General features: G+C 43.6%; 50 protein-coding genes (1 of these 50 running past the window's edge). 28 read left to right on the forward strand and 22 right to left on the reverse strand.

Annotated elements, in window-relative coordinates; all coding sequences use genetic code 11:
* The 7 genes from VB073_RS02810 to VB073_RS02840 all read right to left on the reverse strand — a co-directional run.
* Positions 1-788, reverse strand: the 5' portion of a protein-coding gene (locus tag VB073_RS02810; RefSeq protein WP_323402625.1) for a M20/M25/M40 family metallo-hydrolase. Its footprint begins 268 nt before the window's first position; 788 of the gene's 1,056 nt are visible here — the first part of the coding sequence; it begins with the start codon at positions 786-788; the stop codon falls past the left edge of the window.
* A gap of 115 nt (positions 789-903) precedes the next feature.
* Positions 904-1,695, reverse strand: coding sequence for an acetylglutamate kinase (gene argB / locus VB073_RS02815; RefSeq protein WP_323402626.1), 792 nt, complete (start codon positions 1,693-1,695; stop codon positions 904-906).
* 79 nt (positions 1,696-1,774) lie between these two features.
* Entirely contained in the window at positions 1,775-2,728 is a 954-nt protein-coding gene (locus VB073_RS02820) for an N-acetylornithine carbamoyltransferase (RefSeq protein WP_323402627.1), read from the reverse strand.
* A complete protein-coding gene (locus VB073_RS02825) occupies positions 2,725-3,849 on the reverse strand; it encodes an aspartate aminotransferase family protein (RefSeq protein WP_323402628.1) in 1,125 nt (374 codons plus the stop codon). Before VB073_RS02825 ends, VB073_RS02820 begins: the two co-directional genes overlap by 4 nt.
* Positions 3,850-4,033: 184 nt before the next feature.
* A complete protein-coding gene (argC, locus tag VB073_RS02830; RefSeq protein WP_323402629.1) occupies positions 4,034-5,008 on the reverse strand; it encodes an N-acetyl-gamma-glutamyl-phosphate reductase in 975 nt (324 codons plus the stop codon).
* Positions 5,001-6,191, reverse strand: a complete 1,191-nt coding sequence (argG, locus tag VB073_RS02835) for an argininosuccinate synthase (protein ID WP_323402630.1) — start codon at positions 6,189-6,191, stop codon at positions 5,001-5,003. The genes argC and argG overlap by 8 nt, the downstream gene beginning before the upstream one ends.
* Positions 6,188-6,805, reverse strand: coding sequence for a GNAT family N-acetyltransferase (locus VB073_RS02840; protein WP_323402631.1), 618 nt, complete (start codon positions 6,803-6,805; stop codon positions 6,188-6,190). The genes argG and VB073_RS02840 overlap by 4 nt, the downstream gene beginning before the upstream one ends.
* 444 nt (positions 6,806-7,249) lie before the next feature.
* Here VB073_RS02840 and VB073_RS02845 point away from each other — a divergent pair, with 444 nt between their 5' ends.
* From VB073_RS02845 to VB073_RS02865, 5 genes are all read left to right on the forward strand, one after another.
* Entirely contained in the window at positions 7,250-8,581 is a 1,332-nt protein-coding gene (locus VB073_RS02845; protein ID WP_323402632.1) for a lysine 2,3-aminomutase, read from the forward strand.
* 113 nt (positions 8,582-8,694) lie between these two features.
* Positions 8,695-9,456, forward strand: a complete 762-nt coding sequence (locus tag VB073_RS02850) for an AAA family ATPase (RefSeq protein WP_323402633.1) — start codon at positions 8,695-8,697, stop codon at positions 9,454-9,456.
* 2 nt (positions 9,457-9,458) lie between these two features.
* Positions 9,459-10,370 (forward strand): ParB/RepB/Spo0J family partition protein, encoded by a 912-nt coding sequence (locus VB073_RS02855; RefSeq protein ID WP_323402634.1) that lies wholly within the window; start codon positions 9,459-9,461, stop codon positions 10,368-10,370.
* A gap of 6 nt (positions 10,371-10,376) precedes the next feature.
* Positions 10,377-11,144, forward strand: coding sequence for a DUF5683 domain-containing protein (locus VB073_RS02860; protein WP_323402635.1), 768 nt, complete (start codon positions 10,377-10,379; stop codon positions 11,142-11,144).
* Positions 11,145-11,191: 47 nt separating this feature from the next.
* On the forward strand, positions 11,192-12,700 hold the full coding sequence (locus VB073_RS02865; protein WP_323402636.1) for a lytic transglycosylase domain-containing protein: 1,509 nt from the start codon (positions 11,192-11,194) through the stop codon (positions 12,698-12,700).
* Here the strand turns inward: VB073_RS02865 and VB073_RS02870 are convergent, their stop codons facing one another.
* Entirely contained in the window at positions 12,701-15,001 is a 2,301-nt protein-coding gene (locus VB073_RS02870) for a T9SS type A sorting domain-containing protein (protein WP_323402637.1), read from the reverse strand.
* A gap of 100 nt (positions 15,002-15,101) precedes the next feature.
* Between VB073_RS02870 and VB073_RS02875 the strand changes: the two genes are divergently transcribed.
* Entirely contained in the window at positions 15,102-15,854 is a 753-nt protein-coding gene (locus VB073_RS02875; RefSeq protein WP_323402638.1) for a TIGR02757 family protein, read from the forward strand.
* Between the two features lie 15 nt (positions 15,855-15,869).
* On the opposite strand, the gene VB073_RS02880 is transcribed toward VB073_RS02875, so the two are convergent.
* The 3 genes from VB073_RS02880 to VB073_RS02890 all read right to left on the reverse strand — a co-directional run bounded on the left by VB073_RS02880 (position 15,870) and on the right by VB073_RS02890 (position 19,189).
* Positions 15,870-16,952 carry an AI-2E family transporter gene (locus tag VB073_RS02880; protein ID WP_323402639.1) on the reverse strand — a complete coding sequence of 361 codons (1,083 nt, stop codon included), beginning with the start codon at positions 16,950-16,952 and terminating at the stop codon, positions 15,870-15,872.
* Positions 16,952-18,065 (reverse strand): peptide chain release factor 2 gene (prfB, locus tag VB073_RS02885; RefSeq protein WP_323402640.1). Its coding sequence is split into 2 segments (ribosomal slippage): positions 16,952-18,001 and positions 18,003-18,065, totalling 1,113 coding nucleotides; the frame shifts between segments, so codons are not numbered across the junction. The genes VB073_RS02880 and prfB overlap by 1 nt, the downstream gene beginning before the upstream one ends.
* Before the next feature lie 125 nt (positions 18,066-18,190).
* Positions 18,191-19,189 (reverse strand): C40 family peptidase, encoded by a 999-nt coding sequence (locus VB073_RS02890; RefSeq protein ID WP_323402641.1) that lies wholly within the window; start codon positions 19,187-19,189, stop codon positions 18,191-18,193.
* 131 nt (positions 19,190-19,320) lie between these two features.
* On the opposite strand from VB073_RS02890, the gene VB073_RS02895 reads away from it, so the two are divergent.
* Complete coding sequence (locus VB073_RS02895; protein WP_323402642.1) at positions 19,321-19,926, forward strand: HAD family phosphatase; 606 nt, start codon at positions 19,321-19,323, stop codon at positions 19,924-19,926.
* A gap of 8 nt (positions 19,927-19,934) precedes the next feature.
* Here VB073_RS02895 and VB073_RS02900 read toward each other — a convergent pair whose 3' ends face one another.
* Genes VB073_RS02900 through VB073_RS02910 form a run of 3 tightly spaced genes read right to left on the reverse strand, consistent with a single transcriptional unit; the run spans position 19,935 to position 23,520 of the window.
* The gene (locus VB073_RS02900) at positions 19,935-21,455 is read right to left on the reverse strand and encodes a cellulase family glycosylhydrolase (protein WP_323402643.1); all 1,521 of its coding nucleotides are present in this window, start codon (positions 21,453-21,455) and stop codon (positions 19,935-19,937) included.
* 54 nt (positions 21,456-21,509) lie between these two features.
* Positions 21,510-22,490: a glycoside hydrolase family 43 protein gene (locus VB073_RS02905; protein ID WP_323402644.1), complete on the reverse strand. Its 981-nt coding sequence runs from the start codon at positions 22,488-22,490 to the stop codon at positions 21,510-21,512.
* A gap of 13 nt (positions 22,491-22,503) precedes the next feature.
* A complete protein-coding gene (locus VB073_RS02910; RefSeq protein ID WP_323402645.1) occupies positions 22,504-23,520 on the reverse strand; it encodes an N-acetylmuramoyl-L-alanine amidase in 1,017 nt (338 codons plus the stop codon).
* 300 nt (positions 23,521-23,820) lie between these two features.
* Here VB073_RS02910 and metK point away from each other — a divergent pair, with 300 nt between their 5' ends.
* From metK to VB073_RS02960, 10 genes are all read left to right on the forward strand, one after another.
* Positions 23,821-25,125 carry a methionine adenosyltransferase gene (metK, locus tag VB073_RS02915; protein ID WP_323402646.1) on the forward strand — a complete coding sequence of 435 codons (1,305 nt, stop codon included), beginning with the start codon at positions 23,821-23,823 and terminating at the stop codon, positions 25,123-25,125.
* A gap of 53 nt (positions 25,126-25,178) precedes the next feature.
* Positions 25,179-25,763 carry a TIGR00730 family Rossman fold protein gene (locus tag VB073_RS02920; protein WP_323402647.1) on the forward strand — a complete coding sequence of 195 codons (585 nt, stop codon included), beginning with the start codon at positions 25,179-25,181 and terminating at the stop codon, positions 25,761-25,763.
* Positions 25,763-26,674 (forward strand): DUF4271 domain-containing protein, encoded by a 912-nt coding sequence (locus tag VB073_RS02925; protein WP_323402648.1) that lies wholly within the window; start codon positions 25,763-25,765, stop codon positions 26,672-26,674. The genes VB073_RS02920 and VB073_RS02925 overlap by 1 nt, the downstream gene beginning before the upstream one ends.
* Positions 26,671-27,435: a uroporphyrinogen-III synthase gene (locus tag VB073_RS02930; protein ID WP_323402649.1), complete on the forward strand. Its 765-nt coding sequence runs from the start codon at positions 26,671-26,673 to the stop codon at positions 27,433-27,435. The genes VB073_RS02925 and VB073_RS02930 overlap by 4 nt, the downstream gene beginning before the upstream one ends.
* Before the next feature lie 81 nt (positions 27,436-27,516).
* Complete coding sequence (locus VB073_RS02935; protein WP_323402650.1) at positions 27,517-27,933, forward strand: ribonuclease P protein component; 417 nt, start codon at positions 27,517-27,519, stop codon at positions 27,931-27,933.
* Positions 27,929-28,192, forward strand: a complete 264-nt coding sequence (yidD, locus tag VB073_RS02940; protein WP_323402711.1) for a membrane protein insertion efficiency factor YidD — start codon at positions 27,929-27,931, stop codon at positions 28,190-28,192. The genes VB073_RS02935 and yidD overlap by 5 nt, the downstream gene beginning before the upstream one ends.
* A 3-nt stretch (positions 28,193-28,195) precedes the next feature.
* The gene (locus tag VB073_RS02945) at positions 28,196-28,894 is read left to right on the forward strand and encodes a TatD family hydrolase (RefSeq protein ID WP_323402651.1); all 699 of its coding nucleotides are present in this window, start codon (positions 28,196-28,198) and stop codon (positions 28,892-28,894) included.
* 141 nt (positions 28,895-29,035) lie between these two features.
* Positions 29,036-29,263: a hypothetical protein gene (locus tag VB073_RS02950; RefSeq protein ID WP_323402652.1), complete on the forward strand. Its 228-nt coding sequence runs from the start codon at positions 29,036-29,038 to the stop codon at positions 29,261-29,263.
* Between the two features lie 93 nt (positions 29,264-29,356).
* A complete protein-coding gene (locus VB073_RS02955) occupies positions 29,357-30,760 on the forward strand; it encodes a glycoside hydrolase family 140 protein (protein WP_323402653.1) in 1,404 nt (467 codons plus the stop codon).
* A gap of 47 nt (positions 30,761-30,807) precedes the next feature.
* Positions 30,808-31,608, forward strand: a complete 801-nt coding sequence (locus VB073_RS02960; RefSeq protein WP_323402654.1) for a glycoside hydrolase family 16 protein — start codon at positions 30,808-30,810, stop codon at positions 31,606-31,608.
* 51 nt (positions 31,609-31,659) lie between these two features.
* Here VB073_RS02960 and VB073_RS02965 read toward each other — a convergent pair whose 3' ends face one another.
* Positions 31,660-32,316 carry a ribonuclease H family protein gene (locus VB073_RS02965; RefSeq protein ID WP_323402655.1) on the reverse strand — a complete coding sequence of 219 codons (657 nt, stop codon included), beginning with the start codon at positions 32,314-32,316 and terminating at the stop codon, positions 31,660-31,662.
* A gap of 12 nt (positions 32,317-32,328) precedes the next feature.
* Entirely contained in the window at positions 32,329-32,784 is a 456-nt protein-coding gene (locus VB073_RS02970) for a hypothetical protein (RefSeq protein WP_416349490.1), read from the reverse strand.
* A 143-nt stretch (positions 32,785-32,927) separates the two neighbouring features.
* Here VB073_RS02970 and VB073_RS02975 point away from each other — a divergent pair, with 143 nt between their 5' ends.
* Both VB073_RS02975 and VB073_RS02980 read left to right on the forward strand, forming a co-directional pair.
* Complete coding sequence (locus tag VB073_RS02975) at positions 32,928-34,112, forward strand: aminopeptidase C (RefSeq protein WP_416349494.1); 1,185 nt, start codon at positions 32,928-32,930, stop codon at positions 34,110-34,112.
* A 12-nt stretch (positions 34,113-34,124) separates the two neighbouring features.
* Positions 34,125-35,423 (forward strand): UDP-N-acetylmuramoyl-tripeptide--D-alanyl-D-alanine ligase, encoded by a 1,299-nt coding sequence (locus tag VB073_RS02980; RefSeq protein WP_323402657.1) that lies wholly within the window; start codon positions 34,125-34,127, stop codon positions 35,421-35,423.
* Here VB073_RS02980 and VB073_RS02985 read toward each other — a convergent pair whose 3' ends face one another.
* Positions 35,424-36,557 (reverse strand): metallophosphoesterase, encoded by a 1,134-nt coding sequence (locus tag VB073_RS02985; RefSeq protein WP_323402658.1) that lies wholly within the window; start codon positions 36,555-36,557, stop codon positions 35,424-35,426.
* 254 nt (positions 36,558-36,811) lie between these two features.
* Here VB073_RS02985 and VB073_RS02990 point away from each other — a divergent pair, with 254 nt between their 5' ends.
* The 6 genes from VB073_RS02990 (at position 36,812) to VB073_RS03015 (ending at position 44,244) form a co-directional block, all read left to right on the forward strand.
* Complete coding sequence (locus tag VB073_RS02990) at positions 36,812-39,271, forward strand: TonB-dependent receptor domain-containing protein (protein WP_323402659.1); 2,460 nt, start codon at positions 36,812-36,814, stop codon at positions 39,269-39,271.
* A 75-nt stretch (positions 39,272-39,346) separates the two neighbouring features.
* Positions 39,347-40,021, forward strand: a complete 675-nt coding sequence (gene trmD / locus VB073_RS02995) for a tRNA (guanosine(37)-N1)-methyltransferase TrmD (RefSeq protein WP_323402660.1) — start codon at positions 39,347-39,349, stop codon at positions 40,019-40,021.
* 126 nt (positions 40,022-40,147) lie between these two features.
* On the forward strand, positions 40,148-41,023 hold the full coding sequence (gene rfbA, locus VB073_RS03000; RefSeq protein WP_323402661.1) for a glucose-1-phosphate thymidylyltransferase RfbA: 876 nt from the start codon (positions 40,148-40,150) through the stop codon (positions 41,021-41,023).
* 27 nt (positions 41,024-41,050) lie between these two features.
* Positions 41,051-41,614 (forward strand): dTDP-4-dehydrorhamnose 3,5-epimerase, encoded by a 564-nt coding sequence (rfbC, locus tag VB073_RS03005; protein WP_323402662.1) that lies wholly within the window; start codon positions 41,051-41,053, stop codon positions 41,612-41,614.
* 29 nt (positions 41,615-41,643) lie between these two features.
* Positions 41,644-42,678, forward strand: coding sequence for a dTDP-glucose 4,6-dehydratase (gene rfbB / locus VB073_RS03010; protein ID WP_416349491.1), 1,035 nt, complete (start codon positions 41,644-41,646; stop codon positions 42,676-42,678).
* 48 nt (positions 42,679-42,726) lie between these two features.
* Complete coding sequence (locus VB073_RS03015) at positions 42,727-44,244, forward strand: alpha-L-fucosidase (protein ID WP_323402663.1); 1,518 nt, start codon at positions 42,727-42,729, stop codon at positions 44,242-44,244.
* Positions 44,245-44,269: 25 nt separating this feature from the next.
* Here the strand turns inward: VB073_RS03015 and VB073_RS03020 are convergent, their stop codons facing one another.
* Together VB073_RS03020 and VB073_RS03025 are read right to left on the reverse strand one after the other, a co-directional pair.
* Entirely contained in the window at positions 44,270-45,340 is a 1,071-nt protein-coding gene (locus tag VB073_RS03020) for a GDP-L-fucose synthase (RefSeq protein WP_323402664.1), read from the reverse strand.
* A gap of 10 nt (positions 45,341-45,350) precedes the next feature.
* Positions 45,351-45,902, reverse strand: a complete 552-nt coding sequence (locus VB073_RS03025; RefSeq protein WP_323402665.1) for a hypothetical protein — start codon at positions 45,900-45,902, stop codon at positions 45,351-45,353.
* 185 nt (positions 45,903-46,087) lie between these two features.
* Between VB073_RS03025 and glyA the strand changes: the two genes are divergently transcribed.
* Positions 46,088-47,368, forward strand: a complete 1,281-nt coding sequence (glyA, locus tag VB073_RS03030) for a serine hydroxymethyltransferase (RefSeq protein WP_323402666.1) — start codon at positions 46,088-46,090, stop codon at positions 47,366-47,368.
* A gap of 16 nt (positions 47,369-47,384) precedes the next feature.
* Positions 47,385-49,478, forward strand: coding sequence for an ATP-dependent DNA helicase RecG (gene recG, locus VB073_RS03035; protein WP_323402667.1), 2,094 nt, complete (start codon positions 47,385-47,387; stop codon positions 49,476-49,478).
* Between the two features lie 104 nt (positions 49,479-49,582).
* Here the strand turns inward: recG and VB073_RS03040 are convergent, their stop codons facing one another.
* Genes VB073_RS03040 through VB073_RS03050 form a run of 3 tightly spaced genes read right to left on the reverse strand, consistent with a single transcriptional unit; the run spans position 49,583 to position 55,730 of the window.
* Positions 49,583-52,237 carry a DUF5686 family protein gene (locus VB073_RS03040; protein WP_323402668.1) on the reverse strand — a complete coding sequence of 885 codons (2,655 nt, stop codon included), beginning with the start codon at positions 52,235-52,237 and terminating at the stop codon, positions 49,583-49,585.
* Between the two features lie 35 nt (positions 52,238-52,272).
* The gene (locus VB073_RS03045) at positions 52,273-54,423 is read right to left on the reverse strand and encodes a GH92 family glycosyl hydrolase (RefSeq protein WP_323402669.1); all 2,151 of its coding nucleotides are present in this window, start codon (positions 54,421-54,423) and stop codon (positions 52,273-52,275) included.
* A gap of 53 nt (positions 54,424-54,476) precedes the next feature.
* On the reverse strand, positions 54,477-55,730 hold the full coding sequence (locus tag VB073_RS03050; RefSeq protein ID WP_323402670.1) for an acetylxylan esterase: 1,254 nt from the start codon (positions 55,728-55,730) through the stop codon (positions 54,477-54,479).
* 145 nt (positions 55,731-55,875) lie between these two features.
* Here VB073_RS03050 and VB073_RS03055 point away from each other — a divergent pair, with 145 nt between their 5' ends.
* The gene (locus VB073_RS03055; protein ID WP_323402671.1) at positions 55,876-57,633 is read left to right on the forward strand and encodes a PNGase F N-terminal domain-containing protein; all 1,758 of its coding nucleotides are present in this window, start codon (positions 55,876-55,878) and stop codon (positions 57,631-57,633) included.
* Positions 57,634-57,671 lie beyond the last annotated feature (38 nt).

Genomic DNA, 57,671 nt, shown 5'->3' on the forward strand with positions numbered 1-57,671 from the left:
TTCGGTTGCAGTATCTCCATGATCTCACTGTTGGTGTACATCTCCGTTGGACGGATATCCACCACAAAGCTGCACCGGTCAGGCACCACGTTGTGTTGCGTGCCGGCATTGATCTGGGTGACGGTCAGTTTTACCTCACCCATTGCAGACGATATTTTGTCGAACTTTATCGATTTGAGTATACCGATATCTTCCAGGGCGATATAAAGCGCGTTGATCCCCTCGTTACGGGCCGCATGGCCACTTACCCCTTTTGCTTCCCCATCGATCACCAGCAATCCTCTTTCGGCAATGGCTGCCTTCATGCCGGTAGGCTCTCCTATGATGGCCATATCCACTTCGCCCGAGAGTTTCTGCCAAAGCAATGTCATTCCTTTGTGACCTGAATTTTCCTCTTCTGCGGACAATGCCAGTAGGAGATTGAAGGGTAACTGCTTTTCGTAAAAATACAAGAATATTTGGAGCAAGGTGACCACACTGGCCCCTGCATCATTACTCCCCAGCCCGTAAACATGAGACTCGGAGTGGGGTGGAGTAAACGGATCGAAGGTATAGCCACTGTTCGGACGAACGGTGTCGAGATGCGAATTCAGCATCAGCGTCGGTTTCGATTTATCGTGATGAGGTTGTCGTACAATCAGGTTATTGCCAAGACGCTCTATGGAAATTCCTTTTTCAGTGAAATATCGTGCCAAAAAATCACTCCGAAGATATTCATCTCCGGAAAATGATTGGATAGAAACCAACTTCCTCAATAGTTCAACCGCGTTTTGTATATAAGTGTCCATATTCAATTACCAATTACATTTTGTAAATTACTAATTATCAGTTGGCCCTAACATTCAACCTTCTTCAATCTCATTCAATCTTATTATCCATATTAGCATATTGGCATTGATCTCATCAGCCCAATACCGTACCTTTGCCGGACAGCAGATTTTTCGCATGCAAAATGATTACTTGGGATACTCCGTTTATCATTGCTTTGAAGGAGTTATCCAATTTAGGGATCATACCGTCGGCAATGATACCTTGTTGTTTGTATGCTTCATATTCTTCCCGTGTCATCATAGCTATAAGACTGTCCGGATCATTGATATCTCTTAATACTCCTTCCTTCTCGAAGCAGTAATGGAGAGTTGTTTGATATATTTCGGAACAAGCGGCTGCGATCGTATAAGCAATGGTATCGGCATTGGTATTCAATAGCGAACCGTTTCCATCGTGTGTGATGGCACAGAAGACAGGGGTGATGCCACTTTCTATCAGTTGAGAGATAAAGGCGATGTTGGTTTTATCTGGATCGGGATCGCCTGCGAAACCAAAATCAATCGGTACGGGAGAGCGTCGTATTGCCGGAATGGTGTTGGCATCTGCTCCTGAAAGGCCGATAGCATTGCAACCTATCTTTTGCAATGACGCCACTATACTTTTATTGCCCCATCCGGCATAGACCATCGTGACCACTTTCAGTGTTTCTTCATCGGTAATGCGGCGACCATTCAGCATTTTTGTCTCGATCCCGAGTTGTTTTGCCATCTTCGAGGCCATCACCCCTCCACCATGTACCAGCAATTTATTCCCTTTTAGTTGATGAAAGTCATTCAGGAATGCTTCCAGTGCTTCCGGATTATCCACTATATTTCCACCGATCTTTACGATCGAAAGGGTTCCTTTTTTTTTCTCTGTAATCATTATTAAATCAGCAAATTAACAAATTATCGCATCAATCTTTCAACCTTTCCATTCAACCACCTAACCACCTACCCACCGATTACAGTCCCAATAATATCTCCTTCAGCACCATCTGAGCAGATACTACACGGTTAGCTGCTTCCGGAATTACTATTGATTGAGGACTATCGATTACTTCATCACTCACGATCATATTACGTCGTACGGGTAAACAATGCATAAAATAAGCATTATTGGTCAGTGTCATTTTTTTGGCGTCCACTGTCCATGTCCGGTCAGTACTTAATATTTTGCCGTAGTTCGGGTCCTGATACGCCGCCCAGTTTTTCGCATAGATGAAATCTGCATCTTTGTAGGCTTTCTCCCTGTCATATTCTACAATGGCTTTGCCTACAAACTTCTCATCCAGTTCGTATCCTTCGGGGTGGGTAATTACAAATTCATAATCTGCAGCATTCATCCATTCGGCGAAGGAGTTGGGAACTGCCTGAGGCAGTGCACGGGGATGAGGTGCCCAGGTGAGTACCACTTTCGGCTTTTCGGTTTTTTTGTACTCTTCAATCGTGATGAGGTCGGCAAAGCTCTGTAACGGATGGCGTGTCGCTGCCTCCATGCTGAAGACGGGTTTACCGGAGTATTGGATAAACTGATTCAGGATGACTTCATTGTAATCGGCAGTTTTGTCCTCGAACTGTGCAAAGGAACGTACTCCGATTACGTCGCAGTAAGAGCCCATCACCGGGATTGCTTCCAGGATATGTTCCGGTTTGTCACCATCCATGATAACTCCTTTTTCGGTTTCCAGCTTCCAGGCACCCTGATTGATATCGAGCACGATCACGTTCATGCCCAGATTAAGTCCTGCCTTCTGAGTGCTCAGTCGGGTGCGCAGGCTTGAATTGAAGAAGATCATCAATAAGGTTTTATTTTTGCCCAATTCCTGATCTGCAAAAGGATTATCTTTAACCTGTTTCGCTTTTGCAAGTGCACTTTTCAGGTCACCGATGTCATGCACGGATGTGAAATTTCTCATATCATTTTCTTTTTTAGTTCAGTGATAAATGTATCGATTTCTTCTTTCGATATGGATAGTGGAGGTAACAGGCGCATCACGTTGTTTTTTGCTCCGCCTGTAAAGATACGGCTTTCAAAGAGAAGCCGGTTACGAACAGTTGCAAATTCAGGAAGGAATTCTACACCGAGCATCAATCCCCGGCCACGGATTTCAGTGATAGCAGCTATCTTTGATAGCTCCTGTTGTAGATAATTACCCATCTCTTCCGCATTTTTTACCAACGACTCTTCTTTTAAAATATCGAGTACGGCAATAGCGGCTGCACAAGCCAGATGATTACCTCCGAATGTGGTACCAAGCATTCCTTTCTTTGCTTCGAATTCAGGAGAGATCAGCAGACCGCCGATTGGAAAGCCATTCCCCATCCCTTTGGCCATCGTGATCAGGTCGGGTAGTATTCCGGCTGATTGATGCGCGAAGAACTGTCCGCTACGTCCGTAGCCCGATTGTATTTCATCGAGGATTAATACTACGTTGTGCTGGTTGCAGAGGGATGCCAGTTGTTGTAAAAACAAATTTTCAGGAGTGTAAATACCCGCTACACCCTGGATACCTTCAATGATAACAGCGGCTACATCATCTTTCTCTATTTCCGTTTTCACTGCTTCTATATCGTTAAGCGGAACAAAGGTGACCTCATGACCTCTATTAAAAGGAGCCTGGATGGATGGATTTTCAGTCACAGCCACTGCCCCCGAAGTACGTCCGTGGAATGCGCCGTTGAAAGCGATCACTCTTTTCTTTCCGGTATGGAACGATGCCAGTTTCAATGCGTTCTCATTGGCCTCAGCACCCGAGTTGCAGAGAAAAAGCGAATGGGCGGGATAACCGGATTGTTCGCCCAATTTGTCGGCCAGTCCTTGTTGTAATGAGTTCTGTACCGAGTTGGAGTAGAAGCCGATCTTCTCCACTTGATCCTGCACTGCTTTTACGTAATGGGGATGGGAATGACCGACGGATATCACTGCATGTCCGCCGTAAAGATCGAGATATTCCGTTCCTTCACTGTCCCATACATGGCATCCCTTTGCCCGTACCGGCTCGATTTCCCACAAACTATATACGTCGAATAGATTCATTTTATTTAGAATAAAGAGTAAAGAATAAAGAACAAAGACTTTTAGAGTCAAGAGCCGGGATTGGTTAGGAATTACTAATTGTGAATTATGAGTTATGAATTGGTTGATTTACTGGTATAATTATCCATTGTCAACTACCTCAACTTCCCACCTTCCCACTTTTTCACCTTCCCACTTTCCCACCTCAAAACGCGGTTCCTTTCAGCTTTAACCCGGTTGTCTCATCCAGTCCGAACATCAGGTTCATGTTTTGCACTGCCTGTCCCGATGCTCCTTTTACCAGATTGTCAATGATAGAAGTGATGTGGATATAGCCGTTATGGAACTCAATATGAAGTAATCCCTTGTTGGTATTCACCACCTCTTTCAGGCTGATGGGTTGTTTGGATACAAACACGAAAGGGGATGACTGGTAATACTCTTCATAGAAGTCGATCACTGCTGATTCAGACATTTTACCATTCCATTTTGTATATACGCTGGCGAAGATACCACGGGTGAAATCGCCCCGCATCGGCACAAAGTTGATCTGTGGCAGATCGTTGTTGCCCGCACCCTTTAATATATTGACGATCTCTTCCAGATGTTGATGCGTGAAAGGTTTATAAACCGATATGTTATTGTCGCGATAACTGAAATGGGTTGTCTCGCCCGGTTTCTTCCCTGCGCCCGTGGAGCCGGTGATGGCATGTACATGGATCTCATCTTTCAATGAATTACTGGATGCCAGTGGTAATAACGCCAACATGATTGTTGTGGCGAAGCAGCCGGGATTGGCTACATTGTTTGCCGTACGGATCTGTTCACGGTTCTGTTCACAGAGTCCGAACATAAAATTCCTCTCGTTGAACAGCGGATCATTGCGGAAATCATTTCCCAGGTCGATGATCTTGCAGGAGGTAGGGATATTGTTATCATTCAGAAATGCACGAGATAATCCATGCCCCAGGCAGAGAAATATCACATCGGGTTTGCTGAAAGTTCCGGTAAAAACCAGGTCCGTCTCGCCCAGCAAATCGCGGTGCATCTCTGCCACGGGCATTCCCACCGAGGTGGTACTGATGACAGATTCTATATTGACTTGGGGATGACGAAGCAGGATACGGAGCAGCTCGCCTGCCGTATAGCCTGTTCCTCCTGCTATGCTTACATTAATCATTGTCGTGGATAGTATAATAAATTTTCAACGGATTGGCAATCACCTTGGTAAATCCAACTACATCCTGTCCGGAGAACGACTTATTGACCTCTCCGTACTCACCAAATTTAGAACTCATCAAGTCATATTCACTGGAACATCCCAATACCGCGAAATGGTAGGGACGTAACTCTACTTCTACATTACCCGTTACAAACTGCTGTGTGTCGACGAGAAAGGTCTCGATGTTGCGCATCACCGGTTCAAGGTACTGTGCTTCGTGCATCAGTTGGCCGTACCAATTGGAGAGTTGGTCTTTCCAGTAGAGTTGTTGTTTGGTAAGCACATGCTTTTCCAGTAGGTGGTGTGCCTTTACGATGATCAACGGGGCAGGTGCTTCAAAAGCTACACGCCCTTTAGTGCCGATGATGGTGTCTCCCACGTGCACATCGCGGCCGATACCGTATTTTGAGGCTATCTTGTGTAAGGTATGGATCAATGTGACGGGATCCATTTTTTCACCGTTCAGTGAGATTGGTTCTCCTTTTTCAAAGCCTATAGTGATACGTTCTGCCCCCCAGTCGGTTACCTGTGAAGGATAAGCCTCCTCAGGCAGGATGCCGGATGATTTCAATGTTTCCACTCCTCCCACGCTGGTTCCCCATATACCCTGGTTGATGGAATATTTCGACTTTTCCCATGAGAAGTCAAATCCTTTTTCCTTCAGATAGTCGATCTCCTGCTGGCGGGAAAGGCTTAACTCACGGATTGGGGCAATAATCTGCACGTCCGGTGCCAGTACCTCAAAGACGAGATCGAACCGTACCTGGTCGTTTCCGGCTCCAGTACTTCCGTGTGCCACGAAATCGGCATTTAACTTTTTTACATGATCCAACACTGCCATCGCCTGAAAGAAACGCTCGGAACTGACTGACAACGGATAAGTGTTGTTCTTTAATATATTGCCGTAGATAAGATATCTGATACCCCTGTTGTAATAATCTTCCACTGCATTGATGCAGGTGTGTGTGGCGGCGCCCAATTTTAGAGCCCGCTCCTTGATCGATTTTGCTTCTTCATCAGAAAATCCACCGGTATTTACAATCACAGTGTGTACTTCTAGTCCCTTTTCATTGATCAGCCAAGGCACACAAAATGAGGTGTCGAGGCCGCCGCTAAATGCTAATACTACTTTTTTCTTCATTTTTTATGCAGTTTATTGGTTTTCTTTATTTTAATGACCGGTTTCACTACCTTTTTCGCAAAGGGACTGGCTTGTTGCGCCGGTTGGACTTTAGGGTCGTAAAGCAATCCTGTACAGAGGCACATTCTATAATTATTACGTTGTAGTATATCGAAATTCCTGCACCCCTGACATCCTTTCCAGAATTCTTCATCGTCGGTTAGTTCTGAAAAAGTGACTGGTTTGAATCCCAGTTCCGTATTCATTTTCATCACTGCCAGACCAGTGGTGATGCTGAATATTTTAGCACCCGGATAGAGTTTCCGGGAGAGATCGAAAATTTTCCGTTTGATTTTCTTTGCCAATCCCTGGTTGCGGTAATCGGGGTGTACTACCAACCCCGAGTTTGCCACAAACCGGTTATGGCTGAAAGTTTCAATATAGGCAAATCCCACAAGCTTATTTCCATCGAGGGCGATCACCGCTTTACCGGCCTCGATCTTTTCAGCAACATATTCAGCACTACGCTTGGCGATACCTGTGCCGCGTGCTTGCGCCGATTCGTAAATCAGATCGCAAATCTCCTGCGCATAACTTACGTAGCCGCTGTTGGCTATATGAATAATTACATCCATCCTAAAACAATAAAAAATTTAAAGGGTTGTTGGTAGAGTGATGCCCGAAGGCGAAAAAGATAAAAGGGGAAAGGTACGGGAATCGGAGTTCCCGCATAAGTCAAAAGCATCGTCGGACCAGGCCTGTTGCTTCGGGGTAGAGAATATGTGAAAAATTTATTTTCATCAGGCTGCAAAAGTAAGCATTATATTTGTAATTGTCTGTATTTCCTCAAAAAATCTTTCTTTTTTCTGCAAAAATAGGCAATCTGCTTTTTTATTTCCTCAAAAAATACAAAAATGTATTAATTTGATTGCCTTTTTGATACTTTTACCTTATTTTTGTTTATCTCGAACTGCAATCTAAGCCCTTATATCCCGATTCGCGGGTTCTTATTCTCTTCCTGTAGTTCATCTATAGTAATGTTGTAGTTTACCTGAGTAATGAAAAATAGTTCAATGAATATGGAAAATAGAAAGTATCGAAATTTTATTCTGCGAAATTATAATGATCTGCCTCAACTGAGCGCCCTGTCCGATCAGGAACGGGAAGCCATTGGAGTGGTAGGCCGGGTATTGCCTTTCAAGGCAAACAATTATGTAGTAGAAGAGTTGATCAACTGGAATAAGGTGCCGGAGGATCCTATCTTTACGTTGACTTTCCCCCGAGAAGAGATGCTCTCCAAAACTCATTTTATGCAGGTGAAAAAGCTGATTGATGCCGATGATGAAGCGGGCCTCAAGCAGAAGGTGCATGATATCAGGATGAAGTTAAATCCCAATCCGGCGGGACAGGAACATAATGTCCCGATGATAGACGGGATAAAGTTGCATGGGATGCAGCATAAATACCGGGAGACAGTACTTTTTTTTCCCAGTCAGGGACAAACGTGTCATGCTTATTGTACTTTCTGTTTTCGATGGCCGCAGTTTTCAGGAATGAACGAACTGAAGTTCGCGATGAAAGAGGCTGATTTACTCCATAAGTATCTTCTGAAGCATCCCAAAGTATCGGATGTGCTGTTTACCGGAGGAGACCCTCTTACAGCCAAGGCCAGTATCATGTCGGCCTATATCGAACCGTTATTGACAAAGGAGTTCTCACATATCAAGAATATCCGGATAGGGTCGAAAACGTTGGCCTATTGGCCTTACCGCTTCCTGACCGATATTGACGCAGACGATATGTTACGCTTATTCGAAAAGGTAAAAAAAGCCGGGAAGCATCTTGCTTTTCAGGGACACTTCAATCATCCGGTGGAACTTTCTACCGATGCGGTGAAGCAGGCTATCCAGAGGATCCTCAATACCGGTGCACAGATCAGAACCCAATCGCCTTTGTTGCGCCATATCAACGATGATCCCAAAGTGTGGTCTGATATGTGGAAAGAGCAGGTCAGACAGGGACTAATCCCATATTATATGTTCGTTGCGCGCGATACCGGATCTAAGGCGTTCTTCGAGGTGCCACTGGAAAGGGCATGGAATGTTTTCAGGAAGGCCTACCGTAGTGTGAGTGGTATCTGTCGTACTGTACGGGGTCCCAGTATGAGTGCTAATCCTGGAAAAATACAGATATTGGGTGTGACGGAAGTGAAAGGTGAAAAGGTATTCGTGCTTCGATTTCTCCAATGTCGTAATCCTGATTTGGTGGATATTCCTTTCTTTGCCAGATACGATAAAAAGGCAACCTGGTTTGATGATCTTAAGCCCGCTTTCGGGGAAGAAGAGTTTTTCTTCCAGAAAGATAATTTGTTAGGAAGGTACGAAAGGGATGCCGATTTTATATGGGAGTAGGGATGCTATTTTCTGGTTTTCCTCCATTTATCAACAAAAAAAACAATGTTTTAAATTATTAACATAGAATTAGCTGATTTATTGCTTATTTTGTTGCCTGTAAATGGAAAAATATGGGAAGAATCATAGCTCTGGCTAATCAGAAAGGAGGGGTGGGCAAGACCACCACTACGATTAATCTTGCGGCATCGCTTGCTGCATTGGAAAAGAAAGTATTGGTGGTAGATGCCGATCCGCAAGCGAACGCCTCCTCTGGCTTGGGAATTGATATAAAAAAGGCTGTAAATACTATTTATGAAGGGCTGATCGGTAAATGTACCCCGGGAGAGGCGGTTCAGCATACCCCCTTTGAGAATATTGATATCATCTCTTCCCATATTAATCTGGTGGGTGCCGAACTGGAGATGGTACAAATGGAAAACAGGGAGAAGAGGCTCCGTGATCTCTTGCATCCGGTAAAGGATCAATATGATTTTATCCTCATCGATTGTTCACCTTCATTGGGTATCATTACGGTGAATGCGCTTACTGCCGCTGATTCGGTGCTGATACCTGTACAGTGTGAATATTTTGCTTTGGAAGGATTGAGTAAACTGCTCAATACGATAAAGATTATCAAGTCGAAATTGAATACCAGGCTTGAGATAGAGGGTTTCGTGCTCACTATGTATGACTCCCGTCTGCGTCTTCATAACCAGATATACGAAGAAGTGAAACATCATTTCAAGGAGCTGGTATTTACCACAGTTATCCAGCGTAACATTACACTCAGTGAATCCCAGAGCCATGCCAAGCCGGCGCTTATGTATGATGCCGGTTCCCGGGGGGCTACCAATCATATACAGCTTGCACAGGAATTGATCGAGAAAAATTGATTATGGCAAAAAAGAATGCATTAGGACGAGGATTGGATGCGTTGATCACTTTCAATGACGGTGAAACGCAGGGTTCCTCTTCTATCAGTGAAGTGGAACTCGAGAAGATCATTCCCAATCCTGATCAACCACGTAGGGCCTTCGATGAGGAAGGATTACGGGAATTATCCGCATCCATTAAATCGATTGGTGTTATCCAGCCTGTCACTTTGAGAAAACTGGATGACGAGACTTACCAGATTATTGCCGGTGAGCGTCGTTATCGTGCTTCTCAGATGGCCGGCCTATATACTATTCCCGCTTATATCAAGACTGCTGATAATGATGAGATGATGGAGATGGCGTTGATTGAGAATATTCAACGCGAAGATCTCAATTCGATAGAAATTGCACTGGCATATCAGAATTTGATCGACACCCTTTCCCTCACACAGGAACAATTGAGTGAAAGAGTAGGGAAGAAGCGGACTACCGTTACCAATTACCTACGTTTGTTGAAGCTGCCTGCAGAAGTGCAGATGGGAGTAAAAAACAAGAAAATAGACATGGGGCACGCACGTGCATTGATTACCATGGATGATCCGGTAGCACAACTCTCCCTCTACAACATGATTCTCGAAGAGGGATTATCAGTAAGGAGAGTAGAGTCGATGGTGAAAGAGTATGACGAGGGGACTCCCATTCAGCAATTAAAAGAATCCGGAGAGAGGAAATCCAAAAGCGGAAAATTAACAGCGAGCAGACCGCAATCACCGGACGATTTTGATGTGTTGAAACAACATCTCTCTGCTTATTTTCAGACTGACGTACAGTTTAGTTATAATAAGCAGGGGAAGGGGAAGATTACGATCCCTTTTGATTCCCCGGAGGATCTGGAACGTATTATCGTCATGTTTGATAAAATGCAAAAATAATTGTCGATGAAGAATGTGTCCGGAATCCTAATTTGTCTGTTGACCCTCTTTTGTGCGATGGGTGCCCAGGCGCAGATTCATTCACCTGAACAGTTGCAGGACTCTGTTCAGGTATTACTCAACGACTCAATTATTCAGCAGGTATCAGATTCGGTTTCAGTTAACCTGGAAAATAGTACAACGGCAACAGGAAAGCAGGATTCTGTTCGGAAAAAAGTTGACAAATCGATCGTTGAAATAACTTCGGATAAGTTTTTTGCTCCATCTTACATGTTTAGCCCCTCTCCGCGGAAAGCGGTTATCTATTCGGCGATCCTTCCTGGATTGGGACAGATTTATAACCGTAAATACTGGAAGTTACCTATTATTTATGGTGGTGTTGCGGGGTTGACATATGCTATCTCATGGAATAATGGATACTATAGAGATTATTTAGATGGTTATAAGGATTATGTGGACGAGAATCCTGAAACCAATCGTTGGCACAATCTGCTGCCTTACGGACAGACTCCGGGCTCGGAGGACCGTGAATGGTTTAGGAATGTGTTACAGCAGCGGAAAGATTACTTCCGCTACTACAGGGATTTGAGTATTATAGCCACAGTAGCGGTTTATTTGGTGTTTATTGTGGATGCCTATGTGGATGCGCAGTTATTTGACTTCGATATGAGCCCTGATCTGTCGATGCGTATGACCCCCGTTATCATGAGGGAGGAGAGGGCTCAAAAAATGGGAAGCACCTCCTATGGACTACAATGGAGTTTTAATTTTTAATTGTAAAAAAGTATCCCTCATTCTTCTGGGAGGGGGAATTTATTAGTATGAAGAGGACTATTTTAATTGGACTGATAACTGTCTGGGCCGTGTTGGGGCTTATAGCTCAGGAAGCTCTACCCACAGGTGCGGAAACCATTCAGGATAGTGCGATTGTTTATCCGGAAAGCATGACGGAGAATCTGAGCGACCTGTTGCGTAATTGGCAGCTCGACCTCTCGAATGCAGATATCGATTGCAGAAGGGGAGAGAATGTTACTTTTCAGGATTCAGTTTATTTAAAAAGGCTGCATAACCTACCTTCGGAGATGGAACTTTCCTACAACAGTGTAGTAAGAAGCTATATAGAGATGTATGCTGTTCGGAAAAGAGATCAGGTCAGCTATATGCTAGCATTGGGAGATTACTACTTTCCCATGTTTGAACAGGCTCTTGATAGATATGGACTACCTCTCGAACTGAAATATTTACCTGTAATCGAGTCTGCACTAAATCCGGCGGCAGTCTCCCGTGCCGGTGCAACCGGCTTATGGCAATTTATGTTGCAGACGGGAAAAGGCTATGGGTTAGAAGTAAACAGTTTGGTAGATGAGAGACGTGATCCTTATAAATCGACCGATGCAGCCGTGAATTATCTGAAAGATCTGTATGCCATCTATGGTGACTGGAATTTGGTGATAGCCGCTTACAACTGTGGACCGGGAAATGTAAACAAAGCGATTGCACGGAATGGAGGAAAACGTGATTATTGGGAAATTTATTACAGTTTACCGCGGGAAACAAGAGGATATGTACCTGCTTTTATAGCAGCTAACTATATTATGAATCATTATGCCGATCATAATATCTGCCCAGCCCATTCTTCTTCCCTGACAGTTGCGCTTGATACGGTACATGTGAATGAAAGGATACATCTGGAGCAGATTACAGGAGTTCTGAATATTCCACTTGAGGAGTTGCAACGATTGAATCCCCAATTCAGGCGTAACGTGATACCGGGAGATTTCAAATCACATGCGCTGGTGCTGCCATCAGAAAAGATGTATGCTTTTATTGATAAGAACGATACCATCGTCAATTTTGATAAAGGTCGGTATTTTACACATAGAGCCAGTACAGAAAAATATTTGGATGGATCCGCTTCATCCGTATCGGGTGGAAATACTGCCAATGTCTATTACAGGGTGAAAAATGGGGATAACCTCTCCACCATTGCCCGAAAGAACAAAACGACTGTAGCAAAGCTCAAATCGTGGAATAGCCTCACCTCTAATAAACTTAGCATCGGAAAACAGTTAATTGTAGGGAAGAAAGCTGTGCCGGCTCCTCAACCGAAGCCAGAACCTCAAAACAACGAATATACCCGCGCTGAATCATCATCGGAAGGGAGTAATATAATCTCCTCTTATTTGAAGGATCAACTCAAAAAAGTCGAAAAAAATAATATACAGGATGAATCGGAAGATATTTCCGAAACCGGTGAAGGTGTTGAAACAGAATTGTCTGGAATGGAACTTGAAGTGGAGGAAGGAGGGGAAACATCTCCCCTCGAATAATTATGTCACCACTACTTTTTTCGTAAAAACCGTGCCGTTTACGGTTTTAACCCTCACGATATAGACTCCCTTGGGTAGATGCAATGATGAATAGGATGCCCTGTTCATACTTATGTCAGTTGTCTCATGATGGATTTTGATTCCTGACGAATAGAAGATTTCCCACTCAATCAGATCGTAGTTTGATTCGATGAATATTCGTTTGACCTCGTTAGAATGATAGACCACCAGTTTAGGTTGTTCTTTTTCAGACTCGACCGATATAGATGCATTCCCAATCACATAAGGTGAAATCAGTAAAGATGTATTGACTGGATTCTCAATGTTTTCAGACGATTTCACCCATCCCAATCCGTTTTTCATCCATGTCGTGGAGACAAATTCCGATCCTATCTTTCTGGGTTCGGCGTTGAATACTGAAAAGCCTGATGGTATACCCGATGCGTCGTAATAGGCAATATAGAATGGTCCTGAGACAGTTATAGGTTCATTAAACCGGATATAGTTCTCTACATTGAATCCCATATCTCGAGGAGCAACCGGAAATGCAGGATTGGAGAAATATCGGTAGCTGTAATTAAAGGGCTGTTCATAGAGGAGACGCGCCGGCCCGTTTTCCCCCGAGTAAACCCTGATTCGAAGGTTCATATCAGAGATATTGCTGACTGCCGGGGAAGAGATAAAAACACCCTGTAATTGTACATTGGTTTTAGCCTGGAACTGTTCTGCAAATTCCGTATACCCGAAAGTATTATTGGTCTCGAAAAGGGGCACCGATTGAAAATAATATTTCACCGGTTTGTCTTCCGGTTTGAAATTAAAGCCTCTTGTATAGGGTTGGGACACATAAGGATTAAACCCATCTATCTGGGTGGCTTCTGAGCCTTCCGGAGCGAGATAATAGCTGATTGGGTTTGGATTATCCAGTGAACTTTCTGTATCCCAGAACTTACAAAGTGAAGCGTAATAGTCGGGACCCCTTGGTGATGAACAGGTTGAACTACCTCCGGTTAAGGTCCCTATTATTCTTTTTCTTCTGTCGAGAAGCGGTGATCCTGAAGATCCCCCCTCGGTAGATGCGATATTCCATGCACTCACTTCCCAAAAGGATTCGGGTTCCCAGTCTGACTTGATTTCCCGGATCTCAAGTGAACGAAATCTTATCCGGTCTTCCTCAATGGCTACTTTCTTGATTCCTCCATTGGGGTGATGTATCCCGTGAAATGGAGTTTCTGAAGAAGCATTGGAATTGCTATTCCAACCCAGGTAGTAGGGTTGGTATTCCGCCGGAGGAATATCTTTCAGTCTTAGTAGGGATATATCATGTCTTTCGCTGATCAACACTGAGTCTGCCGAAGCCATCGTCATCTGTAATGGACCCCGGATATCGGTCATTCTGTTATTGACGGTAATACCATCACACAGTGGTGAATTGTAATTGAAAAATGCAACAATGCTACCGGCTACCATATCGTACTTTCTATTGGCAAGGAAACTAGTACTATAATTGTCATTAAGACAGTGGGTAGCCGTCAGTAGGTAAGGGGTTCCATCTTCTGCTGTATTGTTTACCAGTGCACCGGTACAGTAGGTCGTCCCGTTGATGATCAATCCCACTACACCGCTTCCGGGTTGAATATCTTCAGGATAACAGACCAGATTTGGATGACAACTCTGTGCCGGATCTTGAGGCTCTCTAGCCTTGAAAATACCTACGAAATCGTGATTTACTTCGCCAATCTCAATTTCACCGTTGAATGCTACTTCAAATGGTTCCTGATATTCCACGATCAATTCATCTCCTCCGATAGGCTGTACCGGAAGGATATTTAACTCAGAATTATTCTTTTCGGTATATGAACCTAAAATTTCCGATTGGTCGGAATTATAGACGAACAGTTGTGCTCCGGGTGGCAATCTGAATTTTGAAAAGAGGATATTCAATGAATAGGCGCCTTTTGAACGAATTCCCACACGCCACACTTTCATGTTATTGGCAATAAAGGAGACACCTGTATTATCGGGTCGAAGGAAAGAATGAAACTTACGTGCAAACTCAAGGCTTTTGAGATCTGTCTGATCCTGCAGGGATTGACGTAATGCTGCCTGAGCGTCGAATGCCGGCATTTCTACAAAGAGATCTGTTGTTCGACCCACAGACCTTGCTCCTATTCCCGCATGTAACGGAAGCGGTTTATCTCCGTAACTGATTTGACCTGAAACAGTATCTAAGAGGAAACAAAAGATAAATAGAAGACTGCTCTTCAGTATAGGTTGGAAAGAGTAGGGTGCACTATTCATGAATACGAATTAATTTAGTGAAATCGTTCCTGCAAATGTAAGGTTTTTTAAGGAATAGACGTAATTTTGTACCAATTATTTGTGAAAATAGATATAATGTATGAAGAGTTTTTTAGATGAAAAGGTGGATCGATATAATAATATTACATTTATAGAAAATGATCCGATATCTATCCCTCATTTATTTTCAGGTAGGGAAGACCGTGAAATCATGGGCTTTTTTGCAGCCATGTTGGCATGGGGGCAGAGAAAAACAATTATCTCGAAATGCCGGGAACTGGTGCAAAGATTCGGAGGCGAACCTTTGCGTTTTATCAGGGAGCATGGAGAGGATGATTTAAAAGGGTTGCTCGGCTTTACACATCGTACTTTCAACGATACCGACCTGCTCTATTTTGTGGATTTTCTTCATCGGCACTATGCTAGTTATGCGACCTTGGAGGATGCATTTCTGGACAGGGGAGTTTTTCATTCAATGGAAGATTCGTTGATTCGTTTTGAACAGACTTTTTTCGATGACCCTGCCGCTCCACATCGGACCCGGAAACATGTTGCTACTCCCCTTCGTAATTCAGCTTGTAAAAGGATCAATATGTTCATGCGCTGGATGGTAAGGAGTGATGACAGAGGGGTAGATTTCGGAATTTGGAAGAGAATTCCGCAGAATGCATTGATCTGTCCGATCGATCTGCATGTAGACCGTACAGCGCGCCGTTTGGGACTGATTACGCGAAAGCAGACCGATTGGAAAACAGCGCTTGAGCTAACCGAAAACCTCCGGCTTCTCGACCCTTTCGATCCGGTGAAATATGATTTTGCTCTTTTTGGTTTATCGTTAGAAAGCGGACGATAAGGGGACCAGTTTGAATTACTTTACCTTTCTTTTCCGAAAAAGGAGTCCGCTTTTACCACCCTCCTTGGTAGTGATACGTGGTTGTGCCGTTGATCCGGGAATGAAATCATGGCGATACATATTGAAAAAGAGTAATAGTAAGGAGATGAGTAACGGGCCGAAGATGATACCCCAGAATCCAAACATCGCAAGTCCCATGATCACACCGAAAAAAGTGATCAACGGATGAATATTGGCCAATCTTTTCTGCAACACAAACCTGAGGATGGTATCAGATCCGCCGATAATAAGTAACCCGTAACTCAGGAGCAGAATTCCTTTTACTATGTCACCTTGAGCCAGGGCTGAGATACCGATGGGTGCCCATACTAACGAAGTTCCAACTACGGGAATAATGGTGGTACAAGCCACTAATACGGCATATACAAGGGGGTTGCTTACACCAAAGGAAAGATATCCCACATAGGCAAGTATTCCCTGCGTTATGGCAACCACTGGAATACCAATAGCATTTGCCTGGATAATCGACTTGGTTTCCTCGCGGAGGATATGTTTATTCTCATGGCTGAAAGGGAGCATCTCGTTGGTAGCCCTTTCCAATGACTGGTAGCTTGCCAGCATGAAATAGAGCAGGAAGATGGCAATGATACTGTTGATAACCATTGAACTTACTCCTGATACCAGTGTCTGCATGATAGAGGATCCTGCACGGGGAACAAACGATAGGTTCTCCGGAGTAAACAGGGTGATCCCAAAACGTTCATCAATATTTTCCGAGAATTCTCTCATGCTTCTCATGATCTGAGCTGGATCTATACTTATTCCCGAGATGGTGTCGGCTGCAAGAAAACCAAAGCCGGTGAGCGGGATCAGGATGAATATGGTAGTGCCCAATACAATGACGGAGGCACTCAATCCTTTTTTCCAGTGATACTTTTCTACAAGCTTTATCATAAATCCTCTCAGTAGGATGAAAAGCGTGAAAGCACCCAGAAAACCACCCAGATAGGGGTGTAACTGTTTGAAAATGATGACGGACAAAAGCAGGATCAACCCTAAAAGGACGAAACGCTGGTATTGGTTCTTTCTGTCTGGCATTATGCTTCGCCTCCAAATTCCATTAAATAAGCTTTGATAAATTCATCCAGGTCACCATCCATTACACCTGTCACATTTGATGTCTGATAATTGGTACGATGGTCTTTAACACGGCGATCATCAAATACGTAACTCCGGATCTGCGAACCCCATTCTATTTTTTTCTTACCGGCTTCAATGATTGCTTGTGCCGCACGGCGTTTCTCCAGCTCTATCTCGTAGAGTTGCGATTTAAGCAAACGCAGCGCATTCTCACGGTTACCCATCTGTGAACGGCTTTCGGTATTCTCGATCACTATTTCCTGTTCTTCGCCCGTATCAGGATCTTTGTATTGATAATGCAGGCGTACACCTGTCTCCACTTTATTTACGTTCTGTCCGCCTGCTCCCGACGAACGGAAAGTATCCCAACTCAGGTTGGCCGGGTTCACTTCTATCTCAATGGTGTCGTCAACCAGCGGTACCACAAACACCGATGCAAAGGAAGTCATTCGTTTCCCTTGTGCATTGAAAGGGGATACCCGAACTAACCTGTGTACCCCGTTCTCACTTTTCAGAAAGCCGTAGGCCAAGTCGCCTTCCACCTGGAGGGTGGCAGTCTTGATGCCGGCATCATCGCCATCCTGCCAGTTGGTAACGGTAGTTTTATAGTTTTTACCCTCACACCACCGCTGATACATCCGGAAGAGCATGGAAGCCCAGTCCTGACTCTCCGTCCCGCCGGCACCAGCATTGATCTTCAATACCGCACCTAACTGATCTTCCTCGCGACGGAGCATATTTTTTAGTTCAAGTTCCTCTATCAGTTGAATCACATGGGTATAACTGGCGTCAACCTCCTCTTCAGATACAATCTCTTCCTTGGCAAAATCGAATGCCAATTGTAGCTCTTCAGCTGCAGATTTTACTTCCTGATAAGCATTGATCCAGTATTTCAGTTCACGTACTACCTTCATCTGCTGTTCTGCCGCTTTGGCATCGTTCCAGAAATCGGGTGATTGAGTGCGTAATTCTTCTTCTTCTAATTGGATACGCTTTGCATCGACGTCAAAGATACCCCCTCAGCGCGTTCTCGCGCTCCAACACATCTTTTAGTTGGTCTGTCGTTATCATATTATTATGTTTGTTTTCGTTTGATGTATACTTGTCCGGTATTACAAAAAGAGCGGATTTGTAATGAGCGACAAAAATACACAAAAGATGTCGAAAATCCGTTGTTTATGTGGTGTAATCAGGTTCTATTCAGGTCGAATCGTATAGACGAGCAGGGCTTCACCGGGTTTCAATACAGCTTTTAGTTGCGGATTCCAGGCTTTTAATTGCTCCACCGTACATCCGTAATGCCGCGATATGGAATAAAGAGTTTCACCGGATTGGACTGTGTGGCTTTTGGGAGGGGCTGGGATTATAGAGTTATCTTCATCTCTCAGGACCATCTCACTTTTTGTTTGTAGAAGGGTATCTTTTGCCTCTTTTTTCCGGTTCGTAGTTGATTGGTCATTAGCAAGTGGAGGATTTTTTTGAGGATCGGTTTGTACAAGAATGACAAGTCCATTCTCATTCCCACTTTGGTTTAAAGCCTGCTTTGATATAATAGTCGATTCTGTTGTTTCACCGGAAGTAACTTCCGGAATTTTAGGTTGGACAGGTTCTTTATTGGTTGAGGCAAAGTAGGTTGGTAATTGTTTCTTGTTGGCTGAAAGGTTCCCTCGTGTCACATATGATGCATTTTCTTCCAACACTCTTCCTCCACGTAAATAACGGGATGCGTAGTAGGGTTCCCTGGAAGAAGATATAATTACTCCACTGGTTGTAGAAGAGTGTATAAATTTAAAATGTCCGTTGGAGAAAACTTCTGTCACTATTCCTACATGTCCGACTATCCCGCTTTGCCTTCGACCTTCAAAAAAAACAAGGTCTCCCTTGCGGAGATCTTCTCTTCGGGCAATAGTGGGGATTTGTCTGTCTTGCCCTGACGAACTGGTATCTAACCTATATCCGAATTTCCTGAACACGAAAGAAGTGTAGCCCGAGCAGTCGAAACCGTTAGGACCCTTCCCTGCATACCTGTATGGCTTGCCGAGGTATTGCCTTCCATATTGAATGATATCGTCCTGTAGTGTTGTGGATGTTTTGTTTATGGAGACAGGTGTTCTTCCTGCACCGCATGCGGCCAAAATAAGTGATATGATTGCGAGTGAAGCTACTTTTAACCAATCGTTATTCTTGTATGCCATAGTAAACACACTGTATTGTAACATATATAGAAAGCAAAAGTAAATAAAATCGTTGAAACAAAAAAAAATCGTACCTTTAAAGTTTGTAAGGAATTAGTTTGATCTTAACGCATAAATAATAAGGACAATCAATGGAGCTATTAAAAAATATTGTTTTTGATTTCGGTGGAGTATTGATAGATTGGAATCCGGTTTATCTTTACCGGAAGATTTTCGACAAGGAAGAGGAAATGAATTATTTTCTGGAGCATGTGTGTCGTTACGAATGGAATGTATTACAGGATGCGGGTCGACCTTTGTCTGAAGCAACCCGGATTCTGCAGGAACAATACCCCGAATATAGAGAAGAAATAGGCATGTATTATGGACGATGGGCTGAGATGCTAGGAGGAACCATCAAAGAAAATGAGAAATTGATTGAACCGTTGAAAGAAAAGTATAAAGTGTATGGACTCACCAACTGGTCAAAGGAAACAATCCCTATTGCCATGGCACGGTACGATTTTTTTAATTATTTGGATGGAATGGTTGTTTCAGGTGAGGAGAAAATTGTAAAACCAGATCCACAACTTTACAGTATCTTGTTGAATCGTTACGGGATACAAGCCGAAGAGTCCCTTTTTATTGATGATAATTATGCCAATATCGAGACAGCGCAACAACTGGGTTTCCAGACCATCCATCTGGTTGATGGAATGAATCTGGAAGTGATATTGGAAACGAAAAATATTTTATAACGATTCTATTAAAACTCTACCTCCATCCATTGGATAGTATGTAAAATCATGTCTGTTGTTCCATTATCTCCTATTGAGAATACGATTCGTGCCCGGGCATCGGACTGTGTAGCTGTAAACATCAATTCGTATTCTGTATCTTCTTTATCAATAGTGAATGCTTTTTCAGCATAGCTTGTCCACGGGTCGGAAGATTTGGAAATATTCAAACCGATATTTTTTTCGTCACTGCCCGGGGAAGAGATATGAAAGCGTATTAAATATGTCTTTCCTTGTTCCACATTGATCCCGTCTTTGATTAATTGAATATGCCACTGAGCCTTGCCCGGTTTAGTGATAGTGAGTTTTATCCTATTGTCAGAAATAGCAGTAGAAGAGGATGCCGATGTATCATTGTTATACAGGTGCCACCCGTCATTGCCTTTGCTGAAGTTTGATGAATAGATGGTTGTATAGGCAGGTGTGAGTGGTTTTGGAATAGGGCTCTTAAGTAGGGCATCTGCAAGTTCGGTATGGTAAGTGCTCGTTTTCGGGTCAAAAATACCGAAACTGCCATTCCATTCCCAGTACGCCCAACTGAATCCCTGTTGCTCAAACCAACGCGCCAGATATTGTGTCCAGCGGATGCGCGATTCCATATCTGCTCTTGAGAATGCACCGAATTCCCCAATATGGATGGGGATATTCTTTTCCCGGGCTATCTTTTTTGCAATCTTGAAATCTTCCTGGATGGCTTTGCGTTCCGATTCTGTGTCGTGCCATCCTGTCCCAAGCCATGCTTCCGACCCTTCCACCCATTCTGCTGCCTGATGGGTAAAATGAAAGGGATTATAATAATGAATAGTTAGGATAAGGTTCGGATCGTTGGGTATATCGAGTTTCTGTAACGCACTGACCCCTCCCCATTCGGCGACACCCAACAATACACAACGTTTGGAATTGCTTTTCCGGATCACTTGCAAGGCCTCTTTTGAGTAGTCATTCCACAGATCGGCAGTAAGGTTGTCATGTGGCTCATTCATGATTTCGAATAACAGGCTGTCCGGATACTCTTTGAAATAATCGGCAATCTGTTGCCATTGTGACAGAAAACGTGCTTTCTGCCCTGCCGGATCAGCATAGAGTGCGTCATGATGATGCATATTGATTACTATATGCAATTTGTTTTTCAATGCTTCATCTACGACTGACCGGATAGTCTCCATGAATTCAGGATGAATGGAGTAGGGTGTCGAAGGGTTGCTTCGGTCCTCTCTTTCCCATCGTATGGGGATCCTTACATGATTAAACCCAAGAGAAGCAATTCGTTTGAAATCTTCCGGATCGAAAGGTGACTGCCATGAAGACATTGCCTCGAAGGTGTTGCCGATATTCATTCCCTTGCCCAGCCGTTTGTTTATTTCAGCGGCAGTGCCCCATGATGGTTCTTTGTCCGAATCGTTGTTGTCCGATTCTTTGGGATTGGCATTAGCACAATTCAATAGTGCAAATAGAAGTACTGGAAGAAGGAATGTGTAGATCTTTTTCATTTTTTATTGTTTTTTATGTCGTAAGCAGGATACAGCGTTTCATTTCTTCTTTGATTATTCAGGTATAACTACTTTGCCGTTGTTTATATACACCTGCTTAATGACAGGTGTTTCAGATTTACTATTGGGTGCATGATAAGAAATCATCAAACGACCATTCAGGTCTTTAAACAGCATAGCATGGCCACCATCATCCTTATTCAGAGGTTCCGATTCCTGTATCCATGGTCCCAATAGATCGCCCGATTTAGAAATTGCCTGGCCAATACAATATCTTCCGTTCTTATTGAAACTTGACCATAGCATTATTAGTTGTCCATCGTCCAATTTATAAATAAAAGGTGCATCCGTTACTTTACCTGTAGTATTGGCCGAGGAAATATCACCTACCCATGGCGCTTCTGAAGCTTTGAATAAAACTTTGGGTTCTCCTACAGTTTCGGTGAGATCTGCCTTGAGTTGTTGGACAATCACTTCTCCGTCTCCAACTTCGAGCCACTCGTGACAATAGATTATCCATGGAGTGTCATCTCTGTCAATGTAGAGCGCTCCGTCAAGGCTCATCCAGTCCGCGGGTGTTACAGCTCTGTTTACCAAAGGTATAAAGGGACCTTCAGGTGTGTCGGCAACAAGAATGGATGTACCGCGTTTAATGCCCGGTGCACTAAGTGTGATGAAAAGGTAATATCTGTTTTTGTAGTGATATACGTCGGGTGCCCAGAAATCGGATTTTCCCCAGAACTCATTATCCGGGGAAAAAGCGACTTCCATCTCTTTCCACATCGACAGGTTTTTACTCTTATACAGTTTCACCTTTTTGTTTCCGTTTACATGCATATAATATGCCTTGTTTTTCTTGTCCACCAATATAAACGGATCGCGAACGCGCATATCAGTTAGACTGATATCATAGATATCTTGAGTTTCAGAAACTGATGTAAGAGCTCCTTTGACAGACTCTCTATTGTTTCCGCAACTTTGTGTAATGAGGGTGAAAAACAGAAGAAGGATAAATAGATTGAATAACTTTCTCATTGTATCTGTTGACTTATTTCTTTACCGATTTCTTATAGTCTTCAAAAAAAGCCTGTGCCATCCAATTGGCCAGCGCCTGGCGGTTATTAACCGAAAGAATGCGCTTACGATCGAATTCGTTTTGAATATTTCCTGTTTCTACTAAAATGGAAGGTGGTTCAAGTTGACGGAGTATATAGAGGTTCCGCTGTTCCACAAATCCTCCAAATCCTCTGCCCGGCTGATGAGTGTCGTATTTCATCCGGAAGAAATCCCGCATTGTAGTCGCCAATAATTTGGATTGTTTGTCGTTTGAATGATAGAAAAAAACATCGATTCTTTTTCCCTTGTTACGGCTGTCTACATGGATATCGATAGCACGGATGTAATCATATTTTTTCTTATCACGTTCATATAATCTGTTAACTTTATCCACCCGTTGCTTTAATCGTTCAAGTTGATCACGAGGGATGGGGTCCCCCATGCAGGTCTCGTTGTTGCTGTTGTTCAGATACATCTCATCCCGGATGCCGTCGTTAGGATCCTGAATGATCACATATACCGTAGCACCGTCCATCATCAGGTTGCGTGTAAGACGCAGAGTGATATCGTATGCATATTCATCTTCGTGCAACTGCCTGTTGCCCATGCGTGCTATCGCCCCAGGATCGGGACCTCCATGCCCGCTGATGATATAAAAGCAGGCGTTTTTCAACCGATTGGATTGGGGTGTGATATCACTTAGTTTTTTTCCGAAAATAATAGGATTGGTTCCTTCGGTTACCATCGCTTCAGGAAGTGAATACTCATCTTCCGGATGAAGAGAGGGAATCAGATACACTGTCCCCAATTCCAGCCCACCCTGATCGTTGATTCTATCGGCATTCATCTCCATGAACTCCTGTACATATGAATCTCCAACCCTGTTCCAACGACGCAGGAAGGAGAGTACACCGTCACCCTCTACCGGGTAGGCCATATCTTGTGCTGTCAACTGTATGGCTCCAAATAAGAATATCCAGATAACAGCTCGAAAAAAATAGATTTTCATATACAAAAAATACCGTTTCACCTTGTCACGCAAAAAAATAACGGGCAATTTCAAAATATTTTGTCAGGACTGATGCCAAAAATAGCTATTTTATTTCTCTTCTCATGCTCATAGAAAGAACCGATAATACATTTTAACCTTTATTCGAAACTCATTGACTGTTTTATTACTACCTTTGCAACCGATAATTATGAGTGTGGACAGATTTGAACTGCTTGCAACCACAGAAAAAAATGCTAAAACGCTTTACTGCATTTCCTTTCCTTCATTGCTTCAGTTCTTCTAATTTTCAGATTAAAGATGAATTATTTTTTTACCTCCGAGTCGGTGTCGGAAGGGCACCCCGATAAAGTAGCCGATCAGATTTCGGATGCTTTGCTTGATGAGTTCTTAGCATATGACCGTGATTCAAAAGTTGCGTGTGAAACTTTAGTGACAACCGGACAAGTTGTTTTAGCCGGTGAAGTAAAGTCGAATACTTATGTGGATGTGGCTGAAGTGGCACGTGGAGTGATTGCGGATATCGGTTACACCAAGAGCGAATATCGCTTTGAAGCGCAATCATGCGGCGTTTTCTCCAGTATACATGAACAGTCGGACGACATCAACCGTGGCGTGGACCAGAAAGTCGATCCCATGGATCAGGGCGCTGGTGACCAGGGAATGATGTTCGGGTATGCTACCGATGAAACAGAAAATTATATGCCTCTACCACTTGATTTGAGTCATGCCTTGTTGCAGGAGTTGGCCAATATCCGGAAGAATGAACCGGACCTGATGCCCTATCTGCGCCCTGATGCCAAATCACAGGTGACAATTGAATATAATGAAGAGGGGGTACCTCAGCGGATTGATACCATTGTGATCTCAACGCAGCACGATGAGTTTGAAATTCCTAAAAACAATACGAAAGAAGCGGCACTCGAGGCCGACCGAAAAATGCAATCACGTATCAGATCAGACGTAAAGTCAATTCTCGTGCCGCGAGTACAAGCGCAATACAGGAAGAGAAAAGATGTGCATAAACTTTTTGAGGGTGATATCACTTATTATGTGAATCCTACCGGTAAATTTGTGATCGGTGGTCCACATGGAGATACCGGACTGACCGGTAGAAAGATAATTGTTGATACCTACGGCGGAAAAGCTCCTCATGGAGGTGGTGCTTTCTCAGGAAAAGATCCTTCTAAGGTAGACCGTTCGGCAGCTTATGCAGCACGACACATCGCCAAGAATATGGTGGCGGCAGGTGTTGCCCGTGAGATATTGATCCAGGTCTCCTACGCTATTGGTGTCGCAGAACCGATGAACGTTTATATCAATACTTTTGGGAAGAGTAATGTAAGTCTTTCGGATGGAGAAATTGCCATGAAAATCGGAATATTGTTTGATTTACGCCCAAAAGCTATTGAACAACGCTTGAAGCTCCGCAATCCGATTTATAGAGAGACAGCCTCTTACGGTCATATGGGTCGGGAGCCGAAAGTGGTGAAAAAAGTGTTCAATTCGCGTTACATGCCTGAACCGGTGCAGGTTGAAGTGGAACTATTTACCTGGGAGAAGTTGGATTATGTGGATAAGATAAAAAAAGAGTTTGGGATTTAGGATTTGAAGTCTTGATTCTAATAGTCTTGGTTCTTGACTTTAAAAGAGAGAATATGGAAGACGGAAAAAGGGAAGTGGTAGTCTATTGTGCTTCCAGTACAGAGATTGACCCGATCTATTTTGATGCTGCATCGAAATTGGGAGAGTTATTCGCTGAGAATGGAATTATTTGCATCAATGGTGCAGGGAAAGAGGGGTTGATGGGAGCTTTAAATGATGGTGTGCTGCAAAATGGAGGCAGGGTGAAAGGGATTATTCCCCGATTCATGGTCGATGCGGGTTGGGGGCATGCCCACCTGACTGAGACAATCATCACCGAAACTATCCATGAGAGGAAGGCGGCCATGGTGAAATCGGCCGATGCCGTAATTGCTCTTCCCGGCGGAGTGGGGACATTGGAAGAATTGGCTGAGATAATTACCTGGAGACAGTTAGGATTGTATCGAAGGCCTGTGGTTATTTTAAATATCAATAACTACTACCAATCATTATTGTCCTTTTTGGAGAGGATGATCAGTGAAAAGTTCATGAAGGAGAGCTACCGGGAATTGTGGCAGGTGGCAACTACCCCGCAGGAAGCTATAGACCTGATCCAAACTATTCCCGACTGGAATCCCGATTATACCAAGTACGATTAATGTTATGTCGCTTTGGAAGTATGGTGCTGGAGTCAGATACTATTCGTGACACCCTCCCTTATTATCTGAAGGTAGAGGTGGAGCAGGCCGTTTCGGAGTCATCACTGATGAGTTTCGGCCAGTATGATTTTTTCCCTACAGACAGTACCGGGTTTTTTTGGGATCTTGAGAAAGGGGTAACTCTGTTTACGCACACCTTTCCGACGGGAACCATGGGTGTGCCAATGCCCTCTTCTCCATGGATAGACTCTGTCTTTTTTCTGCTCTTTCTTTTTAGCTTTGTGATTTTTACTTTTATCTTTCGATGGGAAGGAACTGCATTGAAAGGCAATTTTAAAAGTGTACTTACTTTTGGGAAACATTCAACCACGGTACATAAGAGCCAGGTGACCAAAACAGAGGCCTGGGGCGAGTTCTATCTGCTTCTTCAGACGATTCTACTCTTCTCCATTTTTCTTTTCTCCTGGCTGTGGAGTAGAGGATTGTCTGTATTTCCTGCAAAGATACAATCTCTTGTTTTTATTGTTATTTTTCTGGTGCTTGCCATATTAATCTATCTGAAAATTGGAAGTTACAGACTGATAGGTACCTTCTTTTTACAAAATGAAATGAAGGGTTGGGCAACCTATTATACCCGGATGATGGAGATCTTTGGAATTGCTATTTTCCTTCCGGCTGTTTTTTATGTTTATTTGCACGAGATAAGAAATATTATACTGATCGCACTTCTGGTAGTCTTTTTTATTAGTCGTTTGGTCATTTACATCGGGTTGTTAAATATTTTTGTTAAAAATAAAATCAATCCATTCTATTTTTTTGTCTATCTTTGCGGGACCGAAATTGCACCTTATTTATTGTTATATAAAGGGGTGCTTTTTGCTATAACTATTGTAGGAGATAACATTGTATGAACGCCCGGAAAGTAAAGAAGATTCTCATATCACAACCTAAACCGAGTAGCGAAAAATCGCCCTATTATGAAATAGCGGAAAAGTATCATGTTGATATGCATTTTTATCCACTGATAAAAGTGGAGAGAGTGTCATTGAAAGAATTCCGCCAACAGCGCATCAATATACTTGATTTCACGGCAGTTGTTTTTACTGCGAGGACAGCGGTCGATAAATTTTTCTCCATCTGCGAGGAATTAAAAATAATAATCCCTGAGACAATGAAATATTTTTGTATCTCGGAGACTGTTGCACTCTATCTGCAAAAATACATTGTCTACAGAAAAAGAAAGATTTTTTTCAGTCAAACCGGTAAGATTGATGGTCTGAACAATGCTTTTACCAAACATAGTAAAGAAAAATTTCTATTCCCTGTCCCGGAAGAGCATAATGATGAAGTGTCCAATTTCCTTGATCAGAAGAAGATAAATTATACCAAGAGTGTAATGTACAGGACGGTAAGTAATGATTTCGATAAGAATGAGAAATTTGATTATGATATGATTGTCTTCTTTAGCCCATTGGGGATACAATCATTATTGAAGAATTTTCCCGACTTTAAGCAAGGAGATACAGCTATAGGGTGTTTTGGGAATTCCACGGCGAAAGCAGTGGTAGATGCGGGTCTGAGACTCGATTGTGAAGCTCCCCAGCCCGATTATCCTTCCATGACAGCAGCATTGGACGCTTTTCTGAAAGAAAACCATAAACATTGGGCTTGATTTTTTCCCGAATCTGTAACGATTGATTCCAAAAACAATTATCTTTGTCGATATAATTGCTTTCGGAGGATTGCATTTATTATGGACGAAGAAAAGCGATTCAGATTTACGAAGAAGGAACGGGTAACAGGCGAAAAAAGAATTGAGTCCCTCTTTGAGCGAGGGCGATCTTTTATGGCGTACCCCTTTCGGGTAGTATATGTGGAAACAATACTAGACAGTATAATACCGCTTTCGGTACTGATTTCAATTCCTAAAAAGAGGATTAAGTCGGCTGTCGACCGTAACCGGATGAAGCGGCTTGCAAGAGAGGCTTACCGGCTTAATAAACATCTGTTTTTCTCCCGGGCATTGAAAGAAAATGAATCTTTGGACGTAGCTTTTATCAATGTGGCTGATAAGACATGTGATTATGCTACTGTAGAGAAAGGGATACGTAAAGCTTTAAGAGAGTTAAATCACCGGATTGAACAGAGAAACAGTGCTGAAAATAATTAAGAACGTACTGACGTGGATTTTGCTTCTGCCGGTTTACTTTTATCGGGCTGCAATTTCTCCGCTCACTCCACCGAGTTGCCGCTATACACCTACCTGTTCACAATATACGATAGAGGCGCTCAAAAAACATGGGCCTTTTAGAGGTTTTTATCTGTCCGCTAAACGTATCATTAGTTGCAATCCGTGGGGAGGTTCCGGGTATGATCCCGTACCTGACCCGAAGCCTAAAAAGCGAAAGACGAAAGCAGAGGCCAATTAAAATATGGAATTTTACGACGTACACACCCATCAGATTTTTCTTGAGGATAGCGATGACCCTTATCACTCGTGTATCTTTGATGTCTATCCCCTTGAATTTGAAGTAGCCAAAGAGTCTTATTCGCGTCATGCCTTTTCGTGTGGAATCCATCCTTGGTACTCAGAGGAGAGTGATAACCAGATGGCTTATCTATCCGAAATAGCATCTAATCCACGCATTATTGCTATAGGAGAAACTGGCCTTGACAGATTGAAAGGCCCTTCGTTCGATCTGCAAATACCTGTTTTCAAGAAACATATCGATCTGTCTGAGAAATTGGAGAAGCCGGTAGTGATTCACTGTGTGAAGGCGTGGGAAGAATTAATACAAATCAAAAGAGAGATGAAACCTATCCAGCCCTGGGTTATCCATGGCTACCGGAGCAAGCCCGAGCTTACCTTACGGCTTGTCAAGGAAGGATTCCTCTTTTCTATCGGTGACAATATCAATGTCGATTCCATGCAATTGATCCCGATCGATTCCCTTTTCTGTGAAACCGATGAAGGAGAAATGCCTATCCGCCAGGTTTACCAGCAGACTTCGAGGGCGTTGAATATGAATATGGAGGAGTTTGCTGATAGTGTTGCCGAAAATGTACGAAGGATATTTCCATCACTTCAACCACCTAAACCTTACTATCCCGACGATGAAGAGACGGAGTAATACGCTATATTTGTGACGTTATAGAAACTAATACACAAATAATTTACTATATGTATAGGCTGCGATGCTTATAATTTCTATCCTATCAAGGTTGAACTTGATGGATCGAGATAGAATACTGTTTTAAATCCTTCATGGGGGTTGGGTTTGCAGGATGTTGCCGATTTCGTGCGTGCGCATAAGAAAGGATTGATGCTGCCCGAATGGGAATTACATGGAATGAAAGGTCCTGGGGATGTACCTCAATATATCGAGTATATGTGTAACGTCTTTAAAAATAATGCGGATATCATGGTAGCCGAGTGTTATTTCAACGAGTATGATTTCTATATCAAGTGTGCCTTGTGGACGGATGGACAACAGGAATAGAATCCTGAATCAGTTGCCAAATATTTGCAACTCTTTGGTAAACAATGATGCTATTTGCAGCGGGCAATCGTTGTAAACAATAAAATATAAGGTATGAAGAAGATCGTTTTAGTGCATACAATTTGTTCCATCCTGAGTATGGTATCTATTTATGCGCAGGATAACCGGGGACCTGTTCAGGTCACACCCAACGGCCATTACCTGCAATATGCCGATGGTGCACCTTTTTTCTGGCTGGGGGATACCGCCTGGGAATTGTTCCACCGCCTTACATTGGAGGAGATTGCACTGTATCTCGACAATCGAAAGGCAAAAGGGTTCAACGTGATCCAGGTTGTGATCCTGTCTGAATTGGATGGTCTCCGTGTACCGAACAGGTATGGACATCTGCCTCTCATTGAGATGAATCCTGACAAACCCAATGAAGGTTATTTTAAGTTAGTGGATACGGTTGTCAGGATGGCAGAGGAACGTAGGATGATTATGGCGCTTCTCCCCACATGGGGTGATAAAGTCACCTTGAACTATGGAGGGATGGGCCCCGCCATTTTTACACCCGAAAATGCTTACCGTTACGGTTTGTTCCTTGGTAAACGCTACAAGGATAAAACCAATATCGTTTGGGTGTTGGGAGGTGATCGTCCTCCACAGGATGATAAAAATGACTGGAAACCGGTATATGAAGCGATGGCAAAAGGCCTTGATGATGGTACCGGGAGACCTTTTCTGAAATCTTTCCATCCTGGAGGATATACATGGGAGACCGCTCCCATGTTGCATCAGCAACCCTGGATGGATTTCAATATGAATCAATCGGGACATACCGTGAAAGACCAGCCGGTTTGGAAAACCATTGAAAGAGACTGGGCTATGCAGCCGGCAAAGCCTACCATCGACAGTGAACCCTGCTATGAAGACCATCCCCTTGATCCCTGGCGGGGATGGACTCCTGAAAAAGGGTATTTCAGGGACTACGATGTGAGGAAGCAGATATATCGTTCGGTTTTTGCCGGTGCGTTTGGTGTGACCTACGGACATCATGCTGTCTGGCAATTTTATAACCCGTCGGTGGAGAAACTGAACTATGCCGACAGATACTGGACCGAAGCGCTGGACAGGCCCGGTGCTTATCAGGCCGGTTATTTGAGGAAGCTGGTTGAGAGTCGTCCCAGCCTGAACCGTATTCCCGATCAGGATATAATCAGGGATGGACAGGGAGAGAAGGGGGAGTATATAATTGCGTTCAGGGATGAAAAGGGTAGGTATCTGATGGTTTATTTGCCGGTAGGCAAGGAGATCAGTGTAGATGCTACATCGGTCAAATCCGGAAAAGTGAAGTGTTGGTGGTATAATCCCAGGAATGCAGAAACAAAATATATCGGGAAACTGAAAAACAGAAATTCAATGCAATTCACCCCGCCTGCATTAGGAGTAGAGAACGATTGGGTATTGGTCATCGATCATGCTTCAAAAAAATTCAGTACACCCGGAAAATAAATATAACCATATTGCTTTAATTGTCATCAATTTAATTTCTTGATAAAATGAATAAATTATTTTTTTATTTCTCTCCCTTCTTGTTCTTAATGATGGGTTGCGGTAGTAATAAGCAACAAATCAAGCCTGATATCGATCTCCCAGGATATAAGCTTGTTTTTCAGGACGAATTCAATAGCAGCGCATTGGACACGACCGTGTGGGGATTCCATAATTTGGGTAAACGCAGAACCGCTGTGAATATCAAAGAAGCTTGCCTTGTGAATGAAAACGGTGAGTTGGAGATCCGTAATTGGACCAATGTGAACGGGATTGACACCGTGCATCATGCTGGAATGATTCAAACAAAAGAGAACTTTACTTTCGGTTATTATGAAGCCCGTATTAAGTTTGATATCGAATTGGGATCGTGGGGAGCCTTCTGGATTATGTATAATCAATTTAAGGATGGCTTTACAGCGGTGGATAATCCAAAACAAACCGGAGTTGAAATCGATATTATTGAATTTGTCCCTCAAAATGGCCGTTATGGATGCCACAATCTGCATTGGAACGGGTATGGTGAATTTCATAAATCACTTGGAAGTGGAGAGTTGATGAGCGGACAACTGGAGGGATATCATACATACGGTTTATTATGGACTCCCGAGGAGTATACATTTTACATAGATGGAGTAAAAACCTGGAGTTCAACCGAAGCAATATCCTACGTGCCGGAGTATGTTATCCTGAGCACAGAAATTGAAGATAAAGGGTGGGCAGGCGATATCCCAACAGGAGGTTATGGCTCTTTCGAGAAAACAAAAAACAGGATGTTCGTCGATTATATCCGCATCTATCAGAAGTAAATGAATAGTAAAATATATGCGGAACCGTACGATGTGAATTTCAAAGAGAAGCTATTTCCTCCCGAAATCGGCGGGATTTTCGCCCCATAACTTTGTTTCCCATTTCAGGATCGGGTTGGAGTAACTGTTGTTCTGGAGCCAGTTTTCTGCACGTTCAATCAACTCGAAAATCGGTTTATTGGCCAGAGTTTGCTCCAGCTTGGTCTTACATTTTTTATTGGCTATCCATTTCATGGCATTCACACTGTCGGAATAAATGGGGATGTTACTGTTTTTCTTTTTGAGAAGTGCCAACGCATGGACAATCGCAAGGAATTCCCCTATATTGTTTGTCCCGTCTTCCATCGGTCCCAAATGAAAGATCTCTGCCCCGTCTGCGACAAATACTCCCCGGTATTCCATCAAACCGGGATTACCACTACAGGCAGCATCTACGGCAATGCTGTCGGGTAATATTTTTGTCGTGACATTGGCTGTTGATGTAACTGCAGATTGGATGGCGGTTGCAGATATCACTTTTTTCCCTTGCTGGCTGTTCAGCGATTTCCACGGATTCCCACAGAAAGCCTTTTCGGCCTCCTCTCGCGTTGTAAACGATTTGTAGAGAGCATTGTCGAAGCCCAGAACCTGTGCCTTGCAATCATCCCAGGAACTGTAGATTCCAGGTTTTACTCCCTTCCAAACGACATAGAATTTTTTTTGCACCATCCTCAAAGCCCCTTACATCGATTCCAGGATATAGGGTGTCAGTTCCTCTTCCAAATCCCTGCCGATAGGTTTTTCCTCTATCACGATAATACTATCTACGATAAATTTAGTGTATCCCCGCCAGGGTAGTGTACCGAAATATTCTTTGTAATGTAACTGTACATTCTTGCCGCTCGATATCATTAATCGTTTTGCGATCTCTTCATTTTCCACAGAGAATTCAAATTGATTTGACTGTAAGCCGCCGGGCCTGTCGGCGCGGAACCCTGATTGGATCAGTTTTCCTTCGTAAGTTTTAAAAATCACCCCTTTATAAACCAGATAGTTCAACTCCCCCGATTTTACTCCCGTACCGAATACATAATAGAAACGTACATAGATAAAAATTCCGAGGGCAACTATCAATATCCCAAAGAACCATAACAGTCCCTTGCGCATTCTTTTTTTTGTAGGTTTTAAATCATCCATATCAAAATAATTAATTTGACTCTGTAAAGATACTTTTTTTTTGACTTTTTACTGAAATAGTGATCTGAAAACGGAAGAATTTCCCCGATTTATGGTATATTTGTGCTTTGCACATCGAATATTTTACAAACAACAACTAAATAATAATCAAAAATATTATGAACAAATTGATTGCGGTCTTTATTTTTATTTCGGCGGCGATAACCATCTCGGCGCAGGGTGTATATAACTTCTCGGTAGTAAAGGAAAACCCGATTACATCTGTTAAAAACCAGGCCAGTTCCGGAACCTGCTGGAGTTTCTCCGGCGTGGGGTTGTTGGAGTCGGAACTGATCCGTATGGGTAAAGAGGAATTCGATCTTTCCGAAATGTATATCGTTCGCAGAAATTATGAAGATAAGGCCATAAAATATGCCCGTTTGCATGGTAGCCTGAATTTTGCAGCCGGTGGTTCTTTTGCCGATGTGGTGGAGACTCTCGATAAATACGGGATAATGCTGGAGGATGCATACCGCGGACTAAATTACGGTTCTGAGAGCCATGACCATGGTGAACTGGATAAAGTGTTGAAAGGGTATATGGATGGGATTATTGATGCACGTGGGCTTTCTCCTGTCTGGCTTAACGGATTTTCAGCAATCCTCGATACTTATCTTGGTCCTCTGCCCGAAACATTTACCTATCAGGGCAAGCAATACACCCCCCATACTTTCAAGGATTTTCTCGGGCTGAAGCAAGAAGATTATGTTTCGCTGACTTCTTTTACACATCACCCTTTTTATAAACCTTTTGCGGTTGAAGTACCCGATAACTGGCGTTGGGCGAACTCATATAACCTTCCTCTTGAAGAACTGATGGAAGTGATGGAGAATGCGATTATAAAGGGATATACCGTCGCATGGGCGTCGGATGTGAGCGAAGCCGGTTTTTCCCGTGAAGGGATTGCCATTATTCCCGACGAGAATTCAGCCGAAAATGCAGGTTCCGATCAGGCCAGGTGGCTCGGTCTTTCTACCCGTGAGAGGGATGCCAACCTGAAAGGCCGTATCGGAAAGGAGATCCTTACTGAAAAACAGATTACCCAGGAGATGAGACAATTGTCATATGATAATTACCAGACTACAGATGATCATGGTATGCTGATTTATGGCATTGTAAAAGACCAGAATGGAAATAAATTTTATATGGTAAAAAATTCGTGGGGTGAGACAGGGCCTTATAAAGGTCTCTGGTATGCCTCCGATCCGTTTGTACGTTATAAGACCCTGAGTATTGTACTGCACCGGGATGCTATTCCCGCATCCATTGCGAAGAAACTAGGCTTATAGACCTTTAGTTATATGGAAACAGCAGCACTTTATAATCTGCTCCTTCAGCATCCTGTCGTTACTACCGATTCTCGAATATGCCCCAAAGACTCTATCTTCTTTGCATTAAAGGGGGAGAGGTTTAATGGGAACCTATTCGCTGAAAAGGCGATAGAAACGGGATGTGCTTACGCTGTGGTGGATGAAGCTCCGGAGAGGGAGAACGAGAGGATTATCCTGGTGGATGATGTACTGCTTTCGCTTCAGAAATTGGCTAACTGGCACCGGAAGAAATTGAAGATTCCTATTATCGGAATCACGGGTACGAATGGCAAGACCACTACCAAAGAACTCATAGCAGTGGCTCTCTCGAAAGAGTTTAAGGTTGCTTATACCCAGGGAAATTTAAACAATCATATTGGTGTGCCACTTACATTGCTATCGATGAATAAATCGCATGAGATAGGTGTGGTGGAAATGGGAGCCAGCCATCCGGGAGATATCCGGGAGCTCTGCCAGATTGCCGAACCTAATTATGGAATTATTACCAATGTGGGAAAAGCACATATGGAGGGTTTTGGCAGCTTTGAGGGTTTAGTCGACACCAAATGTGAATTATATGATTTCGTCCGGCAACAAGGAGGGAAAGTGTTTGTCAATAAGGATAATCAGATTCTCCATGAGAGATCGGAAGGGATGGATCGCATCCTTTACGGCAAGAATGACGCATCGCTTTTTGCCTCCGGTACGATTGCAAATGCTACTCCTTTTTTGGAATTCGATTGGAGTTTTTTCGACAGTTCCTACAGAGTCAAGACAAGGTTGGTAGGTGAATTCAACTTTGACAATGCTATTGCTGCCGTTGCGGTTTGTAAATTTTTCGGAATCAATGCCGAGAGGATCAGCTCAGCGTTGGAAGAATACGAACCTACAAATCACCGGTCGCAGTTTAAGCGTACCGATAAAAACGACCTGATTATCGATGCCTATAATGCCAATCCTTCGAGCATGAAGGCTTCGTTGGAGTTCTTTTCATCGATCCCTTCCTCGTTGCCTAAAATGGTGATTCTGGGAGAGATGAAAGAGTTAGGTGAAACCAGCGATGATGAACATGAAAAAATCATACTGTTTCTGAGAGAACAATCTTTCGATAATATTTTTCTGGTAGGTTCCGCCTTCAGTAAATGGATTGCTCTAAACGACACTTTCCGGTTGTTTAACGATGTGGAAGAGTTAGTAGAGACTCTGAAAAAGAATCCTGTTTCCAATCATTATATTTTGCTGAAAGGATCTCACTCTGTCCATCTTGAAAAGACGGTCGACAGCCTGTAGTCACTCTCTGAATCTAACAGTAAGCATCACCATTTCCGATACTGTGCCGATACGGTATTGGGGGCCAACGAGTCCGATCCCGGAAGTCACATAAATATGCGTATCCTTTTTTTTCCTGTAACCGTGAGCTACCTCAAAACTGAGTTCTGTAGCTATATTCCCGGGAAAAACCTGTCCGTGGTGCGTATGCCCGTAAAGAGCTATATCTACCCCTGCTTCCGCCTCTTCGGCGAGATTGTCGGGGGTGTGATTTAGCACGATTACCGGTTTCGACATTTCTACCGATTGGAGAAAAAGTAACTCTTTCAACGATTTGCGTGTAGGGACAACTTTGTCCTCACGTCCTACTACATAGAAGCTATTTCCGATTAATACCGCGGAGTCACGTAATATGGTAATCCCTGCTTTGTTCAGAAGGGCGATCTTTTCTTCCGTGTCATAGCGGTACTCATGATTACCGGTACAGGAAAAGACACCTAAGGGTGCAGATAAACGCGATAATTCTTCATCCATTTTTTGTTGTAGGATCGGTTCAATATGTGAATCGATGATATCTCCCACAAAGAGAATCAAATCGGGTTGCTGCGCCATGATGAGATCCACAAATCTTTTTGTGTGTTTTTTGTTGATCATATAGCCTAAATGAAGATCTCCTATCATCGCAATACGTATCGAATCCATACCTTCTGCAGGTTTATCGATCGTTATGGGTACCTGTTGTACTACCGGATGCATGAATCGGTATCTGCCATGAATCATGATCCCCGTGACAATGATCATCGGAATGAGATATGTGATGACCTTGAATCGCCGGGATTGCTCCCGGACACGCCATGGCTTGTGTGAAATTTTTTGTCGAATGGCATTGATTAGGTCAATAATCAACCATAAACCTCCATTGTATAACAAGAATAACATCCAACTGGTGCCCATCACCCGGATAAATTGAGTGATATCCTCCGGCAGATATCGGTAAAAAATAAAACCGATTGTGTAAATTAGTAGTTCCGCACCGAAAACAACGACCATTATGATACGTGCAGTTTTTTTACCTTCAAAGGTATTCCATCCCTTCAGAAAAATTAAAATATTGAGAGTGAGATGTATGATGAATGCATTGATTAGTGCTCGCATGTCATGAAAATATTAATGATGATAAAAAATGTCAGTCTAAAAAGACCTGCAATAGTACAATAAAAGTTGAAATAGTGGATGTAATTCTAGAATAATTTCGCATTTTGATGTTTAAATATGCAAAAATGAAATCTAAATAAAAAATCTATTACTAAATATTCGTAATAGTGAACTCTTTTTTAGATGTGCTTTCAATTAAATGTGTACTTTTAGCGCTTCAAAATAAGCAATGAACAAAACCATATAAAGCATCAATGAGACAAACCTTTATTTTTTTGATGGGTTTTTTCTTTTCAACAGTATTATTGGCTCAGACGGTTACAGTGAAGGGGAGATTGATATCGGCATCCGATCAGGATGGATTGCCTTTTGCTACTATTTCGGTGGCCCACGAAGCCACTCCCACCAGTTCATTGAAAAAACTGGCCACACGGGAGGATGGGACATTCTCAATTCCACTGGCTGCCGGAAAATACGTCTTCACCTTTTATTTTATAGGATTGAATACGGTAGAAAAATTGGTAGAAGTTCTTCCAACGAAAGATCCATTTGACATGGGCGTGATTGAGATGACTGAGAATTCTGTCGAACTTCAGGAGATAAGTATAACAGCACAGGCGCCGCTGGTAAAGGTGGAGATTGATAAGCTGACTTATAACGCCAAGAACGACCCGGAATCGTCTACTTCCAATGTGCTCGATCTGCTGCGCAAGGTACCTCTGGTTACGGTTGACGGTGAGGATGAGATTCAACTGAAAGGTTCTTCTAATTTCAAGATATACATGAACGGGAAACCTTCCAATATGATCAGTTCCAATCCTTCTCAGGTACTGAAAAGTATGCCTGCCAACAGTGTGAAGGATATTGAGGTAATCACTGATCCCGGAGCCAAATACGATGCCGAAGGGATAGGAGGAATCATCAATATCGTGACCGACAAGCGTGCCGACGATGGTTATTCCGGTTCTGTGGGTGCTAACGGTGATACTTTCGGGGGTTATGGAGGAAATGCCTATCTGGCCACCAAGTATGGTAAGTTTGGATTTACCGGAAATGCAGGTTATTATGATTTTAGACGTCCAAAATCCGAGTCTTCCTTCTATCGTGAAGAGACCAATCCTGTAAACAGGTTGTCGCTCGATGGAACGAATAAAGGTAGTGGATCGGGTTTGCATTTTAGCGGAGCGCTTAGTTATGAACCTGATACGCTGAATCTGTTTAATTTGTCTATATCCCATTTTGGGGGTGATTTTAATTCTATTTCTTCGCAGAAAGGCGTTTCGGAAGGAGTTCGCCCGTATTCATACGATACCTGGAGTAACAGTCGGTCGCAATATGGAGGAATGAACCTGTCGACCGATTATCAACGTAATTTTAAGAGAAAAGGGGAAATGCTGACAGTCTCTTACCGGTATGAATATAATCCCAATGATAGTGAATACGAGAGCGAGTATGAGAATGTGGAGGGAACATTTTACTATCCCGACGGATATAAGATGAAAAGTGCGAATAATGCAGGCGGGAATGAACATACGGGGCAGGTTGACTATGTCAATCCGCTTAACGGCAAACATAGTATTGAAACGGGATTAAAATATATTTTCAGGGATAATTCCAGTATAGGAGACCATACTTTCTTTGATGTGGAAGAAAGTGTATGGAAGCCCGACTTAAACCGAAAAAATGATCTCGATCACCAGCAGGATATTGTGTCGGGATATGCCGGTTACGGGTATAAAATAGGTAAGGTCGGGATGAAGGTAGGTTTGCGTGCCGAACATACGCAACAGGATATTCATTTTATGAATGTTAACCAGGATACAACTATTCATACCAGCTTCTTTGATCTTGTGCCCTCCGCTACGCTTTCCTACCAATTGGGGATGACACAAACGTTGCGGGGAGGGTATAACATGCGGATTTCCCGGCCGGGGATAAGGGTACTGAATCCTTATGTGAATGACGTGGACCCGAATAATATCAGTTATGGTAACCATCGGCTCGATGCAGAGCATCAACATAACTTCAACATCAACTATGGATCGTTCTCGCAAAAGTTCAATATCAATGCTACCCTCACCTATTCATTTGCTAGGAATGCGGTGACAAATTACAGTTTTATCAGAAATGGAGTGACCCACAATACCTACGACAATATCGGGCGCAACAGCATGGTGGGAACCAATCTTTATCTGAGCTGGACTCCCATACAGATGATCCGTGCCTATCTTAACGGAGGTGTCAGTTATACTGATCTCCAAAGTACACAGGATAATGAGTTGAGAAACAGTGGCTTCTCAGGCCGTGGCTTCGGAGGCATTACTTTTTCATTCCCCAATGATATCCGTGCAGGACTTACGGGTGGGATATTTACCGGCCGTGTCCAATTACAAACCAAGCAATCACCCTTTTACCACTACAATCTTAATGTGACGAAGAGCTTCCTTGATAAGAAACTCGATATTTCTCTTTCCGTGATGAGCCTTTTCTCGAAATATAGAGAATTTTCTTCAACGACTACCGGAGAGGGCTTCTCTCAAAAAAACAAGATGCTTAATCCTATGCGGAATATTAACCTGAGCGTTACTTACAGGTTTGGAGACTTAAAATCTTCAATGAAAAAAGTACAGCGAACGATTAGCAACGACGATGTGATGCAGAATCAGGATGGCAACTCTCAGGGAGGTAGTACTCCTGTGCAAGGAGGAAATTGAGAGATTTGTTGGTTTGAAAGTTTTTCTTTTCCCAATCTGATTGATTACTTTTGAGGTGAAATTTATTGCAAGTCTATGCGAATTGATATTATTACCGTGCTCCCCGAGCTGATTGAGGGAGCTCTTTACAACAGTATTCTGAAGCGGGCGCAGGGAAAAGGATTAGTGGAATTCGGATTACACAATCTACGTGATTATACGCTCGATAAACATAAACGGGTGGATGATTATCCATTCGGTGGAGAAGCCGGTATGGTCATGCAGATAGAGCCTATCGACAGGGCTATCAACTATCTGAAATCACAAAGAGATTATAATGAGGTGATCTTCACTACTCCAGATGGCGAACAATTTACCCAATCTACCGCCAACGAGCTTTCCTTGAAGGAAAATATCATTATTCTTTGCGGTCATTACAAAGGCGTTGATTACCGGGTGAGGGAACACCTTATTACCCGCGAGATCTCTATCGGTGATTTTGTGCTCACCGGAGGTGAACTGGTTGCTGCAATGATTGCCGATGCTGTGGTACGTGTCATTCCCGGGGTTATTGGTGACGAGCAGTCGGCTCTATCCGATTCGTTTCAGGATGGATTGCTGGCACCACCGGTCTATACCCGTCCTGCGGAATACAAGGGATGGAAAGTGCCGGATGTGTTATTATCGGGACATGAGCGGAAAATAGAGGAATGGCGTCATGAACAGGCGGTAGAGCGTACCAGGAGACTGAGGCCCGATTTAATTCTATAGTTGTTGCTTATCACACCAGACGGATAACACATGAGGTGAGAAATCCACAAAGCTGAATAACAATGGAATGGAATAATAGTTGTAAATCAAATATTTTTATATCTTTGTGGAAAAACCGGATTAATTATGAAAGGGATCGTTTTAGCCGGAGGTTCCGGCACGAGATTGTACCCGATTACAAAGGGAATATCAAAACAATTACTTCCTATTTTTGATAAACCAATGGTTTATTACCCCATTTCGGCACTTATGCTGGCGGGAATCAGGGATATCCTTATTATCTCCACACCTCTTGATTTACCCGGATTTCAGAGATTGCTCGGGGATGGTTCCGATTATGGTGTGAACTTCAGTTATGCCGAACAACCTTCTCCCGACGGGTTGGCGCAGGCCTTCATTATTGGTGAGGAATTCATTGGAGATAATGATGTTTGTCTGGTGCTGGGTGATAATATTTTCTATGGACAGGGATTCCCTACCATGTTGCGCAAAGCAGTAGAAGATGCAGAAAAAGAAGACCTGGCCACCGTTTTTGGTTATAATGTGACTAATCCGCAGCGTTACGGTGTAGCAGAGATAGACCAGGATGGGAAGGTATTGAGCATTGAAGAGAAACCAATTGAACCTAAATCCAATTGGGCGGTTACTGGTCTTTATTTTTATCCTAACCGGGTGATAGAGATCGCGAAGCAGGTTAAACCTTCGGCCCGCGGGGAGTTGGAAATCACTTCCGTTAATCAGGCTTTCCTTGACGAAAAGAAGTTGCAAATGTTGCTTTTCGGCCGTGGATTTGCATGGCTTGATACCGGTACCCATGATTCCCTCTCGGAAGCATCCACTTTTATCGAAGTATTGGAGAAGCGGCAGGGATTGAAGATATCCTGTCTCGAAGAGATTTCGTGGCGGAACGGTTGGATCACGAATGAGCAATTGAAGGAAATAGGTCTGTCAATGAAGAATAACTTATACGGCCAATATCTTATCGGATTAGTGGACAGGTGATTAGGTGAAGAGGTGGAGGTTGTTTGTATGCGTATTATAGGGACAGAAATAGAAGGTGTTGTAATTATAGAGCCAAAGGTGTTTGGTGATGAGCGGGGTTACTTTTTTGAATCGTTTTCCCAGAAAGAGTTTGAAGAGAAAGTGTCTAAAACCGTTTTTGTACAGGACAACGAGAGCAGGTCGAGATATGGGGTAGTGAGAGGATTACACTTTCAGAAACCTCCTTATGAGCAGGCTAAACTGTTGCGTGTGGTAAAAGGTAAAGTGCTTGATGTGGTGGTGGATATCCGTAAGAATTCATCCACCTATGGACGTCATATATCCACCGAACTTTCGGAAAATAATAAATGTCAACTTTTTATTCCACGGGGCTGTGCACATGGTTTTGTGGTTTTAGACGAAGAGGCGGTCTTTCTATATAAATGCGATAATTATTACGCACCGGATTATGAAAGTGGAATCCTTTGGAACGATCCGCAGCTCGGTATCGACTGGATCCTACCTGAAGAAGATATCATCCTCTCTGAAAAAGACCGGCAGAATCCACCTTTTGTGCAGACAAATGAATTTATTAAAAATAGAGAATATTAAATACCCATATGGGGCAGCATAATTATATCATGGCAAAGAAAAATATCCTGATCACAGGGGGAGCCGGATTCATCGGTTCCCATGTGGTGCGTCTGTTCGTCAATCAATATTCCGATTATCAGATCATCAATCTTGATAAACTGACTTACGCGGGAAATCTCTACAATTTGAAAGATGTGGAACAAAAGCCTAATTATAGGTTTCTGCGGGCAGATATCTACGATTTTGAAGAAATAAAAGGGGTTTTTTCCACTTTCCAGGTTACTGACGTAATCCATCTGGCTGCAGAAAGTCATGTCGACCGATCAATTACAGATCCATTCTCATTTGCGAAAACGAATGTGCTTGGAACGTTGAATTTATTACAGGCAGCAAAAGAGAGTTGGCAGGGAGCATACGATGGCAAACTCTTTTATCATGTCTCTACCGATGAGGTGTATGGTGCACTGGCCTTCGATAATACCTTTTTCACGGAAGAGACCAGATATGATCCACATAGCCCTTATTCCGCATCTAAAGCTTCGTCTGATCATTTCGTAAGGGCTTATCACGATACATATGGTCTTCCCACCGTTATCTCTAACTGTTCCAATAATTATGGACCTAATCAGTTCCCCGAGAAGTTGATTCCACTTTTCATCCACAATATACGTCAGAATAAGCCACTACCTGTGTATGGAAAGGGTGAAAACGTAAGAGACTGGCTCTATGTGGAAGATCATGCGCGTGCCATTGATCAGATCTTTCATAAGGGAAAGATAGGAGATACCTATAATATTGGAGGTTTCAACGAATGGAAGAATATCGATCTGATCCGGGTAATCATCAAAACGGTAGATCGCTTATTGGGTCGGAAAGAAGGTGAGTCAGAGAAACTGATTACCTATGTAACAGACCGGGCCGGACATGACCTGCGTTATGCTATCGATGCCACAAAGATCAAGAACGAACTGGGATGGAAACCCTCTTTGCAGTTTGAAGAGGGCATAGAGAAGACCGTAAGGTGGTATATCGATAATCAGGATTGGCTTGATAATATTACCAGTGGTGCTTATCAGAAATAGAGGTCGCTGAATTTATCGTTTGATACTATCCTGGAAGTAAAAAGGAGAATGAAGAGAATAATACTGTTTGTTATACTTGTCACCTTGACGGTTTTCGGGAGTTTATATGCCCAGCAGCAAGGAAATACTATACAGCTTAAACACGGAGCGTACCGTAAGGGAGTTCGTACTGATAGTGAAATGCAACGCTGGCGGGAGCATGGGCTCGGGCAATTTATTCATTGGGGTGTGTATGCTATCCCCGGTGGGCAATGGAATGGAAAAACCTCTACCTATGCTGCCGAATGGTTCCGTTCTTCCGGATTAATTTCCAAAGAAGAATATGACAATCTCTACAAGCAGTTCAATCCATTAAATTTCGATGCCAAAGCATGGGCGAAACAAGCCAGGCATATGGGTGCCAGATATATGATCTTCACTACGAAACATCATGATGGTTTCTGCCTGTGGCCCAGTAAATATACCGATTATACCATCGCCAATACTCCTTGTAAAAAGGATATCGTAGGGGAGATTGTAGATGCTTATACAGCGGAAGGGATCGATGTGCATCTTTACTTTTCCATCATCGACTGGAGCCATCCCGGATATCAGGTGGGAGCGCCTAAAGATGAGTTTCTTCGCAATAACGATTGGGAGAATTACCGTCCCTTCAAGACTGAATCGGATAGTATCCGCTATCAATCTTTCAAGGAATTTACCCGAAATCAGTTGATAGAACTGCTGACGGATTACCCCAAGATCAAGGGGCTCTGGTTTGACGGTTCATGGGACGGAGCCTGGATGAAAGAGGCTGAATGGGTGGATAATCTCGGTATGGAACTTCGTGATATGCATCCCGGATTGATTATAGGCAGCCGTTTCAGGGCAGATGAAAATGGGAAAAGACACGTAGATTCCAACGGAGACCTGATCGATGATTATGATCAGCGGTTTGAGCGTAACCTGCCCAAATCGCTTGAAGAGGTAGGGGGAAATGATTGGGACTGTGTAATGACCATTCCCGAGAACCAGTGGGGATATCATCGTGACTGGTCGTTGTCGTACGTGAAAACACCTTACGATCTGATTGAAATGATGATGCAGGCGAACGCGTTGAATGGTAATCTGGTGGTCAATTTTGGTCCTGATGATAAAGGGAATATCCGTCAGGAAGAAACCGATATTGCCCGTGAAATAGGTAATTGGATGCGGGTGAATAGCGAGGCGGTATACGGTGTGCACAACTCAACACTGGAGAAGCAGGATTGGGGATACATAACCCAGCGTGATGAGGATATTTATCTAACTGTTTTCAATAAACCAATGAATAACCTTGTGAGAGTGAAATTGCCCAGAGCGAAAAACAACAAGGAAGATGTGACGGTCATCGACAAGGCCGTATTTCTGATAAATGGCGAACCTGCCCGTATTAAAGAGGGATTGCGGGATAAAGCGGGATATGAATATTATGATATTGTGATCCCTGAGAACTTGCAAAAACAAACAATGCCCTTTGTCATAAAAATAAACCTGAAAGAAATAAGCCGTGGAGATCGTGCTGCATATCAACAGGCATTGACGTGATCAGATGAACATGTCATGTTATTATTTACTCATGTATGTACCATCCGTACATCTTCTTTACTCCTTCGTCGATATCAACGGTATGGCGCCATCCCAGTCCGTTTAACCTGGAGACATCGGTCAGTTTTCTCATTGTCCCGTCGGGTTTAGAGCTGTCGAATGTGATCTCCCCTGTGTAACCGATTGTTCTTTTGATCAGTTCCGCAAGAGCATGGATGCTGATCTCCTTTCCCGTGCCAATATTGATATGACAATTCCGTATCTCGGTCTTTCCTTTTGCCAATTCCGGAAAATCTACATTCTCCATAATATATACGGAAGCATCGGCCATATCTTCACTCCAGAGGAATTCCCGCAACGGCTTCCCTGTTCCCCATAATTCGATCCGATTATGGCTTATACTATATTTCCGGAGTATATTTTCTATATCTTGCTGCGTATTGCTACCGGAAATACCCTCTACCGGACGCTTATTGATATCTTGACGGATAGTTTCCCAGTCCCCGTTCATCAATGCTTTCGCCAGATGAATCTTACGGATCATGGCAGGCAGAACATGGCTCTTCTCCAGATCGAAATTGTCGTTCGGACCATAGAGATTGGTGGGCATCACCGCGATATAGTTGGTGGCATACTGAATATTGAAACTTTCGCACATTTTTAACCCTGCAATTTTAGCTATAGCGTAAGGCTCATTGGTATATTCTAACGGTCCGGTAAGTAATGCCTCCTCCGATATGGGTTGCAGTGCCTCCCGGGGGTAGATGCAGGTGCTGCCAAGAAAAAGCAGCTTCTTTACATTGTTACGGAAACTCTCTCCTATGACATTATTCTGGATTTGCAGGTTACGATAAATGAAATCGGCCCGGTAGGTATTGTTGGCAATAATGCCTCCTACATGTGCTGCCGCAAGGATGACATACTCCGGTTTTTCAATCTCGAAGAATGACTTCACAGCGGAAGCATCCTGTAAATCCAATTCCGAGTGCGATTTACCGATAAGGTTAACATATCCCTTCGATTGTAAGTTTTGCCAGATGGCAGATCCTACCAATCCCCGATGACCTGCAACATATATCTTGCTGCTCTTATCCATGATCCTTTTCTCAGTTTAAGTTGATATTATATGCAATACTAATACCAGGAGTGAAAAAATTCTTTTTGAGTATGGCACTATTTTTATTCCCAAACCCCATATCACAATATAGGGAGAAATTGAAATGTTGCACTGCATAACCAGCTATGGGAGAGAAAGCGATCCCACTGTATCCGCTGGCTCCAAATACTGCACCAATACGAGGTTCTACGAAAAATCCGTCTGAAATGCCTTGCTGGGTGAAACGAAAACCTGCCAATGGCATGAGGTAGTTGAATGCGTCATCCGATTTATTCATGATGCTGGATAGGAATTTACCTTCCCCATAGGGATTATTGAAGGCTTTCACACCCAGAGAGATATAGTTGTTAGGGTTAAGAGAGAGGAGGTTGTCCCGCATAAGCCAGCCGATAGTTCCCCCCATACCAAATTTCTTATCACGGCTTGTGTTGGCTGCTATTCCAGCCTCAACCGAAACATTGATATAATTCAATTCCTGTGCTTCTGCTGACTCAACCGCCAGAGCAACAAGCAGAATGACGATAAAAATAGTTCTTTTCATTTTTTTTGATAATTTAGTGGTGACTAATGATGATTGAACACTAATATGCAAATATAGTGAGTTATTCTGTTTTGCCTCTATTTCCTCACTCAATTCTACACCGATTTTTATCTGTATGGGTAAAAAATCTCAGATTTTTTACCTAAGTTTGTGCTTAATTCTGTTGTTTTAAAAAATTTATTTGAATGAATCAAGATAGGCAGATCGCAGAGATCATAGTGAAAGAGCGTGAGCGGCAGTTGAAAGGTATTGAATTGATTGCCTCCGAAAATTTTGTGAGTGACCAGGTGATGCAGGCGATGGGATCGGTGCTGACCAATAAATATGCGGAAGGTTATCCCGGAAGACGCTATTATGGCGGATGTGAAGTGGTGGATATGAGTGAACAGCTGGCAATTGACCGGTTGAAAGAACTGTTCGGTGCCGAATGGGCAAATGTACAACCCCATTCGGGAGCACAGGCCAATGCCGCTGTATTCCTGGCTTGCCTGAAAGCCGGTGATAAATTTCTTGGCTTGAACCTTTCACACGGTGGTCACCTGACACACGGGTCACCTGTCAATTTCTCGGGATTGATGTTTCACCCTGTGGAGTATAATGTGCGTGAAGACAATCAACAGGTCGATTATGATCAACTGGAAGAGGCCGCACGCAGGGAGAGGCCCAAACTGATTGTGGCCGGTGCGTCCGCCTATTCCCGCGAGTGGGATTATGCACGTATCCGTAAAGTGGCCGATGAAATCGGCGCTATTTTTATGGTCGACATGGCACATCCCGCCGGATTGATTGCTGCTGGATTACTCGATAACCCGGTAAAATATGCGCATATCGTAACATCTACGACACATAAAACCCTGCGCGGACCACGTGGAGGCGTGATCATGATGGAAAAAGATTTTGAAAACCCATGGGGACTCACCACACCGAAAGGGGAGGTGAAGATGATGTCTGCCCTGTTGGACTCAGCCGTATTCCCCGGGATGCAGGGCGGTCCGCTGGAACATGTCATCGCCGCAAAAGCCGTTTCATTTTACGAAGCGTTACAACCCGAATACAAAACTTATCAGGCACAGGTGAAGAAGAACGCTGCCCGGATGGCACAGGCGTTCATCGATAAAGGATATAAGGTCGTTTCCGGTGGTACGGATAACCATCTTATTCTGGTTGATTTGCGTACAAAATTCCCTGATCTGACAGGTAAGGTAGGGGAGAGAGCATTGGTGGAAGCCGATATCACTGTCAACAAAAATATGGTGCCTTTCGACAGCCGTTCTCCATTCCAGACATCGGGACTGCGGTTCGGTACGCCAGCCATCACCACACGTGGTGCAAAAGAGGAATTGATGGAAGAGGTAGTGGAAATGATCGATACCGTACTCTCAAACCCGGAGAATAACGTAACAATTGCAGCTGTACGTGAAAAGGTGAATGCTACCATGAGACAATATCCACTGTTTGGGTGGTGATTTGAGAGAGGGGGAGATGAGCATCCTTCAGACTGAAATACAATATGTTCCCGGCGTTGGTCCCAGGAGAGCAGAGATACTCAATAAGGAGATCAATATTTTTACGGTGGGAGACCTGTTGAGGTGGTATCCCTACCGCTATATCGACAGGAGCCGGATCTATTATATCCATGAAATCAATAATTCGATAGCCTATATCCAGTTGAAAGGAAGGATCACCTCCTTCGAATCTTTTGGTGAAGGGCGGAGCAGACGCTTAGTGGCCCATTTTACCGACGGAACCGGTTTCGTAGATATGGTCTGGTTCCAGGGACTACGCTTTATCGAAGGAAAATACAAGCTCAATCAGGAATATGTAATGTTCGGTAAACCCACTCTGTTCAACGGCAAGTGGAATATCGCTCATCCTGAACTTGATCCCTTCATGAATGAGTCGGATCGCCCCGAAGGGTTGATGGCGATGTACAACACCACGGAGAAGATGAAGAACCACTATCTCAACTCCAGGGCGATGCAGAATATTATCGGAAATGCTTTCGGACTGATAAAACAACCACTGCCGGAGACGCTTTCTCCCGATGTAGTAAAGGAGGCGAAGTTGATGCCGTTCCATGATGCGATAGAAAATGTCCATTTCCCCAAATCAGCACCTCTGCTACGTGATGCGGAGTTTCGTTTGAAGTTTGAGGAACTCTTTTATATCCAGCTTAATATTGTCCGTTATGCATCGGAAAGGAAAGGGAAACTGAACGGGTTTATCTTCAAAAAAGTGGGTAGTCATCTCAATTCATTTTACCAGCAAAAACTCCCTTTCCCGCTTACCAATGCACAGAAACGAGTGATCAAAGAGATTAGGAAAGACACGGCATCGGGAAAACAGATGAATCGACTGTTGCAGGGAGATGTAGGTAGTGGTAAGACGCTGGTAGCGATTATGTGTATGCTAATAGCGCTCGATAACGGCTTTCAATCCTGTTTGATGGCACCGACCGAGATCCTGGCGTCACAACATTTCGAGACTTTTACTCGGATGCTCTCAGGAATGAATTTGAAGGTGGAGTTGTTGACTGGTTCCACCAGGAAAAAGGAACGTGAAAGGATCCATGCCGGTTTACAATCGGGAGAAGTCGATATCCTGATCGGTACCCATGCCCTGGTTGAAGACACGGTGCAGTTCCGTAACCTTGGATTTGTTGTGATCGATGAACAGCACCGTTTTGGGGTAGCGCAACGAGCTAAGTTATGGACAAAAAATAACCAACCTCCGCATGTGTTGGTGATGACAGCCACTCCTATCCCCCGCACGCTGGCGATGACGGTGTATGGTGATCTGGATGTGTCGGTGATCGACGAATTACCGCCCGGCAGAAAGCCGGTGCAGACACTTCACCGGTATGATAAGAAACGGGGTGCGCTCTATGAGTTTATCCGGGAGCAGATCCGGACGGGACGGCAGGCATATATCGTCTATCCGTTGATTGAGGAGAGTGAAAAACTCGATCTGAAAAATCTTGAAGAAGGATACCAGCATATCAAAGAGGCTTTCCCTGAATTTACCGTTTGTAAGATGCACGGACGGATGAAGTCGGCCGAAAAGGATGAGGTGATGCGGCAGTTTGTGGCCAATGAATCACAGATCATGGTATCGACTACTGTCATAGAAGTGGGAGTGAATGTGCCTAATGCCAGCGTAATGGTAATTGAGAGCGCACAACGATTCGGCCTTTCCCAATTGCATCAGTTACGTGGACGGGTAGGGCGGGGAGCCGACCAATCCCACTGTGTACTGATCACACCCTATGAGATCTCATCCGATACCCGTAAGCGAATGGAGATCATGACTGAAAGTAATGATGGATTTGTTATTGCTGAAGCCGATTTGAAGCTGCGCGGCCCGGGCGATCTGGAAGGAACCCAGCAGAGTGGTATCCCTTTCGACCTCAGGATCGCCGATCTGGTAAGAGATAACAATATTCTTTACCGTGCCCGTGAGATCGCCGAAGAACTGATTGAAAAAGATTCCCAACTCGAACAGCCGGAACATCTGGTATTGAAACAACAATTGGACCGCCTGGGTGGAAACCGCTACGAGTGGGGCAGAATTAGCTGAATGAAGGTCCCTGCAATATTACAAAAATCCAATTCAAAATAAAACTCCTACTGAAAAATGTATTGAAGTGTAATATTATCCCTGTTTTGTCTTTTTGTCTGCGTTTATTTGAGTGGCTCTTCCATGATACGCCAAAGCGGATAGCTTATTCTTACGCCGAAACGATCGAGTTTTTTATCAGTAAAACCAGTGAAAATTCCAACTCTCCCCAAACCTAAAAATCCAATGGAATAGCCCCCCTCCAGATAGAATTTCCTGTTTTCGGTAGATAATCCGTGCAAATGAACCGCTTCATCGAATGAGAAACGTTGGAGGAAAGATAGATTCTTCAAGAAGAGATATTGAGATTGATAGTTCAGATGTCCTTCTATCCACCATTCTCCTGAAGCAGTATAAGGATCCAGCAGGTTGAAACTGCGGTTGAGTTCGGATGCGGTGAACAGCATTTGGTTATTTCTGAAATAACGAAAGTCATTCAGGTATAATCTTTTGGAAGATAAAAATGCACCACCGGAAAACAAGTAATCCATCTCTTCGAAAGGGGAGATCTTTACCGTCTGGGAAATTGATGAGGAGATATGCTCGTACAACGGTGCAGCACTATCGGTAAACGGATTGATCCCCTTTTTGTATGTAATCGTGAAAGTAGGGTATTGTGTCGAGACGTACCATTTCCTGCCTTCCCTTACACGGTAACGGTAACGTGGCGTGTAGGACAGTTCTATCGTAAAATCCGTGGCTGTATGTTCGGGATATAAGGCTGCATCGGAAGGAATATTTTCAGGAACATCCTTACCGATAAAATTAAACGAAGTACGGTTACTTAGGACTGATCGTTTATCAATTTCCGTACCAGTACTCAAATGTAATCCATTGGCAATATCTATGGAATGGTCGACTTTGATATAACGGCTGTCATAAAACCGGATGAAATTCTGCCCCAGATCGATAGCTGTAAGCGTGTTCATCAATCTCGACTCTCCATTTTCGCCGTTCACATCCCGGGAAATATGTCCTGCGGAGAAATTAAACCGTCCGAGCGACATGGGTGCATAATTCAACGAAGTGGAAACATGCCATAGCCATTCTTTCCGTGCCGTTGTGTAATAAAGCGACGGTGAAACGGAGAAATTCCGGTTTTTATCGATCGTCCGCTTAAAGGAAAATGTTTGTCCCAGCCAAAACCCGTCGGCGAAATTGTACTCTTTAAAACCTCCTATCAACCCGCCGTAACGAAGTGAAAGATCCTCATTCATTTTCCAGGTACCTCCCTGGGTAATCTTTCCGAACATCGTTTTGGGGTTTTCTCCAATTGATAATACTACCTCATTCCTATCTTTATCTGTATAGTTAATAGAGTCGTTACCCGACAATGAATCCCTAATCTGGTAACTTCTTAACTCATCATAACGAAGCGGTAATTCCCGGATATTAGTCCAAAAGGTTGAGTCCCTCCTCCATGCCAGGGTATCCACTTTCATCTTTACCCTTTCGATATCTTTTATCTCGAGCGATTCCCGCTGTTTTTTCACCTCTTCCGGTTCTACCATCTGGTTCATCAGTTTCGACATCTTATAGGCTTCTTTGTTGGATAGTTTTTCCTTTTGGGCCAATTTGTCCAATTCGTCCGATATCTTCTTCTCTTTAGGTGATATTTTTCGATCTTCCTGTTTATCAGACAGTTCCATTTCCTTGATGGAAGTCGGATTCCGAGTCTTATCGACCTGTACCGAATTATATTTCATCGATGCATAATACCTCCCCGATCCTTTCACACCCATCGTATTTATTGTCACACTCATATCATAGGTGGTGGGCAAGTAGACCGACGATTGTACCTGATGGTAATTGATGCGGTAGTGCGTGGTAGTACCCAGCTCGCTTGCAACGAGGTCGGCTATATATACGTTCCATGTATCTTCCAGGATATAGATATAACCCGAGAAAAGATCCGGATTTTTCTTTCTGGGAATTACTTTGATCTTGTTGACGATATGGTCGGGTTGATAATCCACATTCTCCAATTTGAAAGTATAAAACCTGAATGCATCGGAGGAGAGAGGGGAAATCTTCCCGTTCAATTTGTTGTTGTAGATACTTGAGGTCATGATGCTCAACCCTTTGTCCACATTGAACTCTTTGGGAATGGAGCTTTTCAGTGCGATCACATTCTGCTGGTAAGTTTCAGGCGACGTAAACTGGATGTTGCTTTTGGATTCCATCACCAATGGTTTTCCTATAAGGGAATTGAGATCGAAATCGATAGTGTTGACTTTCATGGTGCGTTTAAGGATTCCCGGGATCTTGTCGATGGTAAGGTTTCCCTTTATATAGGCTTCAGAGGTATATTCCTTTATTTGATACCGGTAATAGGGAGCATGGGCAATCGCTTTTCGCATGATTCGGTAGGCTGGATCTTCGTTGTTCTTGTCAGCGTATACTACCACTTCTTTCAACATATAGGATGTTTCCTGGAGTTCCACACGGATATTTTGATTTTCTTTTCCCATTACGATGCTTTTCGTGGTGCTCTCATATCCGAGAGAACGAAATTCACAGGAATAAGTACCCGGTTCGAGGGCAGTCTGAAATTCACCGAGATTATCAGCAGTAATTCCTTTGGCAATTTCGTAAATATAAATGGTGGAGTTCGGAATGGTTTCCCCTTTTTTATTGACAATAACTCCTTTGAGTTGTTGCGCCTGCAGGCTTGCGGGCGCGACTAAACAACTCAATATGAATAGCGCAAATTGCTTCATATCCTAATTGTTAAATAGAGATAGTGGTGGCAAGGTTATTCAGTTGTTATTACCAGTTCTTTACCTTCTGCCAGTTGATCGTGTTGAATAAACCATCCTTTTATGGTTTCGTTGCCGTATCTGATCTGTTGTATCTTCTTTCCTTTGCCCTCTTTTCTGATGGTAAATTCCTTGCCGTTACCCAAAGAAAACTTCACCTCGTCGAACAGGGGGACAGAGATGATGTATTCCGGATCGGCCGGTGAATATGTATATAATCCGATGGCATTGAACACATACCATGCCGACATCTCACCCGCATCGTCCATACCTGAATAGGCTAGCTTCTCGGCTCCCATATCGTAGAAGCGGTCCATGATACTGTCGAGCACGCATTGTGCTTTTTCTTGCCTGTCGATAAAGTAATAGGTGTAGGGTATGGAGTGGCCGGGCTGGTTGCCATGGCAGTAATTGCCTATAAAACCGGTCATGTTATGTGCTTCGTATCCTCTCCAGGGTTCGGTGAAGAGGGAGTCGAGCTTCTGTTCCACAGCCTTGTAGGAAGGGTAGAGTGCGATCATCCCTTTCGGGTCATGCGGAGCAAAGAAGAGTGATTGCCATGCATTTGCTTCCCTGTACATATAGGCGAAGTAGGGATAGTAGGGATCAAAATCCTCAATCCAGTTCCCGTTGTCGATCTTTCCTCTCCAAAAACCGGTGGAAGGGTCAAACAGATTTTTGTAGTTATTGGAGCGTTCCATGAGTAACGAGTAATTCTCCTTATCACCCAGTTTTTTTGCGATCAGGGCAGTGGCATAATCATCATAGGCATACTCTACCGTTTTTGTGACCGCTGCCTTGTATTCATCCCATGTAGGCACGTTGGTGGTATCCTTCTCCGCGATCCAGCCACGTTCGATGTACTCATTCAGGTAAGGTCTGCCGCCACGACCGGGAGCCGTGGCATTCTTCAGCAGCAGCTTGTAGGCTCGTTCCAGATCAAAATCGGTAATACCCCGAAGGTAAGTGCCAGCCACGAATACCGAAGCATGGTCACCATGAAAGAAGGTAGGCATATAACCACCTCTTTTCTCTCCCATGTCGGTGATCGATTTGACCACATCTATGGTCACATCGGGTGATATCATACCTAATAGCACCAATTTATTGCGGTAGTCGTCCCAGAACGAAGGTTGGGTATAGTACCGGAATCCTTTATTGACTACCTCTCCTCGCGCATCGGTGAAATCGCCATTCACATCACTCCGCAGGGCGGGCCAGAGGAATGAGCGATAGAGGGTGGAATAGAAAATACCTTTTTCACGCTCGGTACCACCGGATACCTTGATGTTCGACAGCAACTTATTCCAGGTTGAATCGGCTTCTTCACGTACCTGATTGAAGCTTTTGTGCAGCATTTCCTTTTCCAGGTTCATCTTTGCATTTTCAATGCTGACAAACGAAAATCCAATCCTGAGTTCCAGCGGATCCTTCTTGCGGTTCTCCCCGAAGCTCACTATGGAAACTTCGTGCTTGTTATCTTTCTCTTGCCGGATATCTTTTACCGGATAGTTGGATACAGCATAGAAATAGATCTTTCCTTCGGCATCCTGAGAACCGGAAAATGTATATTCATCCACTTTTTGTATACTCCAGTCCTTCACATGGTTGTTGGACCGGGTCATGTCGGCAATAAGTTTTTTGTCTGCTCCTTTGGGATAGGTATAGCGGTGAAAGCCGCAACGTAATGTGGAGGTCAATTCCACATCTATACCGTATGTCTTGAGAAATACCTGGTAGTAACCCGGATGGGCCGATTCGTTTTTATGGCTGAAGGTGGAAGCGTAATTTCCGGGTTTGATCTCTCCGGTGAAAGGTAACAGGGGGATATGCAACAGATTCCAATGCCCTTTATTGGTGTGCGAAAAACCGTAGATCACTGTGTCCTCGTACTGATAACCCGTGCCGCTTCGGAACTGGGTGACAGGGCTCAATTGCACCATGGCGTTAGGCAGTGAACTCCCCGGGAAAACTTCTGCACCCCAGGTGCGTTGTTTCCAGGTGCGTACGTATCCCAAATCTTCAGGCTCCCATAGCGTGGCTGTGCCTAAAAAAGGATTTACATAACGGGTTATTTTTTTTTCGATTTTACCCGAGCAGCCCAATAAAATAATTGCTAAAAGGATAACCGGTGAGATCTGTTTCATAATGTCGTTGAAGTTTAAGAATTGAATAGAGCAACGAAGATAATCAAAATAAATTAATTTCTGAAGTGCTTGTCTGCGAAATTCAAGTAACACTCCCAGTCATAGTCCATCACGTCATGCTCTCCTGCCCGTATATGATACCCGATATCTTCCATAATAGGTTGATGTATCTTCGGCATTTCATCGGAATCAATAGCTTTCAATCCGTATAATTGATATACTTTGCCGGCATGGTAAGCTGATAGAAATTCTCCTCTGGGATCCGCCCAAAGGTCGTTTTCTGCACTTGCCACGTACACTTTTCTGGGAGCCATCAAAGCAATAAGCTGATGTTGGTCTGTGGGTAGTTCTTCATCCCTGTCGTTGTACTGCAGGAAATTATTGCAGAACCAATGAGGAAAATTTTTATTGATCACGGCGATGGTTTCTCCGAACTTCCTCCGGAAAAGGGCAGCTCCTCCACAGCCGGAATTATTGGAAATTACAATCTTGAAACGCTCATCCTGCGCTCCTGCCCAAAGCGCTGCTTTCCCCTGGCGGGAATGTCCCATGATGGCAATCTTATCACCATCTATCTTTTCCTCTGTTTCCAGGAAATCGACTATGCGGCTTGAACCCCAGGCCCAGGCGCCGATAGCCTGCCATTCGTCGGGAACAGTGACTTCCGGACCATATCCCGGAAAGAGAGAGAGGATACTATATTCTTTCAATTCCGGACTATCGGGGAAAATATCATGATAACACATCGTTGCTACGGCGTATCCCCGATCGATGATTTTATCATAGTTCCACCGGCTTTTCTGAGTACCTCTTTCCCTGTCGTGATGATCCGGACCTTTTATCAGTTGAAGAGTAGGAGAATAAAGAACGGTTATATCTGAAGTGGTACTATGATTTCCTTTGAAATTGTAACCTATAAAGACAGGAACTTTTCCCGTTATGTTATTGGGTATGTAGATCAATAAAAGTGCTTCGATCTTTTTCTTTCCATTCGAGAAAGTGAATTTTACCTGCTTGCCGGTAGCCTTGCCTCCCATGGCATTGGGATTTTCGACCATTGTTTCATACGTAACGTCGATCTTTCCGGTTGGGGTACGACCATATACCTGAGACGTGAATAGTTCCAGGAGTTCAGGCCTTCTCTGCTTTTCCCACTGTTCTGTGGTGCTGATTTTCTCTCCCTTACTTCCTTCGAGGAGTTTGGGAAGCGTATATACAGGAACTTTCGATTCGTCGTAATTGACGTTTTGTTGGGCATATACCACTGTCGTAAAAAGGGATATGATCAATAGGATAGCTGCTTTCATTGTTATAAATGGCTGTCGTTTGTTTGACAAAAATAGGCTAAATATATCAAAAATCACCTCTTTAAATCGAACTTGCATCATCTTTTCTTACATTTGCACGGTAAAATAGGGATGAAGGTTATTCATCCTTCGAAAAAAAAGTCATATGAACCGTATTATATCTATCTTCTTAGCCGACTTTCTTGTAATCGTATTATTTCCTACATGGGAAGTAGCAGCCGCACAATTGAATCCGGGTGAAAAAAATGCTTTGGATGTAAATCAGTCATCAGTAATAAAAAAGAATAAGAAAGAGTATAAAACTATCAGGGTTATCTATCCGATGGGATCGAGAGAGGGTACTTCCGGTCCGAGGACCGTCATGGAGATGTCCGGTGGCTGGGCACGTATTACTACCGTCAGCAACAGGATGGATCCCGATGCACCAGTGCAGTCGACTTATCTCGATTATAATAGCAGTAAAGAGATCAAAACAGCTTTGTTGAAAGGAGATGAAGCTATTTACACTACCCGTTCGTTTACGCTCAATCAGGGGCTTGAATTTTTGGAAGAGACAGAAACGGTTGCCGGTTACAAATGCAAGAAAGCAAAGACCATCATCAACTCCAATACTTTAGAGATATGGTATACGGATGAACTGGGGATGTACGGTTCCGTACAACCGGGAGTAGCTATTCCGGAAGGAGTGGTGTTGAAAGTGGTCAGAAACGGCAATACTGTGGCGGAGGCGAGTGAAGTAGAGCTTATTAAACAAGAGACAGCTTTGGAGCCTGTATTGCAGGGTTCTGAGATGAAAGCATCCGCTTTTAATTATAAGATTCAGCAAAGTCGTGTGGTCGCGGTCAGCGTCTTTGATCATGAGAGTATTTACTTCAGGGATATACCCAAAGTAACCCGTCTGGATGAAGGAAAAGTGCTGCGGTTCGCTAACGGTTCCATCCTGATGAAAAAAGTGAAATTACCTGAAGAGAACGCAGGCTATGCCATCTTTGCCGAATTGTCCCACTATTCGGAAGGTGATGCTTACGACCGTACCGGATCGATCTTCATAATCCCGATGGAAAGGGAACGTTCCTTTTTCGACGGCCTCCTTCATGGCAGGGATAGCCTTCCCCTATACCATGACAAGGACGGAAAACAGTATGAGGGGATGATGGTTACCGACGATTATCTTCCCCCATTGGAGTTGATGCGTTTTTACACCTCGTTTGGAGTACGCGGATATAATCACATTGAAGTGGCGGATTATAACTGGCCCGACTCTGTTGTTTTCAAGCAGGAGGTTACCGACTATGCTTCCAGGTTGAAGGGTGAAGTGTGGGTAGGGGCCTGGATCGGTAATTATTCACATGACGGTCATAACGTCACTTTAAACATAAAATATTATCCCCAATCGGCAAACAAGGCGAAAGAGGTATATCCGCTTTTTGCCACCGTTAATATTATGGAGATGGTCGGTCAGGCGTATCCCGACAATCTCTTTCGGAACGATTCTCTCTCCGTGAATTTTAAGGTTGATAAGGATATAAAGAACGCTTATATCCGCTATATATCCACCGGACATGGTGGATGGGGTGGAGGAGATGAATTCAATCCTAAACTGAACGAGATTTTTCTGGATAACAATCGAATTATAGCTTATACCCCCTGGCGGGAGGATTGCGGCAGCTATCGTATACTTAACCCTGCTTCGGGTAATTTCGCGAACGGGCTTTCTTCTTCCGACCTGAGCCGGTCGGGTTGGTGTCCCGGAACAGTGAGTTATCCGGTATATGTTCCCGTAGGCGATCTGAAAGCGGGTGAACACCTACTGAAAGTGGCGATCCCCGTGGGCGATCCCTCCGGCAATAGTTTCAGTTACTGGTGTATTTCCGGGGTGCTGGTAGGTGATTTCATCGAATAGCAGGGTATATCCAGTTGCATTGAAACTTTGGGAAACAT

The organism is Proteiniphilum sp. (assembly GCF_034927365.1).
In the GTDB taxonomy this organism is placed as follows: domain Bacteria; phylum Bacteroidota; class Bacteroidia; order Bacteroidales; family Dysgonomonadaceae; genus Proteiniphilum.

Bases quoted from the DNA above. Each gene is read 5' to 3' on its own strand.
- argB (WP_323402626.1), bottom strand. From the start codon at position 1,695: ATGATTACAGAGAAAAAAAAAGGAACCCTTTCGATCGTAAAGATCGGT.
- VB073_RS02820 (WP_323402627.1), bottom strand. From the start codon at position 2,728: ATGAGAAATTTCACATCCGTGCATGACATCGGTGACCTGAAAAGTGCA.
- VB073_RS02825 (WP_323402628.1), bottom strand. From the start codon at position 3,849: ATGAATCTATTCGACGTATATAGTTTGTGGGAAATCGAGCCGGTACGG.
- argC (WP_323402629.1), bottom strand. From the start codon at position 5,008: ATGATTAATGTAAGCATAGCAGGAGGAACAGGCTATACGGCAGGCGAG.
- argG (WP_323402630.1), bottom strand. From the start codon at position 6,191: ATGAAGAAAAAAGTAGTATTAGCATTTAGCGGCGGCCTCGACACCTCA.
- VB073_RS02840 (WP_323402631.1), bottom strand. From the start codon at position 6,805: ATGGATGTAATTATTCATATAGCCAACAGCGGCTACGTAAGTTATGCG.
- VB073_RS02845 (WP_323402632.1), top strand. From the start codon at position 7,250: ATGGAAAATAGAAAGTATCGAAATTTTATTCTGCGAAATTATAATGAT.
- VB073_RS02850 (WP_323402633.1), top strand. From the start codon at position 8,695: ATGGGAAGAATCATAGCTCTGGCTAATCAGAAAGGAGGGGTGGGCAAG.
- VB073_RS02855 (WP_323402634.1), top strand. From the start codon at position 9,459: ATGGCAAAAAAGAATGCATTAGGACGAGGATTGGATGCGTTGATCACT.
- VB073_RS02860 (WP_323402635.1), top strand. From the start codon at position 10,377: ATGAAGAATGTGTCCGGAATCCTAATTTGTCTGTTGACCCTCTTTTGT.
- VB073_RS02865 (WP_323402636.1), top strand. From the start codon at position 11,192: ATGAAGAGGACTATTTTAATTGGACTGATAACTGTCTGGGCCGTGTTG.
- VB073_RS02870 (WP_323402637.1), bottom strand. From the start codon at position 15,001: ATGAATAGTGCACCCTACTCTTTCCAACCTATACTGAAGAGCAGTCTT.
- VB073_RS02875 (WP_323402638.1), top strand. From the start codon at position 15,102: ATGAAGAGTTTTTTAGATGAAAAGGTGGATCGATATAATAATATTACA.
- VB073_RS02880 (WP_323402639.1), bottom strand. From the start codon at position 16,952: ATGCCAGACAGAAAGAACCAATACCAGCGTTTCGTCCTTTTAGGGTTG.
- VB073_RS02890 (WP_323402641.1), bottom strand. From the start codon at position 19,189: ATGGCATACAAGAATAACGATTGGTTAAAAGTAGCTTCACTCGCAATC.
- VB073_RS02895 (WP_323402642.1), top strand. From the start codon at position 19,321: ATGGAGCTATTAAAAAATATTGTTTTTGATTTCGGTGGAGTATTGATA.
- VB073_RS02900 (WP_323402643.1), bottom strand. From the start codon at position 21,455: ATGAAAAAGATCTACACATTCCTTCTTCCAGTACTTCTATTTGCACTA.
- VB073_RS02905 (WP_323402644.1), bottom strand. From the start codon at position 22,490: ATGAGAAAGTTATTCAATCTATTTATCCTTCTTCTGTTTTTCACCCTC.
- VB073_RS02910 (WP_323402645.1), bottom strand. From the start codon at position 23,520: ATGAAAATCTATTTTTTTCGAGCTGTTATCTGGATATTCTTATTTGGA.
- metK (WP_323402646.1), top strand. From the start codon at position 23,821: ATGAATTATTTTTTTACCTCCGAGTCGGTGTCGGAAGGGCACCCCGAT.
- VB073_RS02920 (WP_323402647.1), top strand. From the start codon at position 25,179: ATGGAAGACGGAAAAAGGGAAGTGGTAGTCTATTGTGCTTCCAGTACA.
- VB073_RS02925 (WP_323402648.1), top strand. From the start codon at position 25,763: ATGTTATGTCGCTTTGGAAGTATGGTGCTGGAGTCAGATACTATTCGT.
- VB073_RS02930 (WP_323402649.1), top strand. From the start codon at position 26,671: ATGAACGCCCGGAAAGTAAAGAAGATTCTCATATCACAACCTAAACCG.
- VB073_RS02935 (WP_323402650.1), top strand. From the start codon at position 27,517: ATGGACGAAGAAAAGCGATTCAGATTTACGAAGAAGGAACGGGTAACA.
- VB073_RS02945 (WP_323402651.1), top strand. From the start codon at position 28,196: ATGGAATTTTACGACGTACACACCCATCAGATTTTTCTTGAGGATAGC.
- VB073_RS02955 (WP_323402653.1), top strand. From the start codon at position 29,357: ATGAAGAAGATCGTTTTAGTGCATACAATTTGTTCCATCCTGAGTATG.
- VB073_RS02960 (WP_323402654.1), top strand. From the start codon at position 30,808: ATGAATAAATTATTTTTTTATTTCTCTCCCTTCTTGTTCTTAATGATG.
- VB073_RS02965 (WP_323402655.1), bottom strand. From the start codon at position 32,316: ATGGTGCAAAAAAAATTCTATGTCGTTTGGAAGGGAGTAAAACCTGGA.
- VB073_RS02970 (WP_416349490.1), bottom strand. From the start codon at position 32,784: ATGGATGATTTAAAACCTACAAAAAAAAGAATGCGCAAGGGACTGTTA.
- VB073_RS02980 (WP_323402657.1), top strand. From the start codon at position 34,125: ATGGAAACAGCAGCACTTTATAATCTGCTCCTTCAGCATCCTGTCGTT.
- VB073_RS02985 (WP_323402658.1), bottom strand. From the start codon at position 36,557: ATGCGAGCACTAATCAATGCATTCATCATACATCTCACTCTCAATATT.
- VB073_RS02990 (WP_323402659.1), top strand. From the start codon at position 36,812: ATGAGACAAACCTTTATTTTTTTGATGGGTTTTTTCTTTTCAACAGTA.
- trmD (WP_323402660.1), top strand. From the start codon at position 39,347: ATGCGAATTGATATTATTACCGTGCTCCCCGAGCTGATTGAGGGAGCT.
- rfbA (WP_323402661.1), top strand. From the start codon at position 40,148: ATGAAAGGGATCGTTTTAGCCGGAGGTTCCGGCACGAGATTGTACCCG.
- rfbC (WP_323402662.1), top strand. From the start codon at position 41,051: ATGCGTATTATAGGGACAGAAATAGAAGGTGTTGTAATTATAGAGCCA.
- rfbB (WP_416349491.1), top strand. From the start codon at position 41,644: ATGGCAAAGAAAAATATCCTGATCACAGGGGGAGCCGGATTCATCGGT.
- VB073_RS03015 (WP_323402663.1), top strand. From the start codon at position 42,727: ATGAAGAGAATAATACTGTTTGTTATACTTGTCACCTTGACGGTTTTC.
- VB073_RS03020 (WP_323402664.1), bottom strand. From the start codon at position 45,340: ATGGATAAGAGCAGCAAGATATATGTTGCAGGTCATCGGGGATTGGTA.
- VB073_RS03025 (WP_323402665.1), bottom strand. From the start codon at position 45,902: ATGAAAAGAACTATTTTTATCGTCATTCTGCTTGTTGCTCTGGCGGTT.
- glyA (WP_323402666.1), top strand. From the start codon at position 46,088: ATGAATCAAGATAGGCAGATCGCAGAGATCATAGTGAAAGAGCGTGAG.
- recG (WP_323402667.1), top strand. From the start codon at position 47,385: ATGAGCATCCTTCAGACTGAAATACAATATGTTCCCGGCGTTGGTCCC.
- VB073_RS03040 (WP_323402668.1), bottom strand. From the start codon at position 52,237: ATGAAGCAATTTGCGCTATTCATATTGAGTTGTTTAGTCGCGCCCGCA.
- VB073_RS03045 (WP_323402669.1), bottom strand. From the start codon at position 54,423: ATGAAACAGATCTCACCGGTTATCCTTTTAGCAATTATTTTATTGGGC.
- VB073_RS03050 (WP_323402670.1), bottom strand. From the start codon at position 55,730: ATGAAAGCAGCTATCCTATTGATCATATCCCTTTTTACGACAGTGGTA.
- VB073_RS03055 (WP_323402671.1), top strand. From the start codon at position 55,876: ATGAACCGTATTATATCTATCTTCTTAGCCGACTTTCTTGTAATCGTA.